53 protein-coding genes (2 of these 53 cut by a window edge) are annotated in these 56,822 nt (G+C 59.6%); 34 read left to right on the forward strand and 19 right to left on the reverse strand.

Going from position 1 to position 56,822, the window contains the following annotated elements:
• The 3 genes from FHX08_RS10535 to FHX08_RS10545 all read right to left on the reverse strand — a co-directional run.
• A protein-coding gene (locus FHX08_RS10535) for a murein L,D-transpeptidase (protein ID WP_132651105.1) crosses the window boundary here: on the reverse strand, positions 1 to 917 show its 5' portion. It extends 385 nt beyond the left edge of the window; 917 of the gene's 1,302 nt are visible here — the first part of the coding sequence; the start codon lies at positions 915 to 917; its stop codon lies beyond the left edge, outside the window.
• Positions 918 to 1,359: 442 nt separating this feature from the next.
• A complete protein-coding gene (gene ldtR / locus FHX08_RS10540; protein WP_132651104.1) occupies positions 1,360 to 1,872 on the reverse strand; it encodes a transcriptional regulator LdtR in 513 nt (170 codons plus the stop codon).
• Between the two features lie 128 nt (positions 1,873 to 2,000).
• Positions 2,001 to 2,438, reverse strand: a complete 438-nt coding sequence (locus FHX08_RS10545; RefSeq protein ID WP_132651103.1) for a DUF6163 family protein — start codon at positions 2,436 to 2,438, stop codon at positions 2,001 to 2,003.
• Positions 2,439 to 2,572: 134 nt separating this feature from the next.
• Between FHX08_RS10545 and hemB the strand changes: the two genes are divergently transcribed.
• The 6 genes from hemB to FHX08_RS10575 all read left to right on the forward strand — a co-directional run bounded on the left by hemB (position 2,573) and on the right by FHX08_RS10575 (position 6,623).
• Complete coding sequence (hemB, locus tag FHX08_RS10550) at positions 2,573 to 3,586, forward strand: porphobilinogen synthase (RefSeq protein ID WP_132651102.1); 1,014 nt, start codon at positions 2,573 to 2,575, stop codon at positions 3,584 to 3,586.
• Positions 3,587 to 3,659: 73 nt separating this feature from the next.
• Positions 3,660 to 4,118 (forward strand): RDD family protein, encoded by a 459-nt coding sequence (locus FHX08_RS10555; RefSeq protein WP_184327173.1) that lies wholly within the window; start codon positions 3,660 to 3,662, stop codon positions 4,116 to 4,118.
• A 181-nt stretch (positions 4,119 to 4,299) separates the two neighbouring features.
• Positions 4,300 to 5,076 (forward strand): arginyltransferase, encoded by a 777-nt coding sequence (locus FHX08_RS10560; protein WP_132651100.1) that lies wholly within the window; start codon positions 4,300 to 4,302, stop codon positions 5,074 to 5,076.
• A complete protein-coding gene (locus FHX08_RS10565) occupies positions 5,076 to 5,954 on the forward strand; it encodes a DMT family transporter (protein ID WP_132651099.1) in 879 nt (292 codons plus the stop codon). The genes FHX08_RS10560 and FHX08_RS10565 overlap by 1 nt, the downstream gene beginning before the upstream one ends.
• A gap of 58 nt (positions 5,955 to 6,012) precedes the next feature.
• Complete coding sequence (locus tag FHX08_RS10570) at positions 6,013 to 6,234, forward strand: AbrB/MazE/SpoVT family DNA-binding domain-containing protein (RefSeq protein WP_132651098.1); 222 nt, start codon at positions 6,013 to 6,015, stop codon at positions 6,232 to 6,234.
• Positions 6,234 to 6,623: a type II toxin-antitoxin system death-on-curing family toxin gene (locus tag FHX08_RS10575; RefSeq protein WP_132651097.1), complete on the forward strand. Its 390-nt coding sequence runs from the start codon at positions 6,234 to 6,236 to the stop codon at positions 6,621 to 6,623. The genes FHX08_RS10570 and FHX08_RS10575 overlap by 1 nt, the downstream gene beginning before the upstream one ends.
• Here FHX08_RS10575 and FHX08_RS10580 read toward each other — a convergent pair.
• A complete protein-coding gene (locus FHX08_RS10580) occupies positions 6,613 to 7,110 on the reverse strand; it encodes an SRPBCC domain-containing protein (RefSeq protein WP_132651096.1) in 498 nt (165 codons plus the stop codon). The genes FHX08_RS10575 and FHX08_RS10580 overlap by 11 nt on opposite strands.
• A gap of 163 nt (positions 7,111 to 7,273) precedes the next feature.
• Complete coding sequence (gene parC / locus FHX08_RS10585; RefSeq protein WP_132651095.1) at positions 7,274 to 9,529, reverse strand: DNA topoisomerase IV subunit A; 2,256 nt, start codon at positions 9,527 to 9,529, stop codon at positions 7,274 to 7,276.
• A gap of 230 nt (positions 9,530 to 9,759) precedes the next feature.
• Here parC and FHX08_RS10590 point away from each other — a divergent pair, with 230 nt between their 5' ends.
• Positions 9,760 to 10,947: a hypothetical protein gene (locus tag FHX08_RS10590; protein WP_132651094.1), complete on the forward strand. Its 1,188-nt coding sequence runs from the start codon at positions 9,760 to 9,762 to the stop codon at positions 10,945 to 10,947.
• A 74-nt stretch (positions 10,948 to 11,021) separates the two neighbouring features.
• Here the strand turns inward: FHX08_RS10590 and aspS are convergent, their stop codons facing one another.
• On the reverse strand, positions 11,022 to 12,812 hold the full coding sequence (gene aspS, locus FHX08_RS10595) for an aspartate--tRNA ligase (protein WP_132651093.1): 1,791 nt from the start codon (positions 12,810 to 12,812) through the stop codon (positions 11,022 to 11,024).
• Positions 12,813 to 13,061: 249 nt separating this feature from the next.
• Here aspS and FHX08_RS10600 point away from each other — a divergent pair, with 249 nt between their 5' ends.
• The 4 genes from FHX08_RS10600 (at position 13,062) to FHX08_RS10615 (ending at position 18,497) form a co-directional block, all read left to right on the forward strand.
• The gene (locus FHX08_RS10600; RefSeq protein WP_132651092.1) at positions 13,062 to 14,453 is read left to right on the forward strand and encodes a multicopper oxidase family protein; all 1,392 of its coding nucleotides are present in this window, start codon (positions 13,062 to 13,064) and stop codon (positions 14,451 to 14,453) included.
• Between the two features lie 192 nt (positions 14,454 to 14,645).
• The gene (gene rnd / locus FHX08_RS10605) at positions 14,646 to 15,797 is read left to right on the forward strand and encodes a ribonuclease D (protein WP_132651091.1); all 1,152 of its coding nucleotides are present in this window, start codon (positions 14,646 to 14,648) and stop codon (positions 15,795 to 15,797) included.
• Positions 15,798 to 15,970: 173 nt separating this feature from the next.
• Positions 15,971 to 17,032, forward strand: a complete 1,062-nt coding sequence (locus tag FHX08_RS10610) for an adenylate/guanylate cyclase domain-containing protein (RefSeq protein WP_132651090.1) — start codon at positions 15,971 to 15,973, stop codon at positions 17,030 to 17,032.
• 109 nt (positions 17,033 to 17,141) lie between these two features.
• Positions 17,142 to 18,497, forward strand: coding sequence for an esterase-like activity of phytase family protein (locus tag FHX08_RS10615; RefSeq protein ID WP_184327174.1), 1,356 nt, complete (start codon positions 17,142 to 17,144; stop codon positions 18,495 to 18,497).
• A 92-nt stretch (positions 18,498 to 18,589) separates the two neighbouring features.
• Here FHX08_RS10615 and ppx read toward each other — a convergent pair whose 3' ends face one another.
• The 4 genes from ppx to FHX08_RS10635 form a co-directional block, all read right to left on the reverse strand.
• Positions 18,590 to 20,110 carry an exopolyphosphatase gene (ppx, locus tag FHX08_RS10620; protein ID WP_132651088.1) on the reverse strand — a complete coding sequence of 507 codons (1,521 nt, stop codon included), beginning with the start codon at positions 20,108 to 20,110 and terminating at the stop codon, positions 18,590 to 18,592.
• A gap of 11 nt (positions 20,111 to 20,121) precedes the next feature.
• Positions 20,122 to 22,326 (reverse strand): RNA degradosome polyphosphate kinase, encoded by a 2,205-nt coding sequence (locus FHX08_RS10625; protein WP_132651087.1) that lies wholly within the window; start codon positions 22,324 to 22,326, stop codon positions 20,122 to 20,124.
• Positions 22,327 to 22,389: 63 nt separating this feature from the next.
• A complete protein-coding gene (hdaA, locus tag FHX08_RS10630; RefSeq protein WP_132651086.1) occupies positions 22,390 to 23,103 on the reverse strand; it encodes a DnaA regulatory inactivator HdaA in 714 nt (237 codons plus the stop codon).
• A complete protein-coding gene (locus FHX08_RS10635; protein WP_132651085.1) occupies positions 23,096 to 24,220 on the reverse strand; it encodes an AI-2E family transporter in 1,125 nt (374 codons plus the stop codon). Before FHX08_RS10635 ends, hdaA begins: the two co-directional genes overlap by 8 nt.
• A gap of 224 nt (positions 24,221 to 24,444) precedes the next feature.
• Here FHX08_RS10635 and purM point away from each other — a divergent pair, with 224 nt between their 5' ends.
• Together purM and purN are read left to right on the forward strand one after the other, a co-directional pair.
• Complete coding sequence (gene purM / locus FHX08_RS10640; RefSeq protein ID WP_132651084.1) at positions 24,445 to 25,518, forward strand: phosphoribosylformylglycinamidine cyclo-ligase; 1,074 nt, start codon at positions 24,445 to 24,447, stop codon at positions 25,516 to 25,518.
• A complete protein-coding gene (gene purN / locus FHX08_RS10645; RefSeq protein ID WP_132651083.1) occupies positions 25,515 to 26,180 on the forward strand; it encodes a phosphoribosylglycinamide formyltransferase in 666 nt (221 codons plus the stop codon). Before purM ends, purN begins: the two co-directional genes overlap by 4 nt.
• A gap of 18 nt (positions 26,181 to 26,198) precedes the next feature.
• Here the strand turns inward: purN and FHX08_RS10650 are convergent, their stop codons facing one another.
• From FHX08_RS10650 to FHX08_RS10660, 3 genes are all read right to left on the reverse strand, one after another.
• Positions 26,199 to 27,368, reverse strand: a complete 1,170-nt coding sequence (locus tag FHX08_RS10650; protein ID WP_132651082.1) for an alpha-D-ribose 1-methylphosphonate 5-triphosphate diphosphatase — start codon at positions 27,366 to 27,368, stop codon at positions 26,199 to 26,201.
• Between the two features lie 135 nt (positions 27,369 to 27,503).
• Entirely contained in the window at positions 27,504 to 28,097 is a 594-nt protein-coding gene (locus FHX08_RS10655; protein ID WP_132651081.1) for an NUDIX domain-containing protein, read from the reverse strand.
• Positions 28,094 to 30,229, reverse strand: a complete 2,136-nt coding sequence (locus tag FHX08_RS10660; protein ID WP_132651080.1) for a molybdopterin-dependent oxidoreductase — start codon at positions 30,227 to 30,229, stop codon at positions 28,094 to 28,096. The genes FHX08_RS10655 and FHX08_RS10660 overlap by 4 nt, the downstream gene beginning before the upstream one ends.
• 83 nt (positions 30,230 to 30,312) lie before the next feature.
• Between FHX08_RS10660 and FHX08_RS10665 the strand changes: the two genes are divergently transcribed.
• Positions 30,313 to 31,182, forward strand: coding sequence for a 23S rRNA (adenine(2030)-N(6))-methyltransferase RlmJ (locus tag FHX08_RS10665; protein ID WP_132651079.1), 870 nt, complete (start codon positions 30,313 to 30,315; stop codon positions 31,180 to 31,182).
• Positions 31,183 to 31,239: 57 nt separating this feature from the next.
• Positions 31,240 to 31,836 (forward strand): glutathione S-transferase, encoded by a 597-nt coding sequence (locus tag FHX08_RS10670; RefSeq protein WP_132651078.1) that lies wholly within the window; start codon positions 31,240 to 31,242, stop codon positions 31,834 to 31,836.
• A gap of 72 nt (positions 31,837 to 31,908) precedes the next feature.
• On the opposite strand, the gene FHX08_RS10675 is transcribed toward FHX08_RS10670, so the two are convergent.
• Entirely contained in the window at positions 31,909 to 32,541 is a 633-nt protein-coding gene (locus tag FHX08_RS10675; RefSeq protein WP_132651077.1) for an outer membrane protein, read from the reverse strand.
• Between the two features lie 361 nt (positions 32,542 to 32,902).
• On the opposite strand from FHX08_RS10675, the gene FHX08_RS10680 reads away from it, so the two are divergent.
• The 5 genes from FHX08_RS10680 (at position 32,903) to FHX08_RS10700 (ending at position 37,156) form a co-directional block, all read left to right on the forward strand.
• Positions 32,903 to 33,670: an SDR family oxidoreductase gene (locus FHX08_RS10680; protein WP_132651076.1), complete on the forward strand. Its 768-nt coding sequence runs from the start codon at positions 32,903 to 32,905 to the stop codon at positions 33,668 to 33,670.
• The gene (gene uvrC / locus FHX08_RS10685; protein ID WP_132651075.1) at positions 33,667 to 35,709 is read left to right on the forward strand and encodes an excinuclease ABC subunit UvrC; all 2,043 of its coding nucleotides are present in this window, start codon (positions 33,667 to 33,669) and stop codon (positions 35,707 to 35,709) included. Before FHX08_RS10680 ends, uvrC begins: the two co-directional genes overlap by 4 nt.
• Positions 35,710 to 35,819: 110 nt before the next feature.
• Positions 35,820 to 36,410: a CDP-diacylglycerol--glycerol-3-phosphate 3-phosphatidyltransferase gene (pgsA, locus tag FHX08_RS10690; protein ID WP_132651074.1), complete on the forward strand. Its 591-nt coding sequence runs from the start codon at positions 35,820 to 35,822 to the stop codon at positions 36,408 to 36,410.
• Positions 36,407 to 36,661, forward strand: a complete 255-nt coding sequence (gene moaD, locus FHX08_RS10695; protein WP_132651073.1) for a molybdopterin converting factor subunit 1 — start codon at positions 36,407 to 36,409, stop codon at positions 36,659 to 36,661. Before pgsA ends, moaD begins: the two co-directional genes overlap by 4 nt.
• Before the next feature lie 33 nt (positions 36,662 to 36,694).
• Positions 36,695 to 37,156, forward strand: coding sequence for a molybdenum cofactor biosynthesis protein MoaE (locus tag FHX08_RS10700; protein WP_132651072.1), 462 nt, complete (start codon positions 36,695 to 36,697; stop codon positions 37,154 to 37,156).
• Here FHX08_RS10700 and FHX08_RS10705 read toward each other — a convergent pair whose 3' ends face one another.
• Positions 37,157 to 38,053, reverse strand: a complete 897-nt coding sequence (locus FHX08_RS10705) for a branched-chain amino acid ABC transporter permease (protein ID WP_132651071.1) — start codon at positions 38,051 to 38,053, stop codon at positions 37,157 to 37,159.
• A gap of 67 nt (positions 38,054 to 38,120) precedes the next feature.
• Between FHX08_RS10705 and FHX08_RS10710 the strand changes: the two genes are divergently transcribed.
• On the forward strand, positions 38,121 to 38,669 hold the full coding sequence (locus tag FHX08_RS10710) for a CGNR zinc finger domain-containing protein (RefSeq protein WP_132651070.1): 549 nt from the start codon (positions 38,121 to 38,123) through the stop codon (positions 38,667 to 38,669).
• Entirely contained in the window at positions 38,666 to 39,172 is a 507-nt protein-coding gene (locus FHX08_RS10715) for a hypothetical protein (protein ID WP_132651069.1), read from the forward strand. Before FHX08_RS10710 ends, FHX08_RS10715 begins: the two co-directional genes overlap by 4 nt.
• Before the next feature lie 82 nt (positions 39,173 to 39,254).
• Here FHX08_RS10715 and ndk read toward each other — a convergent pair whose 3' ends face one another.
• Positions 39,255 to 39,677, reverse strand: coding sequence for a nucleoside-diphosphate kinase (gene ndk / locus FHX08_RS10720; RefSeq protein ID WP_112565949.1), 423 nt, complete (start codon positions 39,675 to 39,677; stop codon positions 39,255 to 39,257).
• 82 nt (positions 39,678 to 39,759) lie between these two features.
• Complete coding sequence (locus FHX08_RS10725) at positions 39,760 to 40,449, reverse strand: glutathione S-transferase family protein (RefSeq protein ID WP_132651068.1); 690 nt, start codon at positions 40,447 to 40,449, stop codon at positions 39,760 to 39,762.
• Between the two features lie 264 nt (positions 40,450 to 40,713).
• Here FHX08_RS10725 and FHX08_RS10730 point away from each other — a divergent pair, with 264 nt between their 5' ends.
• From FHX08_RS10730 to FHX08_RS10750, 5 genes are all read left to right on the forward strand, one after another.
• Positions 40,714 to 41,766 (forward strand): GGDEF domain-containing protein, encoded by a 1,053-nt coding sequence (locus FHX08_RS10730; protein ID WP_184327175.1) that lies wholly within the window; start codon positions 40,714 to 40,716, stop codon positions 41,764 to 41,766.
• A 94-nt stretch (positions 41,767 to 41,860) separates the two neighbouring features.
• A complete protein-coding gene (locus FHX08_RS10735; RefSeq protein ID WP_132651066.1) occupies positions 41,861 to 43,741 on the forward strand; it encodes an ABC-F family ATP-binding cassette domain-containing protein in 1,881 nt (626 codons plus the stop codon).
• 186 nt (positions 43,742 to 43,927) lie between these two features.
• A complete protein-coding gene (locus FHX08_RS10740; protein ID WP_132651065.1) occupies positions 43,928 to 44,758 on the forward strand; it encodes a polysaccharide deacetylase family protein in 831 nt (276 codons plus the stop codon).
• An 88-nt stretch (positions 44,759 to 44,846) separates the two neighbouring features.
• Complete coding sequence (locus tag FHX08_RS10745; protein ID WP_132651064.1) at positions 44,847 to 45,773, forward strand: Gfo/Idh/MocA family protein; 927 nt, start codon at positions 44,847 to 44,849, stop codon at positions 45,771 to 45,773.
• A 74-nt stretch (positions 45,774 to 45,847) separates the two neighbouring features.
• Positions 45,848 to 46,399, forward strand: a complete 552-nt coding sequence (locus FHX08_RS10750) for a GrpB family protein (protein WP_132651063.1) — start codon at positions 45,848 to 45,850, stop codon at positions 46,397 to 46,399.
• 8 nt (positions 46,400 to 46,407) lie between these two features.
• Here the strand turns inward: FHX08_RS10750 and FHX08_RS10755 are convergent, their stop codons facing one another.
• Both FHX08_RS10755 and FHX08_RS10760 read right to left on the reverse strand, forming a co-directional pair.
• A complete protein-coding gene (locus FHX08_RS10755; protein ID WP_132651062.1) occupies positions 46,408 to 46,857 on the reverse strand; it encodes a DNA polymerase III subunit chi in 450 nt (149 codons plus the stop codon).
• A complete protein-coding gene (locus FHX08_RS10760; protein WP_132651061.1) occupies positions 46,854 to 48,347 on the reverse strand; it encodes a leucyl aminopeptidase in 1,494 nt (497 codons plus the stop codon). Before FHX08_RS10760 ends, FHX08_RS10755 begins: the two co-directional genes overlap by 4 nt.
• Before the next feature lie 141 nt (positions 48,348 to 48,488).
• Here FHX08_RS10760 and FHX08_RS10765 point away from each other — a divergent pair, with 141 nt between their 5' ends.
• From FHX08_RS10765 to rsmA, 7 genes are all read left to right on the forward strand, one after another.
• On the forward strand, positions 48,489 to 49,262 hold the full coding sequence (locus tag FHX08_RS10765; RefSeq protein ID WP_184327176.1) for a phosphatase PAP2 family protein: 774 nt from the start codon (positions 48,489 to 48,491) through the stop codon (positions 49,260 to 49,262).
• Between the two features lie 99 nt (positions 49,263 to 49,361).
• Positions 49,362 to 50,543: an LptF/LptG family permease gene (locus FHX08_RS10770; protein WP_132651059.1), complete on the forward strand. Its 1,182-nt coding sequence runs from the start codon at positions 49,362 to 49,364 to the stop codon at positions 50,541 to 50,543.
• On the forward strand, positions 50,540 to 51,628 hold the full coding sequence (gene lptG / locus FHX08_RS10775; protein WP_132651058.1) for an LPS export ABC transporter permease LptG: 1,089 nt from the start codon (positions 50,540 to 50,542) through the stop codon (positions 51,626 to 51,628). The genes FHX08_RS10770 and lptG overlap by 4 nt, the downstream gene beginning before the upstream one ends.
• Positions 51,628 to 53,982: an LPS-assembly protein LptD gene (locus FHX08_RS10780; RefSeq protein ID WP_132651057.1), complete on the forward strand. Its 2,355-nt coding sequence runs from the start codon at positions 51,628 to 51,630 to the stop codon at positions 53,980 to 53,982. Before lptG ends, FHX08_RS10780 begins: the two co-directional genes overlap by 1 nt.
• A gap of 187 nt (positions 53,983 to 54,169) precedes the next feature.
• Positions 54,170 to 55,111 carry a peptidylprolyl isomerase gene (locus FHX08_RS10785; RefSeq protein WP_132651056.1) on the forward strand — a complete coding sequence of 314 codons (942 nt, stop codon included), beginning with the start codon at positions 54,170 to 54,172 and terminating at the stop codon, positions 55,109 to 55,111.
• 5 nt (positions 55,112 to 55,116) lie between these two features.
• The gene (pdxA, locus tag FHX08_RS10790; protein WP_132651055.1) at positions 55,117 to 56,145 is read left to right on the forward strand and encodes a 4-hydroxythreonine-4-phosphate dehydrogenase PdxA; all 1,029 of its coding nucleotides are present in this window, start codon (positions 55,117 to 55,119) and stop codon (positions 56,143 to 56,145) included.
• A protein-coding gene (rsmA, locus tag FHX08_RS10795; RefSeq protein ID WP_132651054.1) for a 16S rRNA (adenine(1518)-N(6)/adenine(1519)-N(6))-dimethyltransferase RsmA crosses the window boundary here: on the forward strand, positions 56,145 to 56,822 show its 5' portion. 150 nt of this gene lie beyond the right edge of the window; 678 of the gene's 828 nt are visible here — the first part of the coding sequence; its start codon is at positions 56,145 to 56,147; its stop codon lies off the right edge, out of view. The genes pdxA and rsmA overlap by 1 nt, the downstream gene beginning before the upstream one ends.

Raw genomic sequence — 56,822 nt, forward strand, 5'->3', positions numbered from 1 at the left:
TTGCCCGGATCCTGACGGAACATCAGATTCGGCGCCTCGCCATTCCAGTCGACGGTTTCCGGGGCGACCTCATTGCCCTTGCCGTCGATCAGCCGGATCGCATTCTTTTCGAGGTAAGTCGGATCCTTGCGCATCAGCGGCATGATGTCCTTTTCGACGATCGAGCGCGGCGCGGTCCAATACGGGTTGAGGATGACTTCATAGACCTTCGAGTTGACAAGATGCGTCGGACGGCTCAGGCGGCCAACAACCGCGGTATGGCGCGTCGCAACGCTGCCGTCTTCAACGGCTTCCACATAGGCGGCCGGAATGTTGACCATCAGGTGGCGGCGGCCGAGATCTTCGGGGAAGGTCTGCAGGCGGATCAAGTTGGTATTCAGCTGCTGCAGACGGACGTCAGCCGGAATGTTCATCGCCTTCAGCGTGAATTCGCCGAGCACGCCATCGGCCGGCAGGCCGTGACGGGCCTGGAAGCGCTTGACGGCGCCGTCGACATAGGAATCGAAGGCGCTCGAAAGGCCGGCCTCGCGCGGCAGGTCGCCGGTAATCGCCAGACGCTGGCGCAGCGCCTGAACCGCCGGATGGCTGACGCCGAGCTGCAGGCGGGCATCGCCCGGATTGACCTCCGGCCAGCCACCAGCCGAAGCGATCTGCTGATACTGCATGATCGCCTGCTGCGTGCTCGGCACCGACTGCGGGCTGAGGATCGGGGTATTGGAAAGGACGGCCGTCGCCGTGCGCGAGGCGGCTTTAGCATCGAACTGGTCGTCCCAGTTGCCGCGTCTCGGGGCATTCAGCAGGCCATCGAGCGCCGATTGCGCGAATGCTGGTGCGGCAAGCGCGCCGGCACCAACCGTTGCCGCCGACGCCAGGAAGGCGCGACGCGAAAGAGCTTCAATTCCGTTCTTCTTAGACATTCGTCCCAACCACTCAATGCCGCGGTGGAGGAAGCCGCGGCTATTTGCGATATCCCCGCGCTTTAACGCAGATCCCTATCCGTTCGTACTGCCGGCGCACCTGGAAATTCCGCCAGTCCCATCACAAGATCGCGAGGAGCAACCTAAGATGGCGCCAATGGTCCATCGAGGACGCCCGCTATCGAATATTCCGCTGTCACATCAATATGGCCAATTCGTGTTGCCGGGCCGGAGACAGACTGCCGGTTGCCGGAAACCGCATGCAACGAACCATATGACGGGTAAACGGTGCTGGTTAATAACGGCTAAAAAACGGCTTGAATACCGGGCTTTTCGCTTGTCTGCCATGCGTTGCAAAGATGCCACGCAGGCGCGAACGGCAAAACCGGACGCGCAGGGAACGCATCCGGTTTTCATCAACCCTGAAAGGAGGTTTCGGGTCTCAGAGGCGATACAAAATCTGGTCGTTCCAGAAGCGATCCAGACGCTGCAGCAGCTTGTTCATCTGGGTGAACTCATCCGTGCCGATGCCGCCGACCTTGTCGATCGAGGTGATATGGCGTTCGTAGAGGCGAGCCACCGTTTCGGCGATATCCTGGCCGGTTTCGGTCAGGCTGATCCGGACCGAGCGGCGGTCGATGCGCGAGCGCTGGTGGTTGATGAAGCCGAGGTCGACCAGCTTCTTGACGTTGTAGGAAACGTTCGAGCCGAGATAGTAGCCGCGGGAACGCAGTTCGCCGGCGGTCAGTTCGGAGTTGCCGATGTTGAAGAGGAGAAGCGCCTGGATGGCGTTGACGTCGCTGCGGCCCTGACGGTCGAACTCATCCTTGATGACGTCGAGAAGACGACGATGAAGACGTTCAACAAGATGAAGGGATTCCATGTAAAGATCACGGATGGCCTGATCCTGTGCGTGGAAAGTCGATGCCGCCTGCGGCTTAATTTTCGTGTTCATTTGACTGCCTCACTGTTTTGTTTGGCGGTGTCGTTTTCTTCCCGCCTTGAGTGAGACCCTATCGAATACATATAAAATTCGACTTAAACCGCAGGCTTAACAGAGGCTTACGAAAACCCCTTGATGTATCAGGGTAAATCAACGCTTACCTGACGACGCTGTCGGCGCCGCTCCAGCCACAGGGAAAGCCTGAAAATCCAGTAGATGACGGCCACGATCACGTGGAGCAGAATGATCAGGTGGTTGGGCCCGAAGATCTGCGGAAGCAGGCCATACATGAGGATCTGGCCTCCGGCGGCCAGCACCCATATGACCGGCCCCCAGGAAACCGTGAGCCAGAGGCCGAGGGACGCGACGGGGAAAAGAACGGCAAGGCAGGTGCTCGCGACCTTCCACGGCAGGCTCAGCAGATCGAAGCGGCCGGCGCCGACCAGCGAATAGCCGACGAGCATCGCCCAATATTGCAGGCCGAACCAGAAGCAGGAAACGGCAACCAGCCGCAGGAAGAAGATGAAGAGGATGTCCGTCAGCGTCCGTTTCGGCATCGTCGGAGAGTCGGGTTCCATGGCGAGACCTCACGTTCCAAGTCGCGAATTCAATTTTCCGGGTTTCATCCGCCGCGGCCAATCGTCCGGTTTGGATTTTCCGGAGCGCATGATAATGACCGCTCCGATAAATGGAATGGCCCAGGATAGATATCATGCAGGACAAGACGCATCTCGTGGATGAAATCACCGGTCACCGCCGCATGCGGCGCAACCGCAAGGCGGACTGGACGCGCCGGCTGGTCCAGGAAAACCGCCTGACGGTCGACGATCTCATCTGGCCGATCTTCATTGTTCCGGGAACCGGTATCGTCGATCCGATCGCTGCCATGCCCGGCGTGAACCGCATGAGCGTCGACAAGGCGGTCGAGGCGGCAAAGGAAGCCGCCGATCTCGGCATTCCGGCCATTGCCACTTTTCCCGATATCGAGATGGAACTTCGTGACGAAACGGGTTCCAACAGCCTCGTTGCCAATAACCTTATCAATCAGACAACGGCGGCCATCAAAAAGGCGGTGGCCAATATCGGCATTATTACTGATGTGGCGCTCGACCCCTTCACCAGCCATGGGCATGACGGCATCTTGCGCGACGGCGAAATCGTCAATGACGAGACGGTCGATCAGGTGGTCAAGGCGGCAATCCTGCAGGCCGATGCCGGGGCCGACATCATCGCCCCCTCCGAAATGATGGACGGGCGCATCGGCGCAATCCGCCGCGGACTCGATGCCGCAGGACACCAGAGCGTCGGCATCATGTCCTATGCCACGAAATTCTCTTCCGGTTTCTACGGTCCCTACCGCGAGGCAATCAATACCAAGGGTCTGCTGAAAGGCGATAAGAACAGCTATTACATCAATCCGGCAAACGGCACGGAAGCAATCCGCGACGCCGCCCTCGATGTCGAGGAAGGCGCCGACATGCTGATGGTCAAGCCGGGTCTTGCCTATATCGACATCTGCTGGCGGGTGAAGGAGGCTTTCGGCCTGCCGACTTTCGCCTATCAGGTGTCTGGCGAATATTCGCAGATCAAGGCTGCGGCGATGAATGGCTGGATCGACGGCGAGCGGATCATGATGGAGACTCTGCTGGCCTTCAAGCGTGCAGGTTGCGACGGCATCCTGACGTATTTTGCGCCGGAAGTGGCGAAAATCCTCGCAAAAAGGTGATTTTCGGGCGATTTGTTGTATTTCCCCTCTGCGATACCATATCAGCGGCATCGTCTTTCGAAGGGAGATATGGATGAGCTACAACCCAAACCCGCTTTATGCCGCACCGGAGGACTGGCGCGCCTATAGCGGCGTGCTCAGCCGTCGCGTCTTTGCCTTTGTCCTCGACTATATCATCGTTGCCCTGCTCTGCATTCCGGCGGCGATCGTCGTCTTCTTCCTGGGGATCGTCACGCTGGGGCTCGGCTTCATCCTTTATCCGGCCCTCTTCGTCATCGTCGCAGGCCTCTATTTCGGCATGACGGTCGGCGGCCCCACACAGGCCTCGCTCGGCATGCGCGCGATGGGCATCGCGATCATGCGTGTCGACGGCCGGCCGATGGATTTCCTGACGGCGATCGTCCATCTGGCGCTGTTCTGGATTCTGAACTCGGTCCTGACGCCGCTCATTCTGCTGGTCGGCCTGTTTACGGAGCGCTCGCGCCTGCTGCACGATTTTCTTGTCGGTACAGTGACGGTTCGCACCGTCTGATCCAGCTTATGCGGAGACGAAATAAAGTCTCCGTCGGCCCTTTGACGGCCACAAAAGAGCGCCATATCCAAGAAATGGAATATTCGATTGCGCGGCACCGAATGCTGCGCAGTTGACGTTTTCTATTCTTACGTCATGCTGTCTAGATTGATAGCGCCCCGAAAGGAAATCTCCGCGAGAGATGAATACGCAGACCACGCCATCCCCGCAGTTTTATCTGACGGCCCCGGCTACCTGTCCGTATCTGCCGCACGAGATGGAGCGCAAGGTCTTCACCCATCTCGTCGGCCCGCGAGCGGCGGAGATGAACGATATCCTGACCCAGGGCGGCTTCCGCCGTTCGCAGAACATCGCCTATCGTCCTGCCTGTGAAGCCTGTCGCGCCTGCGTGTCCGTGCGCATCCTGGCGCAGGAATTCGAACCCACCAAATCGATGAAGCGGGTGCTGGCGGCCAATTCCGATGTCATTTCCACGGAGTTTGCGGCCCAGCCGTCGAGCGAGCAATATTCCCTCTTCCGCCGCTATCTCGACTTTCGCCACCAACAGGGCGGCATGTCCGATATGACCGTGCTCGACTACGCAATCATGGTGGAAGACACGCACGTAAACACCAAGATCATCGAATACCGCCGGCGCGAGGAGGGCTCGGGGCTGGAAACACGGCCGAAGGGCGAGTTGCTCGCCGCCGCGCTGACCGACACGATGAGCGACGGTCTTTCCATGGTTTATTCCTATTTCAATCCCGATCTTGACCGGCGCTCGCTGGGCACCTTCATGATCCTCGATCATGTGCGCCGCACGAAGGCGCTCGGCCTTCCGCATGTCTACCTCGGTTATTGGGTTCGGGGATCGCGGAAGATGGATTACAAGACACGCTTCCAGCCGCAGGAACATCTGACGCCGCGCGGTTGGGAACGCTTCGATCCCTCTTCCCTCCAGGACGATCCGCAGGACTGATGCTTCCTGCCCACCTTTCCGATCACCGGAAGGGCCTGTTGCTGACGGCAGTCGGCGGACTGGCGCTTTCCATGGATATTCCGCTCGTTCGTCTTGCCGATGGCGATATCTGGTCGATCCTGACCGCACGAAGCCTGGCGACGGTTCTTGCCACATTCGTCATCCTGATTGCGATGCGCTTTTTCTCCGGCAAATGGCCGCCGCTCGTGCTAGGTCGCCCTGGACTGGTTGCCGGACTGCTCTACGGCCTCTCTTCCGTGACCTTCGTCTTGGCAGTCTTCAACACGGCCACCGCCAATGTTGTCTTCATCGTCGCCTTCAATCCGATGTTCGGAGCGCTGCTGTCGTGGCTGTTTCTCAAGGAGAAACCGCAGCCGGTAACTTTGATCGCCATGCTGTTCATGATCTTCGGCGTCGGGCTGATCGCGCGCGAGGGACTTTCGAGCGGCCACGTCTTTGGCGACACCATGGCGCTTTTGAGCGCACTGGTGCTTGCCGCCGCCATCACTGTCGGACGGGCCTCGCGCCGGGAGATGGGTTTCGTTCCGCTGCTTGCCGCAATCTTGCCAGCCGTACTCGGCCTAGCGCAGGTCCTGCCTTCAGGACTTTCAATCGCCCATCCCGGCTGGATCGTCTTCAATGGTGCCATCATGATGCCGGTGGCCTTTTGGTGTCTTGCGACCGGACCGCGTTACCTCTCCGCACCCGAAGTCGGCATGTTCTACCTGCTGGAGACGGTACTTGCGCCGATCTGGGTCTGGCTGATCTTCGCCGAAACACCCGCCGCCATGACCCTCCTCGGCGGCGCGATACTCGTTGCGGCGATTGCGGTGCACTCGGTCTTGATGCCCCGGAGCAAAGCCGTTCAAATCGCTTGATTGGCCACTGGTTGTAGCGTATCTTTCGGTTATAACCCTGTTACAACAAGAGGCGATGATGAACGTCACCATTCGTAAGATCGGCAATTCGGAAGGCGTGATTATTCCGAAGGAAGTGCTGGACCGTTTTGGGTTGAAGGCGGGAGATATTCTGGAGCTTCAGGCCGAGGACGGTCGCTTTTATATGCAGCCTGTTGATGAGGATATCTCCGAAGAGCTTAATGCCGCCCGTCTCTTCATGGAGAAGTATAAGGTCGCGCTCAAGAAGCTTGCCGAATAATGACATTGAAGTTTCTGAGCAGACGGCTGGTCGAGCAGATGCACGCGATGCAGATCGAACGGTTTGGCGGCCTCGCTGGCCTTCGGGATGAAGGTTCGCTGGAATCCGCTCTGGGGCGCCCCATCAACAAGGCAAACTACGGATGCGATGACATCATTGAGCTTGCCGCCGCATATCTTTTCGGTTTGGCGCGCAATCACGCGTTTCTTGACGGAAACAAACGGATCGCCGTTGTCAGTTGCGGTGTCTTTCTATTGCAGCACGGCTATTCGATAGAGACGACCGACGCTCACCTGTACACTTTTGTTATAGGTGTGGCAGCAGGCGAAATCGACGAGGACGGCGCAACCCGCTTCCTGCGCGATCACACACTTCCGCTCACGCCGTAGCGCCTGCAGACTGGCCTGCTTCGGGATTCGATCGTTTCGAACCAGCGGAAAGCTCCAGTTCCCGATCCAGCCCTTCGACGATATGCGTCCAGCCCTGACGGGTCTTTTCCTCATATTCCGCCCACTCAGCGCACATCTCGTGCGTGAGGGTCAGGCGGCTGCCGCTGCCGAGCGGTTCGATGTCGATTTCGACACGATCACAATTATGGTCGTGCTCCTCGACCGAAAAGCAAAAGACGATGTGTCTAGGGCGCTTCAATTCCAGGAAGACGCCGTGATGAAAGGCATCGCCAGTCGGGCGGCGGTCGACGATGATGAAGCGGCCGCCGACGCGCGGGTCGATATCGGCGCGGATGACATGGCCGTCGTCGGTCGCAAATAAAAAGCGACGGGCGATTTCGGGATTGAGCCAGGCATCATAAACCGTAGCGGGCGGCGCCCTGTAGCTGTGGGCGACATGCAGTTTGATGGTATTGGCGGCAGGCATCGACGTTCCTCCATCGTTCGCACGCTTTAAGCGGACGGTTCACGGCCATCCCGTCCGCCCACGGAACGACATTGCCCTTCTTTATAGGCTCTTATTTTGGGTGACAGGACGGAGATAGAGGAGTTGCCCCGCCTGCCAAGGGCGGAGCCTCAAAATTCCGGGATCAGCCGGCGAATTTACCGCTGCGCGGGAAGCCCTTCGGCACGGTACGGCCGGCGGTAGCGCGGTCGGCCAGCCATTCGGCAAGCTCGTCCTTGTTCTTCGTGAAGGTGCGGCCGGCGCTGTCTTCCCAGTTCAGGCCATCGGTGATCGCAAAGCAGCGAATGTCGGAAATGCCGCCATCCTTGTAGCGTTGCAGGCGCACGCCCTTGCCTCGCGTCATTTCCGGCACCTGGCTCAGCGGGAAGACCAGCATCTTACGATTTTCGCCGACGACCGCAACGTGATCACCGTTCGCGGGAACGAGAAGCTTCGTCTCATCAGGCATGGAGACGTTCATGATCTGCTTGCCCTTGCGGGTATTGGCGACCATTTCCGCTTCCGGCACCACGAAACCATTGCCGGCAGTCGAGACGAGCAGCATCTTGCGCGCCGGGTCGTGAACGAAGGCAGTCAACACGTCCTGATCGTTATCCATGTCGATCATGATGCGCAGAGGTTCGCCGTGGCCACGGCCACCGGGCAGCTTATCGCCGCCGAGGGTGAAGACCTTGCCGCCGGTCGTGACGATCAGGATCTTGTCGGTCGTTTGCGCCGGGAAGGCAACCTTCAGGCCATCGCCTTCCTTGAAGGCCAATGTCGACGTATCGGAAATGTGGCCCTTCAGTGCGCGGATCCAGCCCTTTTCGGAGACGACGACGGTGATCGGCTCCTTCTCGATCATCGCGTGCTGGATGGCCTCCTCGTCGGCCTCGGGCGCTTCTGCGAACTGCGTTCGGCGGCGGCCGATTTCGGTCGCCTTGGCGAATTTCTTCTTCACCTCACCGATTTCCCAGGAAACTGTCTGCCACTGCTTCTCGTCGGAAGCAAGCAGCGCCTCGATATCGGCCTTTTCCTTGGTGAGTTCGTCGTGCTCCTTGCGGATCTCGAATTCTTCGAGCTTGCGCAGGGCGCGCAGCCGCATGTTGAGAATCGCCTCGACCTGAACGTCGGTCAGGTCCCAGCGCGCCATCATGACGGGTTTCGGCTCATCTTCTTCGCGGATGATGCGGATCACTTCATCGATATTCAGGTAGGCTACGAGCAAACCACCGAGGATTTCGAGGCGCCTGTCGATGGCGGCGAGGCGGAAGCGCGAGCGGCGCTGCAGAACCTCGCGGCGGTGGTCCAGCCACTCCTTCAGCACCTCGTTCAGCGCCATGACGCGCGGGATCACACCCATCGACAGCACGTTCATGTTCAGCGGGAAGCGGCTTTCAAGTTCCGTCAGCTTGAACATCGATTCCATAAGGATGGTCGGATCGACAGTGCGGCTCTTCGGCACCAGGACGATGCGAATATCCTCGGCCGACTCATCTCTGATGTCTTCCAGCAGCGGCAGCTTGCGGGCAATCAAAAGCTCGGCGATCTTTTCGATCAGGCGCGACTTCTGCACCTGGAACGGAATCTCGGTGACGATGATCTGGTAGCCGCCGCGGCCGAGATCTTCCGTCTCCCATTTCGCACGCACGCGAAAGCCGCCGCGGCCAGTGCGGTAGCTCTCGATGATGCTTTCCTTGTTGTCGATGATGATGCCGCCGGTCGGGAAATCCGGGCCGGGGATGAATTCAACGAGCTTCTCGACCGTAGCATCGGGATGCTTGATCAGATGCAGTGCCGCGTCGCAGACCTCATGCACGTTGTGCGAGGGAATTGACGTCGCCATGCCGACCGCAATACCCGAGGAACCGTTGGCCAGAAGGTTTGGGAAGGCACCGGGAAGAACGATCGGTTCGGAATTGGATTCGTCGTAGGTGTCGCGGAAATCGACGGCGTCCTGATCGATGCCTTCGAGCAGCAGTTCGGAGACCGCGGTCATCTTCGATTCGGTGTATCGCATGGCGGCGGGACTGTCGCCATCGATATTGCCGAAATTGCCCTGCCCGTTCACCAACGTGTAGCGCTGCGAGAAATCCTGCGCGAGACGCGCCAGCGCGTCATAGATCGACTGGTCGCCATGCGGGTGATAGTTACCCATCACTTCGCCGACGATCTTGGCGCATTTCCTGAAGGCCGCATTCGGCCGCAGGCCCATGTCGTTCATCGCATAGACGATGCGGCGATGGACCGGCTTCAGGCCATCGCGCACGTCAGGCAATGCACGGTGCATGATGGTCGACAGCGCATAGCGAAGGTAGCGCTCTTCGAGCGCCGCCTTCAGATCGACCGGATGAATATTGTCGCCGTCTCCGCCGGAAGGCGGTAAAATCTCTTGTCCCATGGAATCCTGACTAGCTCAGAAACCCCTGTGGGGCAAGGAATCCGGGCATTCCGGCTGTGGATGACGTCTTGGTGTTGACATGAAAACCATAAAAGGTGGCGCCCGAATTTGGAACTTCGTTTGCCGATCCTCTCAACAAATATTTAGGGGTCTGCAAATATAAAGCCGGACCATTCCACAGTAGCTTCATTGCAATATTCAACGGCACTTGCCACCAGGGGGGCTTTCTCATGACCTTTTACCGCACGACGCGGCTGATGCTGTCGAGCGCAGCTATTCTCTCGTTCGCCGGTTCGGCTTTCGCGCTCGACGGCCAGGATCTCCTGAAAAAGATCAATGCCGCCTATAGCCAGCAGGGCGGAACGGTTGCCGCCGATTCCGTCGATGTCGACGGTACGACGGTCACACTCAAGAACGCCAGCTTCAAGCCAAATGCCGGCGAGGCGATCTCCATCGGCGAAATCACCCTCTCCGGCGTGGAAGAGCAGGATGACGGCAGCTACTATATCGAAGAGGCTGCTTTCCCTGATATCAACACGTCCAAGGATGGCGTAACTCTGAGCGCCCAGGAATTGACGCTTGGCGGCATCTCCGTTCCGGCCCAGCCCGGCGACACGATTGATTCCATGTTCTTCGCCGAGAGCGCCCATACAGGCGCGGTCAAGATCGTCAAGGATGGTACTGAGGTCTTCTCAGTGTTGGAAAGCGACGCAAACGCCACGCTGCGCGAAGACGAGTCCGGCTTCGATTTCGACGGCACTTTTAAGAGCATCAAGGCCGATCTCAGCCAGGCTGGGGACACTCCGGACAGCAAGGAAGCGATCGAGAAGCTCGCACTACAGCATGTCCAGGGCGACATCACCATGAAGGGTGCCTGGGATCCTCAGCCGGGTACTGTCGATCTTTCCGAGATTTCCCTCGACATCACCAATGTCGGCAAGCTGAATTTCGGCTTCAAAATCTCCGGCTACACGATGGCCTTCATCAAATCGATGCAGGACGCAATGAAGCAGTCGGAAGCCAATCCGAACAAGGAAGAAGCACAGCAGGCACTTGGCCTCGCCATGCTCGGCCTTGCCCAGCAGCTCAACTTCGAAGGCGCACAGATCCGCTTCGAGGACGCCTCGATCACCAAGCGTACGCTGGATTATGCCGGCTCCAAGCAGAACGTTTCCGGCCAGCAGATGGCGGAATCACTGAAGGCCATGACGCCGATCATGCTCGCGCAGCTCAACATTCCGGAACTGCAGAACGCAATCGCCGCTGCTGTCAGCACCTTCCTCGACAATCCGAAGAGCCTGACCGTCAAGGCCACGCCTGAGAAGCCGGTCGTCTTCCCGATGATCGTCGGCGCGGCCATGGGGGCACCGAACACTATACCGCAGATGCTCGGCGTGAAGGTTTCGGCGAACGATTGAGTTCGTTTCCGATCCAACAAAAAAGGCCCGGCGATGGTATCGCCGGGCCTTTTTTTGCTGAGTAACCCTACACCTCAGTCTTTCTTCTGCGGCGGAATCGGACGGATCGCCAGTTCGCGCAGCTGGGCGGGCGTTGCCGGGGTCGGCGCGCCCATCAGGAGGTCCTGGGCCTGCTGGTTCATCGGGAAGAGCGAGATTTCGCGCAGGTTCTTCGCGCCGACGAGCAGCATGACGATGCGGTCGATACCGAAGGCGGCACCACCATGCGGCGGCGCGCCATACTGGAAGGCGCGGTAGAGGCCGCCGAAACGATCCTCGACATCCTGCTGGCTGAGGCCGACCTTTTCGAAGGCGGCGACCATGGTTTCCGGCGACTGGTTACGGATCGAGCCCGAGGCGATTTCGAAGCCGTTGCAGACGGCGTCGTACTGGAAGGCTTTGATGGTCAGAGGATCCTGGTTCCGCAGGGCATCGAGGCCCCCCTGCGGCATCGAGAACGGGTTGTGTGCGAAGTCGACCTTCTTCTCTTCTTCGTTCCATTCGAAGAACGGGAAGTCGACGATCCAGCACAGCTCGAAACGGTCGCGGTCGATAAGGTTCAGTTCGTCGCCCGCGCGGTTACGCGCTTCACCTGCGAACTTGTAGAACTTCTCGGGCTCGCCGGCGACAAAGAAGCAGGCGTCGCCGTCATCGAGACCGAGCTGCGTGCGGATCGCATCCGTGCGCTCTTCGCCGATGTTCTTGGCGAGCGGACCTGCGCCTTCGAGCTTTTCGCCTTCCTTGCGCCAGAAGATATAGCCGAGGCCCGGCTGGCCCTGGCTCTGCGCCCAGGCGTTCATACGATCGCAGAAGGCGCGCGAACCGCCGGTCTTGGCCGGGATCGCCCAGACCTGAACCTTCGGGTTGGAGGCGATCATATTGGCGAAGACCTTGAAGCCGGAGCCGGCGAAATGATCGGTCACCGCTTCCATGACGATCGGGTTGCGCAGATCAGGCTTGTCGGAGCCGTATTTGCGGATCGCTTCGTCGTAAGGAATACGCGGCCATTCCTTGGTGACCGGCTTGCCTTCGGCGAACTCCTCGAAAATTTTTGTCATCAGCGGACCCATCGTGTTCCAGACGTCTTCCTGGGTCACGAAGCTCATTTCGAGGTCGAGCTGATAGAATTCGCCCGGCAAGCGGTCGGCACGCGGGTCTTCATCGCGGAAACACGGCGCGATCTGGAAGTAACGGTCGAAACCGGCAACCATCAAGAGCTGCTTGTACTGCTGCGGGGCCTGCGGCAGGGCGTAGAAGGTACCGGGATGGATGCGGCTCGGCACGAGGAAGTCGCGTGCGCCTTCCGGCGAGGAAGCCGTCAGGATCGGCGTCGTATATTCGGTGAAGCCGACGCCGTTCATTTCGCGGCGCATGGCCGAGATGATCTGCGTGCGCTTGACGATGTTCTTGTGCAGCGTCTCGCGGCGCAGGTCGAGGAAGCGGTACTTGAGGCGAACGTCTTCCGGATAGTCCGGCTCGCCGAAGACCGGCAGCGGCAGTTCCTTGGCAGCAGAAAGAACTTCAATCTCCTGCGCGTAGAGCTCGATCTCGCCGGTAGGCATGTTCTTGTTGACGGTATCTTCCGTACGGGCCTTGACGAGGCCGTCGACGCGGATGACCCATTCGCCGCGAACGGTTTCCGCCTGCTTGAAGGCAGGCGAATCCGGATCGGCAACGATCTGCGTCGTACCATAATGATCGCGAAGGTCGATGAACAGCACGCCGCCATGATCTCGGACACGATGGACCCAGCCGGAAATACGGACAGTCGAGCCGACGTCCGATTTACGAAGAGCGGCGCATGTGTGGCTGCGGTAGCGGTGCATAATCTCAAATCCTGGTATTTGGCTTAAGACGGCGGCATGGCCAAAGGCCTTCTCGCCGACAAGAAAATCGGGCGGACAAGCGCACGGACGCTCTGATTTGTCAAGGCTTGGCGCGGCCAACGGGCCGTTTGCGTCAGCGTTTCCTGGAGAGTTGCAGGACTCGCGCTGCGGCAGTTTGGTCGAAGGCGCCATATTGATGATGGGGATGGTCAACTTTAAAAGGAGGCATCATCAAAGACGGAGTTTCCGATGCCCCTGATAACACGCCGCAACCTCATCAAGGCTTCCGCCGTTGCCGGCGCCTATGGTGCAGGCATGGCGATCGCGGGGCGGTTCGGGCTGGCGGAAGCGGCGCCCGAGCCACGTATATTGGCGGCGCGAAAGACCGAAGCGCAGATCATCGAAGGTCCACCGACCCGGGACATCATGACCTGGGGCGACGGAGGCCTGCCGCCCATTCTCAGAATGCCGCGAGGAAAGCCCTATGCGGCGAGGCTGAGCAACAATCTCGACGAGCCGACGACGATCCACTGGCACGGCCTGCGCATCGACAACAAGATGGACGGCGTGCCTTTCATCACCCAGCCCTATGTCTATACGGGCGACAATTTCGACTATGTCTTCACACCGCCGGATGCCGGCACCTTCTGGTATCATCCGCACTGCAACACGCTGACCCAGATGGGTCATGGCATGACGGGCGTGCTCGTGGTGGAAGATCCATCCGATCCGGTTTTCGACGCGGAAGTCGTGCTCAACCTGCGCGACTGGCGGCTCGGCAGTGACGGACAATTCATCGCGCCCTTCCGCCCGCGCGATGCAGCCAAGGCCGGCACATATGGCACGATACGCACTGCAAACTGGCAGCAGGAGCCGAAATACGATGCGCCGGCCGGTGGGCTCATCCGCCTGCGCATCGTCGTCACTGACGTGACCCGCATCTTCTCGCTGAAGATGGAGGGCGCCGATGCGACCGTCATCGCCATCGACGGCAATCCGGTGCCGAAGCGCTTCCCGCTGGACCTCCTGCAGATCGGACCGGGGCAGCGGCTCGATCTTGCCGTTCGCATGCCTGACGGCGAAGGTGCGGTTGCAACGCTGGAAGACATTCGCGGCACGACACCCAAAGTGATCGCGAGTCTGCGCGCCACCGGGCAATCATTGAAGCGCGACATCGGCGATCTCGGCGCGCTTGCAGAAAATCCGGTGCCGAAGGCCGATCTCTCGTCTGCGGAAGCAATCCCACTTGTGCTATCCGCGACCGCAGAGAACGCCGCCGTCGAAAGCATCTGCGGCACGCTCGGCTACAGCTTCTGGGCCATCAACAAGGTGCCGTGGCCGGGCGACACATCGGATCCGACCGCGCCGCTCGCAGAGCTCAAGCTCGGCAAGAGCTACGTCTTCAATCTGGAAAACGTCACGCCGCACGCCCACCCGATCCATCTGCACGGCATGAGCTTCACCGTCATCTCCTCCTCGACGCGGGAAGTCGTGCCGCTCGTTTCCGATACCTATCTCGTACAACCGGATGAGAAGGTGCAGCTCGCTTTCGTCGCCGACAATCCCGGCGACTGGGTGCTGCATTGCCATATCATCGAGCATCAGAAGACGGGCATGACGAGTTACGTTCGCGTGGTTTGATCTGATGTCGGCGATAGTCGCCATCGGCGGATGGGTTGCCATGCTTGCCAATGAACGCGGCAACCGCAGAAAACATCGCCTGCATCCCGGCGAATAAAGCTTCACCAAGGCTAAGGCTGCTCACTGTATTGACATATCTCTTCGAAAGAGGAAGGAAGGTTCAACCGACCTTTTCCTTGCGAATGAACTGATATGATCGAAACCACCGCCGATCTGGCGGCCGCCTGCAAAGAGCTGGCCAAGTCCGATTTCATTACCATCGATACCGAATTCCTGCGGGAAACGACCTTCTGGCCGGAATTGTGCCTGATCCAGATGGCAAGCCCGACAGTCGAGGTACTGGTCGATCCGCTGGCGAAGGATCTCGATCTTTCGCCCTTCTTCGAACTAATGGCCAATCCCAACGTGCTGAAAGTGTTTCATGCGGCACGGCAGGATATCGAAATTATCTTCAATCGCGGCAATCTGATCCCTCACCCGATCTTCGACACGCAGGTCGCCGCCATGGTCTGCGGCTTCGGCGACAGCGTTTCCTACGATCAGCTCATCAGCCGTACGAAGAACGTTCATATCGACAAATCCTCGCGCTTCACGGACTGGAGCCGCCGGCCGCTGTCGGACAAGCAGCTCGAATATGCGCTGGCTGATGTCACGCATCTGCGCGACGCCTATCTTTATCTGAAGGCGGAATTGGAGCGCGAAGGCCGTGCCTCCTGGCTGCGCGAGGAAATGGACGTCCTGGAATCGCGCGAGACCTACGATATCCATCCTGACGACGCCTGGCAGCGGCTGAAGCTGCGCCTGCGCAAGCCGCAGGAGCTGGCCATCCTGAAATATGTGGCCGCCTGGCGCGAGCGCGAGGCGCGGTCGCGAAACGTGCCGCGGTCGCGCGTACTGAAGGACGATGCGATCTACGAAATCGCCCAGCAGCAGCCGAAAGACGCCGAGGCGCTCGGTCGCCTGCGAACCATTCCGAAGGGCTGGGAGCGCTCGGGCGCCGGCACGGCGGTGCTCGAAGCGGTCAATACGGCGCTTGCCCTGCCCCGCTCCGAAATGCCGCAGGTACCGCGTCAGGCGCAACCGCCGGAAGGTGCGGCGGCCGCCGTCGAGCTTCTCAAAGTGCTGCTGAAACTGATCTCCGAAAAGCATGGTGTCGCGCCCAAGGTGATTGCCAACAGCGACGACCTGGACAAGATTGCGGCCGAGGGTGAGAAAGCCGATGTCGGGGCGATGCATGGCTGGCGCCGCGATCTTTTCGGCGAGCCAGCGCTGCAGCTCATTCGGGGCGAGATCGCTCTGCGTTTTGCCGGCCGCAAGGTCGAGACGGTCGCCCTGCCTGTCTAAAGCGCATCGCGATCTTTCAGATCCTCTTGCCAGGCTTTGAGCCTCTGTTTCGCCATATCATTATCGCAAGACCGCGGCAGACTTTGCGCGACATGTTCTAAATTCGAAATCGCTTGACCACTGCCCAGCGCCGGAAACAATAGCCGGATGAAGTGCTTCGGCGAAAGGGCGGAATGAGAGAGATATCCCCGACGCAGAACTGGATCCTGATTACGCTCGTCCTGGCGCTCAGCGGCGTGGTCTACGATCTCTATTTCTTTACAGGCCAGACGCCCGTCATCGGAGCGATCTTTGCGCTTTTCATCGGCATGCCCATCATCGCCTTCGAGCGTATGGTGTTTCTGCGCGGCCTCTACCGGCGCATTCAGAAGTTGCCAACACTTCTCTTCATCGCCTCAGAACTCGTCATCTACGAAATCCTGATGAGTATCGGCTTTGCAGCGGCGGGTTTGCTCCTTGCGCTGATTGGCGTGCTGAAGCCGCCGGAGATGATCCATGTGCTGATCATGCCGTTTGACGTCTTCCTCTATGCACTTGTGGTCTGCGCCACGATTATCTTCCTGCTCAGGGTGCGCGAGTTGCTGGGGCGCGAGGTCTTCATCAGCATGATCGTCAGCCGCTACCGAAATCCGGTCAAGGAAGAGCGGGTCTTTCTCTTCATCGATCTTGCCGAGTCCACCGCCTTTGCGGAAAAGCACGGGGATCTCAGAGCGCAGCAGCTTCTGAGCTCGCTGTTTGCCGCCTTCGCCGAGCCGGTGCGGCGCCACAAGGGCATGATCAACGACTATGTCGGCGATGCGGCGATCATCACTTGGCCGCTGGAGCGCGGCATCCGGAATGCGTCCTGCGTTCGCTGCCTTTTCGATATCCTGGCGGATATCGAAGCCAACGCCGCAAGCTGGAAGAAGAGCTATGGCCATGTACCAAAACTCAGGGCCGCTCTTCATGGCGGCAGCGTCATTACGGCTGAAGTCGGCGTCGACCATCACAAGATCAGTTTCTTCGGCGATACGGTGAACACCACGGCGCGGCTGGAATCGCTTTGCCGGACCCTGAACAGGCCGGTGCTGATCTCTGCCGACCTTGCAGAGCGCATGACGCTGCCCGAGGAGATCGTCAGCGAAAACCTTGGCAATCACGCTGTCCGAGGACGCGGCCAGGGGTTGGATGTCGTCGCCCTTTCCTCGCGCGCAGTGACCGTTCTCAACCAGGCTGTAACGCTGCGGCGCGGTTGAATTGCGGCTTTGTGCACACGTCACCAAAGCTTCACCCAATCGTCAATTTAGCGACATGAATGCCCTGCTAAGCGGATGGCGCTTTTGCACTCCGTTCTATGGGGACATCATGAAGAACGTTCTTTTTGCTTCCGTATCCATTTTCATGCTCGCCGCAGGCTCTGCCTCTGCCGACCAGCAGCTCTTCCCGGCAAAGCTGACCAGCCAGGCGATCCTGCCTGCCAACACGATCGTTCCGGCTCCGGCCGACGCGCCGGCTTTTCTCAAGACCTCCGGAAAGTTCACCACGCCGGACCGCAAGCGCACCGACAAGCTCGGTACGGTTGACGGCAAGGACGGCGCCCGTGTGACCGACGTCAAACTGCCGCTCGACGGCCAGCCAATCCAGGGTTTTTCCGGCATCAAGACCATGCCTGACGGCACGTTCTGGACACTCTCCGACAACGGTTTCGGCGGCAAGACCAACTCCATCGACTCCATGCTCTTCCTGCATCAGCTGAAGTTCGACTGGAATGCCAACAAGGTTGACGTCGTCAAGAACGTCTTCCTCTCCGACCCGAACAAGATCGCTCCCTTCCCGATCGTTGCGGAAGCATCCGATACCCGTTACCTCACCGGTTCCGATTTCGACATCGAATCCGTGCAGCCGGTTGCCGATGGCTTTTGGCTGGGCGATGAATTCGGTCCGTACCTGCTGAAGATCGACACCGAAGGCCACCTGACGGACGTCATTCCGACCACACTCGACGGCAAGCCGGTCATGTCTCCCGATAACGCGCTGCTGCAACTGCCGGCCAACCCGGCTGCCAAGATGCCGGCCTTCAACCTGAAGCGCTCCGGCGGCTTCGAAGGCCTTGCCATGTCGAAGGACGGCTCCAAGCTCTACGGCCTGCTCGAAGGCGCCATCTACGTTGACGGCCAGATGGAAACGGTTGACGGTCACACCGCCATCCGTGTCATCGAATTCGACGTCGCTTCCAAGAAGTGGACCGGCCGCAGCTGGTTCTATCCGTTCGAAGACAAGGGTGCTTCAATTGGCGACTTCAACATGCTCGACGATTCCACCGCTCTCGTCATCGAGCGCGACAATGGCGCGGGCACGAAGGATAAGGCTTGCGCCGATCCCAAGCAGCCGAAGCCGGACTGCTTCGAAGCTCCAGCGGAACTGAAGCGCGTCTACAAGATCGAATTCAACGATGCCAACGTCGGCAAGGCCGTTCGCAAGATCGGCTACATCGATCTCCTGAACATCCAGGATCCGGACAACAAGAAGAAGGCCGGCGATATCCCTGGTGTCTACAACATGCCGTTCGTGACGATCGAAAACGTCGATCGCGTCGACGCCACGCACATCATCATCGGCAACGACAACAACCTGCCGTTCTCGGCCGGCCGCACTGTCGACAAGGCTGACAACAACGAGTTCAGCATTCTCGAAGTCGGCGAGTTCCTGAACGCGAAGTAATTCGCAGTCCGGTGTGAAATGAGAGGGCGGTGCAAAAGCGCCGCCCTTTTTGTGCCGGTACTGTGTATCGGTCCGCCTTTGCTGAAACAGGCCTATTCGAAGCGGAACGCCAGCCGCTTATTCGTCAGTCTCGCCAATTGCTGGAGGCGGCCCTCCAGCCGCTCGCCGGCGAAATCGTGATATTCGTGCGGGACGACGAATTCCAGATCGAGATCCGGGGACGAAGCCTTGCGGAAGGTGAGGTTGCGCACGATGCCCGGCATCGAAGCCGAGAAGAGATAGACGACGCGCAGCATGCCGCCGAGCAGCTTAGCGCGTTCGACGAATTGCGGGCCGGCGATGGAAGCGAGCGGCGCCGTAGAGCCGTCGTCATGCAACCCTTCGAAGCGGTAGTAATTCGTCAGCGCGATGAAGGCGCGGCCGGGATGGCTGATGCCGACAAAGGAAGAATGGGCGATGATGTTCAGCGCCTGAGCGCCACGATAATCAGGATGGGCGCGCCAGCTGATATCGGCAAGCAGGCAGGCGGCCTGACGATAACGACTTTCCTCGTCGGTTTCCTGAACTCCGAAGAAGGGCATCATGCGACCGGTCCATTCGGCGAGTTCGCGAGCATGTTCCGGCGAGCGGGCGCGCAGGATGGCAAGCTCGCCGGCAGCAGCCAGCAGCGGATCGGTGCGGCGTTCGGATTCGGAAAGCAACGAATAGAGATAACCTTCGCGAACACCTTGTGCGGAGAAGGAGATCACCGAAGGCTTCATGGCGTTCAGCACTTCCTTCATGGCGATGGCGCCGAAGGGCAACAGCGAACGACGATGCTTGGACACCGCCTGAAGGGCCGGCTCCTTGGAATCTCTGGCCGTGACGACCTGATCGAGGAACTGCGTCATTCCTTCGAGGGAAACCTCGTAACCCTGCATCATGTGCAGCGGATAATGGGTGATCTCCATGTGCAGCTTGGCAATGTTTCGCCAGGTACCGCCGACCGCATAGAAGACGCGCCCTTCCCCCTTTGAGAGAAGCTTAGCGGTCTTGACCTGTTTGCGAGCAAAGGCGCGCGCCTTGGAGAGGGAGCCGCCAGCATATTCGGAGAGGCGCAGGCCGCCGAGCGGCAGGGTGATGCCACCGCTCGTATCCTTGCCCTTGATATCGATCAGTTCCAGAGATCCACCGCCGAGGTCGCCGGCAATGCCATCGGGGTTGTAGAAACCGCTGATAACGCCGAGCGACGCAAAGCGCGCCTCTTCCTCACCGGACAATATGCGAACGTGGCGCTGCAGGATCGTCTCGGCCTGATGGATGAAATCGGGGCCGTTGCTCGCCTCACGCGCCGCAGCCGTCGCCAGCACATACATGGTGGCAGCGCGTGCCTGGTCGGAGAGAGCCTTGAACCGATGAAGGGCCTGAAGCGCCCGTGCGACGCTTTCCTCATCCATCTTGCCGGTGAGAGCTATGCCCTTGCCGAGGCCACAGAGGACCTTTTCGTTAAAGAGAATGGTCGGAGAACGAGATAAGCCTTCGTAGACGACCAGACGGATGGAGTTCGATCCGATATCGACAACGGAGACCGGGGCGATACCCGGAAGTCGCCCCTGGGCTTCTGATTCAACCATACAGGTCCAGTTTATTTGTTGTTCCGGCCTTCAAGCAGACCAGCGATCAGCTTTGGCGCACTCGATTTCAGAGCTTCACCGCGGCCGGACAGGCTGGGATTGGTCATGAAATATTGCTGCGCGTTAAAAGGTTCTTCGCCCTTGCGCACTTCCATGCGCCGTGACGTACCGTCGGGCAATATCTCGTAGCTTTGTTGATTGTCAATCACGTTCCCGAGCATAATCTGTGACAAAACCTGCTCGTGGACAGTCGGATTCGTCAGCGGAACAAGGGTTTCGACGCGGCGATCGAGGTTTCTCGGCATCATGTCGGCCGAGCCGATATAGACCAGAGCCTTGTCGGACGGCAGGCCGTAACCGTTACCAAAGCAGAAGATGCGGCTGTGTTCGAGGAAACGGCCGACGATTGATTTCACGCGGATATTGTCGGAGAGACCCGGAACCTGCGGACGCAGGCAGCAGATGCCGCGAACGACGAGATCGATCTCGACGCCGGCGCGGCTCGCGGTATAGAGCGCGTCGATGATGTCGGGATCGACAAGCGCGTTCATCTTCATCCAGATCGACGCCGGACGACCGTTGCGGGCATGCTCGATTTCTTCGTTGATGTGTCGAAGGATCCGCGAGCGCAGCGTATAAGGCGAAACGGCAAGCTTCATGCCTTCTTCCGGCTCACCGTAACCGGTGATGAAATTGAAGATGTTCGCCATGTCGTGAGCGATCACAGGATTGCACGTGAAGAAGGACAGGTCGGTATAAATCTTCGCGGTGATCGGATGATAGTTGCCTGTGCCGAGATGGCAGTAGCTGCGCAGCTTGCCCTCTTCGCGGCGCACGACCAGCGACATCTTGGCGTGGGTCTTCAGTTCGATGAAGCCGAAGACGACCTGCACGCCGGCGCGCTCCAGATCGCGTGCCCAGCGGATATTGGCCTCTTCGTCGAAGCGAGCCTTCAGCTCGACCAGTGCCGTTACCGACTTGCCGGCCTCGGCGGCGTCGATCAGGGCGCGCACGATCGGGCTATCATTAGAGGTGCGGTAGAGGGTCTGCTTTATCGCCAGAACGTCAGGATCGCGCGCAGCCTGGAGAAGGAATTGGACCACCACGTCGAAAGACTCGTAGGGATGATGGACCACCATGTCCTTTTCGCGGATGGCGGCGAAGCAATCACCGGCGTGTTCACGGACACGTTCTGGAAATCGCGCATTGTAGGGCGGAAAGCGCAGGTCGTCGCGTGGCGCCTTGGTGATTTCGGAGAGCGTATTGAGCGCCAGCAGGCCGGGCAGAACGGCAACACGGTTATCCGGAATGCTCAGCGCCTGGACCACGAACTGGCGCAGCGAGGCGGGCATTTCGGAATCAGTCTCGATGCGGATGACCTTGCCGCGACGGCGGCGCTTCAGCGCGGTTTCGAAGAAGCGGACGAGATCTTCGGCCTCTTCCTCAACTTCGATATCGCTGTCTCTGATGACGCGGAAGGTACCCGACCCTTGGACCTCATAGCCGGGATAGAGCCGGTGGATGAAGATATTGGCAACATCTTCCAGTGTGATGTAGCGGATCGTGTTGCGGTCGTCCGGCAGGCGGATGAAGCGGTCGAGCGCCGGCGGCAGGCGCAGCAGTGCCGTCATCGGCTCGCGGCCATTGCGGCTCACGAGTTGCAAGCCGATCGAGAAGCCGAGATTCGGAATGAACGGGAACGGATGGGCAGGGTCGATGGACAGCGGCGTCAGAACCGGGAAGATCGACTGCTCGAACTCGTTCGCCAGCCACTGGCGATCGGCATCGCTCAGCGCACCCGGACGCACGATCAGGATATCTTCTTTGGCGAGGTATTGCTGCAGCACGGCAAGCGAGGCCTGCTGCTCCATCTGCAGGTGATCGATCTCGCTCAGGATCGAATCCAGCTGTTCGGCCGGCGTGCGGCCGTCGGGGCTCTTGACCAAGATGCTCTGGCGCACCTGCCCTTCGAGGCCGGCGACGCGCACCATGAAGAATTCGTCGAGGTTGGCGGCCGAGATCGACAGAAAACGCACCCGCTCCAGGAGCGGATGCTCGGTGTTCAGCGTCTCCTCGAGGACGCGGCGATTGAACTGCAGCCAGGAGAATTCGCGGTTGATGAAGCGCTCAGGGCTGGACAGCAGCTGTTCCAGCGGCGGCAGGTCTGCACTGTTGTCCGGGGTGGATTCCTGATGTTCCTGATATGCACTATCCATGATCCACACCCTGCTTTTATCCGCCTCGGCGAATATATCAGTTTCACGACGGAACTGTGACAGTCAATCGCTCGAGCCGGAATTGCCCAACTCATTCAATACTTCGGCGGCAAGCGAACGAGTGATCCCCGTGCCTCTGGAAAGCGCAAGCCTATCAAGCCTTTCGACAATCGTTTGGGCGGCGTTGAGCGAGCGCTCCATGCGGTTGACGATATAAAGGACGAGTTTGTCATCTATATAAAGCTGGCGGTCGGCAAAGAGCTTGACGATGACCTGTGACAGCAATTCTTCGTCCGGCTCACCGATCTCGACAACCGTTGCAGCCTTCAGGCGCGAGCGCAGATCAGGCAGCATGACCGGCCAGGACATCGGCCAGAGACGGCTCGTCATCAGCAGGCTGGTGCCGTTTTCCCGCACGCTGTTGATGACGTGGAAGAGCTTTACGTCGTCGAAGCCCACACGATCGACATCCTCGAAAAGCACGGGACCACTCGCGGCCACGACTGCGGCATCGGAGCCATCTGTGGGATGGATGATTTCCGCCCCGCTCAAATCCTTCCAGATGCCGGCGAGATGCGACTTGCCGGAGCCGACGGGACCGGCAAGAATGACGACCGGCGACGGCCAATTCGGCCAGGCATCGACGATCGAAACCGCGGCAGCGAGGCGCTCCGAGATCAGGAGATCGTCGCGGCCGGTTGCGGCGTCATGCGAAAAGGCCAGGGGAAGCTGTTCTCCGGCCTTGCGCTTCGGATCAGCGTTCTTCACGTCATTCATCGGAAACAGATTTCGTCTTCCCGGCACGGCCGCCCGGCGACCTGCCATAGTAGAGATCGCTTTGAAGGTAGCGCGAAAGCGCGAAGCGGACAAGGACGCCGACGGCCGCGGCGGCGGGTACGGCAACCAGCAGACCGACGAAACCGAACAGCGCACCGAAGGCAAAGAGCGCAAACATCAGCCATACGGGGTGCAGCCCGACGCTGGAGCCGACGAGCTTCGGCTGCAGGATGTTGCCTTCCAGGAACTGGCCGGAAAAGAAGACCGCGAGAACGGCGACGATCCAGATATAGTCGGGCCAGAATTGGACGATCGCCACGCCGACGGCAAGGACGAGTCCAACCAACGAGCCGACATAGGGGATGAAGCTGATCATGCCAGAGAAGAGGCCGATGAGCAGGCCGAAGTTCAGGCCGACGATCGAGAGACCCGCCGCGTAATAAATGCCGAGGATAAGGCAGAGCGAACCCTGCCCGCGGATGAAGCCGGCAATCGCCTGATCCATTTCTGTGGCGATCTGACGAACGTCTTTCACGTAATTGCGCGGCACCCACTCATCGACCTTGGCAACCATGCGGTCCCAATCAAGCAGGATATAGAAGGCGACGACTGGTGTGACGATGAGCAGCGAGATGACGTCGACGATCGCCTTGCCGGAGTTCCAGATCTGCGAGAAGAGCCCGGTCAGGAAGCCCATCCCTTCCGACAGAATGGTCGAGAAATTGTTCTTGATGGTCCCGAGTTGGCTCTTGATCCAGCCGGGCAGCACAGAATCCTGGTAATGGGCGATGAATTCCTGAAGCTGGCTGATATAACCCGGCACGCGCTGGGCAAAATCGTTGAACTGGTTGATGAGAACCGGGATCAAGATCACCAGCGCCAGCGCAAAGACGATGACGAAGGCAACCAGAATCACGATGGTCGCCATCAGCCGGCTCAAGCCGAGGCGCTCCAGTCTGTCCGCTATGGGATCGAGAAAATAGGCGATTGACATGCCGGCGATGAACGGCAGCAGGATCGAGCTGAAAATATAGAGGAAGGCGATGAAGATGAGCAGAACCGCCACCCAGAAGATGACCTGGCGCTTCAGTATCGTTCCGCTGACCTGTTGTGGCATCGCTTCCCCGCTGACCGCACGCCCTGCCCGTGCGCATCCAGCACATAGGATGGAGGCGCAAAGATGGTCAACCCTGTTGCACCAAATCCGGAAAGCGTACGGGGATTAGCTGGAAAATGGGGGCTTTTCCCTTGCAACGCTTGCATAAAGCGCACTCTCATGCAATTGCGACCGGCATGTGACGCGGTCTTTTATCCGCAGCTTCAAATCCTCCGGAGATCATCATGAGCCAGTCTGGAAAAAACGGCCTGACCTATAGCGATGCAGGCGTCGACATCGATGCCGGCAACCTGATGGTGGAGAAGATCAAGCCAGCCGTGCGTTCGACGCGCCGCCCGGGCGCGGACGGCGAGATCGGCGGCTTTGGCGGCCTCTTCGACCTCAAGGCTGCGGGCTTCACCGATCCGGTTCTCGTTGCGGCCAATGACGGCGTCGGCACCAAGCTGAAGATCGCCATCGACGCTGATTATCACGACACAGTCGGCATCGACCTCGTTGCCATGTGCGTTAACGATCTGGTCGTGCAGGGCGCTGAGCCGCTCTTCTTCCTCGACTATTTCGCGACCGGTAAGCTCGATCCGGATCAGGGTGCTGCCATTGTCGGCGGTATCGCTGCCGGCTGCCGCGAGGCAGGCTGCGCTCTGATCGGCGGAGAAACGGCTGAAATGCCGGGCATGTATTCTTCCGGCGATTATGACCTCGCCGGCTTCGCAGTGGGTGCTGCCGAGCGCGGCAAGCTGCTGCCGTCTGGCGATATTGCCGAGGGTGACGTCATCCTTGGCCTTTCCTCCTCTGGCGTTCACTCCAACGGTTTTTCGCTGGTGCGCAAGATCGTTGCGCTTTCCGGCCTCGGCTGGGATGCGCCGGCCCCTTTTGCCGAAGGCAAGAAGCTTGGTGAGGCGCTGCTGATGCCGACCCGCATCTATGTGAAGCCGCTCCTGAAGGCGATCCGCGAGACCGGTGCGCTGAAGGCGCTCGCCCACATCACCGGCGGCGGTTTCCCGGAAAATATTCCACGCGTGCTGCCGAAGCATCTTGCCGCCGAGATCGATCTTGCCGCCGTCAATGTGTCGCCGGTCTTCTCGTGGCTTGCCAAGACAGGCGGCGTCGAGGCGAAGGAGATGCTGCGCACCTTCAACTGCGGCATCGGAATGATCGTTGTGGTCGCGCAAGAAAATGCCGCCGCCGTCTCCAAGGTGCTCGAAGCAGAAGGCGAGACAGTCGTCACGCTCGGCCGCATGGTCGCCCGCGCCGAAGGCGAAGCCGGCACGATCTACAAGGGCACGCTCGCCCTATGAATTCGCCGCGCAAACGCACCGTCGTCTTCATTTCCGGCAGCGGCTCCAACATGATGGCGTTGGTGCAGGCGGCAAAATCGGCCGATTATCCGGCCGAGATCGTCGGCGTGATCTCTGACAAGGCGGATGCGGGCGGGCTTGCCAAGGCGGCTGCCGAGGGTATCCCGACCTTCGCCTTCGTGCGCAAGGATTATGCGAACAAGGACGAGCACGAGGCGGCAATCCTTGCCGCGCTCGATGAGCTTTCGCCGGATATTATCTGCCTCGCCGGCTATATGCGCCTCCTGTCAGGCGCCTTCATCCAGCGCCACGAAGGCCGGATCATCAATATCCACCCTTCCCTGCTGCCGCTCTTTCCGGGGCTGCATACGCATCAGCGGGCGATCGACGCCGGCATGCGGATTGCCGGCTGCACCGTGCATTTCGTCACCGAAGGCATGGATGAAGGCCCAGTCATCGGCCAGGCCGCCGTGCCTATACTTGCGGGCGACACCGCCGAGGTGCTGGCAGGACGCATACTGACCGTCGAACATCAGCTTTATCCGCAGGCGCTCAAGCTCTTTGCCGAAGGCAAGGTGAAGATGGAAGGCCGGAAGGCCGTCGGAACGACAGCTTCCGCCACCGCCCCCAAATCGCAGCTTATTTCGCTGATCGGCGGCTAAAGCAGAAATGTTCTGACTTCAGGCCGCAAGAGCCTGAAGTGGATGCAGCGTACCATCGCTATAGACGAACTGGCCGCCGCGGAAAGTGGCGCGGATGCGATGGACATCGCCCGGCTCGATGACAACGAGATCGGCACGCTGGCCGATTTCGATCTCGCCGCGGTCCATCAGGCCAGCTGAACGGGCGGCATTCGACGTGGCCATGGCGACGGCAGCGGGAAGACCGCCTTCGACCATTTCCGCCAGCTTGAAGATGCCGGGTACGAATGCAGCCGGATGGTAATCGGCAGCAATCACCGTCAGCAGGCCGGCCTTAGCGGCATCGAGCGCGCTCAGATTGCCGGACATGGATTTGCCCCGCAGCGCATTCGGCGCGCCCATCAGGGTCCAAAGGCCGCGGCGGCGAGCTTCTTCGGCAGCCGGCAGCGTGACCGGGAACTCGCTGATGGTGACGCCGAGATCGAACATTTCGGCGACCTTCTCGACACTGTCATCATCGTGCGAGGCGAGCGACAGGCCATGCTTCTTGGCGAGCGCCACGATATCCTTCAGCTTGGCCTCGATCTCGGGATTGTCGCGCATGGCAATACGCTGGGCGACGATCTCTGCAGCCATTTCCTCCGATACGGCGCGGCGTTCGGAAATGCTCAGGATATAGCTCTTGATGTCGTTATACTGGCCCTGCCCCGGCGTGTGGTCCGTCAGCGAGACCATATTGATATGGCCGGCTTCCAGCAGGCGCTCCAGCGCCGGGGCTGCGCCGGTATTGGTGATTTCGTAGCGGGCATGGACGCGATGATCGATCAGCAGATTGTCGCGCAGCGTGTTGATGCCCTCGATGACCGCTGAGGTCGTCTCCAGCGAACGGACATGGCCGTAGACACTTTCCGTCGCGAAGGAGACGGCGGCAAAAGCTGTCGTGACGCCAGCAGCGGCAAGCTTCTTGTCGAGTTCGTGGATGCCGAAGTCGATCGGCATATGGGCGTTCGGGCGCGGGGCGATTTCCCGTTCGATCATATCTCCATGCAGATCGACGAAACCCGGCATCAGCAGACGCCCTCCGCCATCGATAACGGCGTTGGCAACCGGCTCCGGCCTGATTTCGGCGATCAAGCCGTCTTCAATCCGCACAGAACCTTCATTCACCACCTCGTTGGGCAAAACGAGGGTGAAATTACCGAGCCACATGGGCTTTCTCCTGACCGCATCTGATGATTGTTAAGGGGCAGCGCTTAGTCTCGCTTCGTGACAATTGCATGAAGAATTCCAAGAAATTCAGCCGAGGCGAATCTATCTCGGCCATGACGTTGCAAGGTCGGACTTTTAGGTGCCAAGCAGGCTTTTGTTCGCTACCGCCCATTGCACCAGCATGATCGTCTTGAGATCGATGATTTCTCCCTTTTCGATCATCGCGAGAGCCTGCGGCAGCTGGATTTCCAGCACCTCTATATCCTCGTGCTCGTGCTCCAGACCGCCGCCATCGGATGTGCGGTCGGCGGTATCGATTGCCGCTGCAAAGAAATGCACGATCTCGGTGATGGAGCCCGGCGCGGTGTAGGATCTGAAGAGGAAGCGGACATCGCGAATCATGTAGCCGGTCTCCTCCATCGCCTCGCGACGGATGGCGGCTTCGGGTTCGTCGCCGTCGAGCAGGCCAGCCGGAACTTCGATCATCCAGGCGGGGTCGCCGTTCAGATAGACCGGCAGGCGGAACTGCTTCACCAGCACGACGACGTCGCGCTTCGGATCATAGAGCAGGATGCAGGCGGCCGGCGTGCGGTGGTAGACCTCGCGCGACAGGCGGTGCGTCTCGCCCTCCCGGTCGGTAAAGTCGAGCTCATAGCCGACCAGCTTCGTCCATCCGTCGGACAGGGTTTCCTTGCCGACAATCTTCACGTTTGCTTTCGATTGCGTCATAGGGCTTCCTTGGCGGCATCCTTGCGAAGCCAGACCTTGTTGTCATGAACGGCGGCGCCGCCATAGGGCGCCACGGGATCGGCGCCAGTGAGAATGTTGATGCCTTCGCCATCGACATGCGCCTTGTTGGGCCAAAGACCTTCGGCAATCAGCACGCCGGGCTTTACCTCGGTCGTGATACGGGCATGGATGCGCAGCTCGCCGCGCATATTGCCGATGCGGACGAGATCCCCGTTGCCGATGCCATTGGTCTCCGCATCGACGGGATTGATCATCACTTCCGGGCGGCCTTCCTTCTGGCGCGAGGTCTTGGTTTCCGAGAAGCTCGAATTCAGGAAGTTGCGCGCCGGCGAGGTCGCCAGGCGGAAAGGATGCTCGGAATCAGCGACTTCAATGACGTCGACCTGATCCGGGAACGGCGGCAGCTCGGCATAGGGGCCGAGCGCGCCGACCGACGCCGGCGGTTTGTTCGGGGCAGCGCCGTCCACCCAATCCGGCCGGAAATGAAACTTGCCGTCGGGATGAGCAAAGCCGTTGAGATAATGCGCTTCCTCGAAGGCCGGCTGTCGGTCGAACCACTTGTGTTCGAGGAAATAATCGTAATCCGGCAGGTTGCTCGCCGCCAATACGCGGTCGATCATTTCGCAGGCCGTGAAACCGAAGCCGGGGCGATCGGCGACGCCAAGGCGTTTTGCCAGTTCCTCGATGACGAAGAGGTTGGTGCGCACGGTCGGCGGCGGCTCGACGAGCTTGGGTCCAAGCAGAATGTGGTTCTGCCCGCCGGCTCGATAGATGTCGTCATGCTCGACGAACATGGTGGCAGGGATAACGATATCGGCCATTTCGGCCGTCTCGGTCATGAACTGCTCGTGGACAGCGACGAAGAGATCGTCACGAGCAAAGCCGCGTTTCACCAGCCGCTGTTCGGGCGCGATGTTCACCGGATTGGTGTTCTGGATGAGCATGGCCGTGATCGGGCCGCGGTGGCGAAGGGCCACGGCATCGCCCGTCAGCGCCCGGCCGATCTGCGACTGGTCGATCATACGGATGGCCGCATCCTTCATCGACTTGCCGGTCAGCTCCGCATTGTTCATGCGGAAGATATCGCTGTTGGAGTGGAAGGCGCCGCCGCCTTCATATTGCCAGGAGCCGAGCACGGTGGCGACCGAGGCGGCCGCATGCATGGCGACAGCGCCGTTGCGCTGGCGGGTGAAGCCGTAGCCGAGGCGGAAGAAGGTTTTTTTCGTCGTGCCGACGAGCTTGCCGAAAGCTTCGATCTCTTCGACCGAAAGGCCTGTGATCGCGGCCGCCCATTCCGGCGTCTTTGCCTTCAGATGCGCTTCGAGACCCGAGGGATCGTCGGCATATTTCGCCATGTAAGCATGATCTGCATAACCGTCGCGGAAGGCGATATGCATGGCGGCGCAGGCGAGTGCTGCATCGGTGCCGGGCTTGACGATCAAGGCCATGTCGGCCTGCTTCATCGTCGGATTGCCGTAGATGTCGATGACGACGATTTTGGCGCCGCGCTCCTTGCGCGATTTGATCGCGTGGGTCATGACGTTGACCTGCGTGGCCACCGCGTTCGTGCCCCAGATGACGACGCAATCGGTACGCGCCATCTCGCGCGGGTCCGGACCGCGCAGCATACCGGTCGCCATAGTGAAACCGGTCCAGGCTGGATTGGTGCAGATCGAGGAAAAGAAGCCGGAATAGCGCTTGGCGTGGCGCAGGCGCTCGATCGAATCACGCTGTACCCAGCCCATGGTGCCGGCGTAAAAATAGGGCCAGATGGCTTCGCTGCCGTCCCTGGCCTCGGCCTTCACGAAGGCTTCGGCGATCTCGTCCAGCGCATCATCCCAGGAAATCTGCTGCCATTGCCCTGCCCCCTTGGCGCCGGTGCGGCGCAAGGGATGCATGAGACGGTCAGGATGATAGAGGCGCTCGGCATAACGAGCGACCTTGGCGCAGATGACGCCCGACGTATAGGAATGGCCGTTGGCGCCGCGGACACGGCCGATACGGCCGTCTTCCGTAATATCCACCTCCAGCGCACAGGTGGAGGGACAGTCGTGCGGACAGGCCGTATGACCGATCCTGGATTTGGCGTGGATGGGGGTCGCAATGTTCATGCGATTTCTATATGCCAAGGCTCAGGCGGCCAAAAGGCACAAAAACTCCCTGTCATCCGAATTCATAACAGGCATCAGCGAAAATGAACTATCGCCACATCTATCATGCAGGCAATTTTGCCGATGTCCTGAAGCATGCGGTGCTGGCGCGGCTCATCCGCTACATGCAGAAGAAGGACGCCGCATTCCGCGTGCTCGACACGCATGCCGGCATCGGCCTTTACGATCTTTCCTCCGAGGAAGCGCAGAAGACCGGCGAATGGCAGGGCGGAATCGGCAAACTGCTCGAAGCCGATCTCGGGCCGCAGGTTTCCGAACTGCTGGAGCCCTATCTCTCCGTGATCCGGGAACTGAACCCGCAGGGTGGCCTGCGCTTCTATCCCGGCTCGCCGAAGCTTGCCCGTATGCTGTTTCGCCCGCAGGACCGGCTTTCGGCGATGGAGCTGCATCCAGAGGATTTTGCCCGGCTGCATCGGCTCTTCGAGGGCGATCATCATGCGCGCATCACCGAGCTCGATGGCTGGCTGGCGCTCGGCGCGCATCTGCCACCGAAGGAAAAGCGCGGTATCGTGCTCGTCGATCCGCCGTTCGAGGAGGACGGCGAATACGAGCGGCTGGTGGATGGCCTTGCCAAGGCCTACCGGCGTTTTCCCGGCGGCACTTATTGCCTCTGGTATCCGCTGAAGAAGGGCGCGCCGATCAAGGAATTCCATGATGCCCTGCAGGCGGCGGAGATACCGAAGATGCTCTGCGCCGAGCTTGCCGTGCGTAGTGACCGCGAGACGACGGGACTGACAGGCTCCGGCCTCATCATCGTAAACCCGCCCTTCACACTGAAAGACGAGTTGCATCAGCTGCTGCCGGCTCTGAAAGACCATCTGGCGCAGGATCGTTTCGCCTCGCAACGTGCCTTCTGGTTGCGCGGCGAGACGAAGGCCACCAAGAGCGATTGACCGAATCTCGGACGACGGGGAATAGTCCAGCGTCATCCGTAATTCAAAAGGTGCCCCATGAAGCTTCTCTGCTCCCCGACCTCGCCTTTCTCCAGCAAGGTGCGTATGGCCGCCCGCCATCTCGCCCTCGAGATTACGGAAATCCGGGTCGATACGAATGCGGGCCCGGCGATCCTTGTGGACAACAATCCGCTCGGCAAAATCCCGACGCTACTGACGGATAACGGCACTTCCGTTTTCGACAGTGTCGCGATCATGCATTATTTCGACCGGCTGACGAAGGGCGCGCTTTATCCCTCCAAGAAGGGCAAGCGCACAGATGCCGAAGTGCTGGAGGCGCTTTGCGACGGTGTCTGCGACTGTCTGCTGGCGATTGTCTACGAGCGCCGCTTTCGCGACGAAGAGAAGGTGCATCAACCCTGGATCGACCGGCAGTGGAAGAAGGTAGAGACCGCATTGAATTACCTGGCAGCCAATGCGCCGAAGCTCCGCAAAAAGCTGCATGGCGGGCACTTCGCTCTGGCCGCAACAATCGGCTACCTCGACCTGCGCTTCAAGGGTCAGTGGGAAGAAGAACACGCCGAGCTCATCAGCTGGCTCAAGGAATTCGACAAGGCGTTCGACGGCTACGATCAGCTGAAACCCCAGGCCTGAAAAATCCCGCGATCAACAAAGACAAAAAAGCCGGGCACGAGGCCCGGCTTTTTGTGCTGGATGCAATCCGTATCAGAACTTGACGCCGATACCCACCTTGACGCTGTTTTCGTCGAAGCCGCGCGAAACGCTGCCGGAGTCGAGGTTGTAGTCCTTGCTCTGGTAGTCCGTGTAGCGGTATTCGAGGCGCGTCGTGATGTTGTTGGTCACAAAGGCTTCGACACCGGCGCCAACCGTGTAACCGTAGGCGGTCTTGCTGTCGGAAGACGTGCCGTCGGAAACCTTGGTGTCGGCGAGCGCCAGACCTGCGGTACCGTAGAGCAGGAAGGGGTTCAGGTCGTAACCGACGCGGCCGCGGACAGAGCCGTTCCAGCCGGTCTTGTTCTTGATGCCGCCTTCAGTGACGTCAGCATCGCCATAACCGAGATCGGCTTCAGCGCCGTAAACGATCTGGCCCTGCTGAAAATTGTAGCCGGTGAAGAGCTGGCCACCCCAATCATAGGTGTCGCGGTCGTGACCGAAGCTACCCATGTTATAGGTGGCGGCGCCGCCGAGATAGAAGCCCTGCCAGTTGTTGACCGGAGCCGGGGTTTCCTCAGCGACCGGCGCCTGCGGGACCTGGTCCACGGCATCAGCTGCCTGCGCGACCGAGAAGCCACCAACGGCGAGAGCGGAAGCCATGAGGCCAGCAAAGAGTATACGCATACTTATCTCCTTTCAGTCCCGCGCGCTCGTCAACTCAAACTCGGCGAAGCATTCACGGGGGATTACTAAATGTCCCTTCCGGATCGAGAGTGAAATTGGAATGCAAATGCGGATTTGAAAGAGCCAAATTGTGATATCATTGTGGCTGAGCGGAGGCAGAAATTCGATGTTGCTTGGTTGCAACATACCGTTTATTAAGGATAACGTTCCGTTAAACTGAAATTACACTTTTTAATAAAACGTTTCGCCAAATAATACATAGAATATCGACATCGCGTACGCACCGCTTTCAGCTATTTATATAATCAGGTCCCGCCCTTATATAGGCAGAAGCAGACTCGAAGGACCAGAAGGCAGGATCTTGACCCAGAAAAGACTTCGCGCGGCACTTGTAACCGGTTCCGCCAAAAGAATAGGCCGGGCAATCGCCGAAGACCTTGTTGCCAATGGATTTTCGGTCGCAATCCATGCCAATGGCGCGATGGCTGAGGCCGGAGACTTTGTGGCGGAATTGCGGCAAGCGGGCCATCGTGCGGCTGCGATCAAGGCTGATCTTGCCAAAATCGACGAGGCGAGCGGGCTTGTCGAAAAGGCATGCGAGGCGCTTGGACCCATCGATCTACTCGTCAACAACGCGTCGATTTTTCTCGAGGATTCGCTCCCCAAATTCGATGCGCAAGTGTGGGACCAGCATTTCGCCATCCATGTTCGGGCGCCATCGATCCTTGCCGCCAAATTCGCAGAACAGCTGCCGGAGACGTCCGAGGGGCTAATCGTCAATATTGTCGACCAGCGTGTTTGGGCACTGCGGCCGAGTTTCTATTCCTATACACTGTCGAAATCGGCATTGTGGACGGCGACGCAGACCATGGCGCAGGCCCTGGCGCCGCGTATTCGCGTCAACGCGATCGGGCCTGGCCCCTCAGTGCCGAGTGAACGGCAACTACAGGAAGACTTCCAAGCACAGGTCGCAGCCCTTATCTTGAAGCGTGGGCCTGAGCTCAAGGAATTTGGCCGAACGATTCGTTTTCTGTTCGAGACTCCTTCGATCACGGGTCAGATGATTGCACTCGACGGCGGCCAGCATCTCGCGTGGCAGACGCCTGATGTGCTGGAGATCAAGGAATGAATGCCAGGAAGCTGCCTGATGGCGGCGTTCTTTACGACGAGACCGATGAAAATGACGACGATATCATCGAGGTGGAAGGCGATGCGGCCGCCTCGCCGATATCGGCTGCGATCGACTGGAATGAAGGCGGTGTCAATGAAACGGGCCTTGTCGGCGCCGATCTGATCGCTGAATTCGTCAAGCGCCTGCCGAACAGTCCCGGCGTCTACCGAATGTTCAACGAGGCGGGCGACGTGCTTTATGTCGGCAAAGCCCGCAGCCTGAAGAAGCGCGTCAGCAATTATGCTGTCGGCCGCGTGCATTCCAACCGCATCGCCCAGATGGTGCGCCAGACTGCCAATATGGAATTCGTCACGACGCGGACGGAGACCGAGGCGCTGCTGCTGGAAGCGAATCTGATCAAGCGCCTGCGGCCGCGCTTTAACGTGCTGCTGCGCGACGACAAGTCGTTTCCCTATATTCTGATAACAGGCGATCACCGCGCGCCTGCTATCTTCAAACATCGCGGCGCCCGCGCCCGCAAGGGCGACTACTTCGGACCTTTCGCGTCAGCCGGCGCCGTCGGCCGCACGATCAATTCGCTGCAGCGCGCCTTTCTGATCCGAACCTGCACCGACAGCGTCTTCGAGACGCGCACCCGGCCCTGCCTGCTCTACCAGATCAAGCGCTGTTCGGGTCCCTGCACCCATGAGGTCAGCGACGAGGGCTATGCGGAACTCGTGCGGGAAGCCAAGGATTTCCTGTCCGGCAAGAGCCAGAAGGTGAAGGAACATATGGCGGAAGCGATGAATGCTGCCGCCGAGGACCTCGATTTCGAGCGCGCCGCCATCTATCGCGACCGTCTTGCCGCGCTCTCTCATGTGCAGAGCCATCAGGGCATCAATCCGGCCGGTGTCGAAGAGGCTGACGTTTTCGCCATCTATCACGAAGGCGGGATTTCCTGTATCCAGGTCTTCTTCTTCCGCACCGGGCAGAACTGGGGCAACCGCGCCTATTTCCCGAAGGCCGATCCACAGCTATCAGCCGCCGAGGTGCTGAGCGCGTTCCTCGCTCAGTTCTATGACGATAAACCGGTGCCGCGGCAGATCATGCTGTCGGAGACGGTCGAGGAACTGGAGCTGCTGGCTGCTGCCTTAAGCGAAAAGGCCGGGCACAAGGTCTCGATCCTCATTCCGCAGCGTGGCGAAAAGCGCGACCTCGTCGAGCATGTCATCGCCAATGCCCGCGAGGCGCATGGCCGCAAGCTTGCCGAGACGGCATCGCAATCACGGCTACTGGAAGGTTTCAAGGAGACTTTCGGCCTGCCCTACGTGCCGCAGCGTGTCGAGATCTACGACAACTCGCATATCATGGGCACAAATGCGGTCGGTGGCATGGTCGTCGCTGGGCCCGAAGGCTTCGTGAAGAGCCAGTACCGTAAGTTCAACATCAAATCGACCGAGATCACGCCGGGCGACGACTTCGGCATGATGCGCGAGGTGATGACGCGGCGCTTTTCCCGCCTGCTGAAGGAAGAAGGCATCCCGGATCGCAGCACGCAGATTTCTGCCGCTGACGCGGCCGACATGCCCTTCCCCGCCTGGCCCGATGTGATCCTCATCGACGGCGGTCAGGGACAGATGACTGCCGTGCGCGCCATTCTGGAAGAGCTCGGCATTACCGACAGCGTGATCGCCATAGGCGTCGCCAAAGGCGTGGACCGTGAGGCCGGCCGCGAGCGTTTCTTCGCGCCGGGCAAGGGAAGCTTTACGCTGCCGCCGCGCGATCCGGTTCTCTATTTCATCCAGCGCATGCGCGACGAGGCGCACCGTTTCGCCATCGGCTCCCACCGGGCACGGCGCAAGAAGGAGATGGTCAAGAACCCGCTCGACGAGATCGGCGGCATCGGTCCATCCCGTAAGCGGGCGCTGCTACAACATTTCGGCACGGCGAAGGCTGTGTCTCGCGCTGCCCTTTCCGACCTCATGGCGGTAGAAGGCATTTCCGAGACTGTCGCAAAGCAGGTCTATAATCACTTTCACGACGACGCCGCGAAATAGTCGGTGACGGTCGCAAATTCCGCGCAAAGGCGGCGAAAAAACAGAAAGAATGTTGACGGTCGAAGGGCAAAGCCGTCATCTACCGCCGCATTATCAAAGAGAACCGCTTCATGGCATCGCGCGCGTATAACATCCCCAATCTCCTGACTTACGGTCGCATCCTGGCAGTGCCGCTGATCGTCGTCTGCTTCTTCATCGAAGGACGCCTGAACAGCAGCGATACGGCGCGTTGGGTGGCGCTCTGGATCTTCATCATCGCCTCGATCACCGATTTTCTGGACGGCTATCTCGCGCGCATCTGGAACCAGACATCGAATATCGGCCGTATGCTGGATCCGATCGCCGATAAGCTCCTGGTTTCCGCCATCCTGCTGCTGGTCGCAGCCGACGGCACGATCGCCGGCTGGTCGCTCTGGGCGGCAATCATCATCCTCTGCCGCGAAATTCTGGTGTCGGGCCTGCGTGAATATCTGGCGGGACTGAAGGTCAGCGTGCCGGTGACACGCATTGCCAAGTGGAAGACGACGCTGCAGCTCGTGGCCATCGCCTTCCTGCTCGCCGGTCCGGCCGGCGACGCGATTTTCCCCTTTACAACCTGGACCGGGATTGCGCTTCTCTGGATCGCCGCAATCCTGACGATCTATACTGGCTATGATTATTTCCGCGCCGGTCTGAAACACGTGGTGGATAACGAAGAATGACACGGCTTGTCTATTTCGCCTGGGTGCGCGAACGCATCGGAAAGGGCGAGGAGGAGATCGAACTCCCCTCCTCCGTTGTCAACGTTGCCGATCTTCTGAATCATTTGAAGGGCCTGGGCGAAGAATATGAGATGGCTCTTCAATATCCCGATGTGATCCGGGTCGCGATCGATCAGGAGCATGTGGAACATGACGAGCCTATCGCCGGGGCGAAAGAGATCGGTATTTTTCCGCCGATGACGGGTGGTTGAGAACGGCAGTACCGCCGGGCTGAGGAGCCTGCTGTGACCATTACCCCTACCATCCGCGTCCAGCGCGAGGATTTCGACCTGCAGGCGGAAGTCGACCGGCTTTCCAAAGGCAAGCCCGGCGTCGGCGCCGTCGTTACATTCTCCGGGCTCTGCCGCGATGAAGGCGGCACGCTCTCGGCGCTGGAACTCGAACATTATCCAGGCATGGCCGAAGCGGAGATGAAGCGCATTGGCGAGCTCGCCATCGCTCGTTTCGCGCTTAGCGGCCTGACCGCTATCCATCGCTTTGGGAAGATCGCCGTCGGTGAGAATATCGTGCTGGTCGTCGCCGCTGCGCCGCACCGGCAGGCGGCCTTCGACGGCGCGAACTTCGTTATGGATTTCCTCAAAACATCCGCCCCCTTCTGGAAGAAGGAGCATCACAAGAGTGGGCATGCCGGCGATTGGATCGCCGCAAAGGATGCCGACGACAGTGCGCGCGATCGCTGGAAATAATCACAGCGTGACGCGTTCGCGGCGGCTCATCACCAGCAGAAGGACCAGCAGCGAGAAGATGGCGAGATCGCGCCAAATGAAGGAGCCGTAGGCGCCCCAGAGTGTTTCGACGAGCGCCAGGCCGGCAGCGCCGCCTGCAGAGCGCAACGGATCGGAATAACCGCCGACGGCTGCGATCATCAGCACCTTGAGGCCGAACATCAGCCCGGCGCCGAAATCCATCGATCCGTAGTAGAAGGTCGCGAGAATGCCGCAGCAAGTGGCGACGAGCGCGGCTGCCGCATAGGAGACCAGAAAGACACGGCTGGCACTGGTGCCGCAGAGTTCTGCGGCAAGCGGATCGTCGATAACGGCGCGCCACAGACGCCCCCAGGCGGTGCATTTCAAGACTATGGCGCCGATCGCGATGATTGCGCACATCAGGATCGTGTCGAGAAGCTGGATATAGGTAAGCGTCACGCGAAAGACGCCGTCGCTCCAGAACGTGACGGTGTCGTTCAAAAGTGGCGGCAGCCAGATGGCGCGGGTATTGGCGGCCAGACGCGCCGTTTCCATCAGCACGATCATCATGCCGAGTGCCGCGACCATGACCGTGTTCGGCGATTTGCTGGCGAGCGGCTGCATGATCGAGCGGCCGATCCAGACCCCTGCTCCCACCGAATAGATTAGCGAGGCGCAGATGCCGATCGATATTGCCGCCGGCAGCACCAGCCACAGCCGGTTATAGGCCATGTCCGTGAAGAGCAGCAGGATTTGGCCGGCAAAGGCGATTATTGCCCCATAGGTGATGTCGGCCCTCTTCGTCACGCCGAAGGCAAGTGAATAGCCGAAGGCAAGCGTGGCGTAGAGCGCCGCGAGCGGCACCGCATTCGCCAGTTGCTGCAGAAGATAGGCCATTCCCGAAACTCCGGATCGGTTTAAAATAATAACTGGCAAAACACGTTTTACCAGTTATATTTTTCTTATGAGCTTTTCCTGGACCCCCCACCGTTTTTCCGGCGGCGCGCTGGCGCTCGATGTCGCCAACAGCGTCATCCTGCGTCATGATACGGCGCGCCGTATCGACCGCTTCGAGGCCGAAGGGCAGTTGGAGCGCTTTCCTGCGGCGGCGCAAGAATTCTGCGCCGAACGGGCGCTTTTCGGCGACATAGCGCCTGTTGGAGCGCAGAATAGAGCGAACTTCATCGAACTGCGCGAAGCCACGGACCGCTACTTCCGGCAGCGCGTGCTCGCGGGGAGCGACGATCGGCTGCTGGCCGAACTGCTGGAGACGCTGGCGCGGACGTTGCGCGGGGCAGCGAAAAAGGGGCTCGATGCGGCAACCGCCCATTCGGTTCTGCGGCTGATCGCCATGCCGGATCCGGAACGGATGAAGATCTGCGGCAATTGCGGCTGGCTGTTCATCGACCGCAGCAAGAACAAGAGCCGGGCCTGGTGCGACATGGCCGTCTGCGGCAACCGCGCCAAGGCTATCAGGCATTACCGGAGAAAAAAGAAGGAGGAGACGCCATGAAGCGGAGCTCAATCATCACGGCTTTTGCGGCAGCGGGACTTTTGCTTTCCGCCTGCCAGCGTCAGGCCGAAAGCATGTTGGAAGTGACGGGCCATCTCTTCGTCTTCAACTATCGAAACGCCAGTGCCACCTACTTGCTGACGATGAAAAAGACAGCGCCCATTCCCGACGGATCCACCATCGTCGTCGAGTTCGAAAACCCGCAGGGTGGTGCGCCGCTGGTGCTGAACCAGAAAGTCTTTCCCATCGACGACAAGATTTCGGTCCAAAGCGAAAACCTGCACTGCGTGGTCAAGGACCGGCCCTATGCCGTCACAGTCAAGCTTGTCGACAAGGATGGCAAGCTGCTGCAGGAATTGAAGACACAGTTCAAATCCGATCTCGATCAGACGGTACTCCCGAGCAAGCCGCTGGTGGTCGGCGCGGGATACGAGAAGAACCCGGAGGTTTTCAAACCGGATGGGACGACGGATTTTTCTAATACTGACAAGTGTCCAGCTTGAATCCGCAAAACAAAAAAGCCGGGACGAACCCGGCTTTCATGAGTCGATTCAATGCATTCGCGTGGAATGCTCTTGGGCTGAATTAGCCGACGATTTCGGTGTCGGAGAACCAATACTTGATTTCCTGGGCAGCCGTTTCCGGAGCGTCAGAGCCGTGAACCGAGTTTTCGCCGATCGAGAGAGCATGAACCTTGCGGATCGTGCCTTCCGCAGCATTTGCCGGGTTGGTTGCGCCCATGATCTCGCGGTTCTTCAGGATGGCGCCTTCGCCTTCCAGGACCTGAACGACGGTCGGGCCGGAGGTCATGCCTTCGACGAGTTCGCCGAAGAACGGACGGTCCTTGTGAACGGCGTAGAAGCCTTCTGCTTCGCGCTTGCTCATCCAGACGCGCTTGGAGGCGACGACGCGCAGGCCGGCATCTTCGAGCATCTTGGTGATAGCGCCAGTCAGGTTGCGCTTCGTTGCGTCCGGCTTGATCATTGAGAAGGTGCGTTCAATCGCCATTGTCAGGTCCTCATACTCATAAGGGAAAAGTGGGCGGTCTTTACCCGCCTCACCGCCTGAAAACAAGGGGTCTCCGGCAATTTCACGCCGCTGTCACAGTCCGGCCCCGGCTTTCATGGAGATCGAGGCAGCGTTCGAACCAGGCGATCACGGGGTCATCCGGGGCCAGCATGGCGAGGCCGGCAGCGACGCGCAGCCATTGCAGCGCGCCGAAGAGGATGTAGTCGGCAAAGAGCGGGCTCTGCCCGCCGATGAAAGGCTGAAACTTCAGCACATGGCGCAGCGGCTCGAGCTTGGCGGCGAAGGCTTCCCTCTCCGCGTCGCGTCCGGCGGCGAATTCCTCCAGCGACTTGCCCAGGCGCTCCTCACGGCTGGTCCTGAAATAGGCCTTATCGCCCTCATCGAGGATCGAATGGATATCGAGAAGGGCGATCCGCATGATTGCCGGATGAATGATCATCTGAGAATATCCCTCGATCATCCGCGACAGGGCCTTGCCGCCCTCACCCTTGAAGAGCGACGGACGGTCGGGATAGGCCTCTTCCAGATAAAGGGCGATGTCGAAACTGTCCGATACCAGCCGGCCATTGTCATCCAAGACCGGCACGGTCTTGGAAAAACCACCGCCGATTGCGGCGATACGGCTGTAGGTCGTCGGCACCTCCTCGAAATCGAGGCCCTTGTGGGCAAGCGCCATCACTGCCTTCCAGCAATGCGGCGAGAAGAAGTGACGCTCGTCGGCGCCGCACAGTGAATAGAGAGCTCTGGTCATATCAGTCCTTTCGAGATCGCAGCGGGTTCATTCCATGCCAGAAAACCGGCGCGATCAAATCAGGAATTTTCATGGCGCCATCACGGCCGCTGCTGAAACGGATAGGGCCATTCCTGATCGGGGACTAGCAAGGGCGCATTAACCTGTTTTGCTGCTTCCCGCCCTACTAACCTTGAAAATTCAATGTCTCTTAAAAGCTTGCCTGCATAGCGGAAGCAGAAGAGGCGATGGCCCAAGGGAACCAATGGCAATGAGGGGATTATCATGTCGACTGCCGTTGCAAATGCATTGAATGGGCGTGGGGCGATCCGGCCAGCGCCGGCAGCCGACGTGCGGAAAGTTGTTCAGCACATGATGCGGCTGAACGTGGCGGGCCTGCCGCGCAACTATGAACTGTTCCATGAGGCACTGATCGGCCTGAGTGCCGGGCTGGCGCAGGATATCGCTGCCCTCGGCCCGCATCCGCGTCAGGAGGCTCTGGACGAGATCGGCCTGCGCTACCGGCTCATTGGCCACTACGGGCTCGCCGATGACCGCTCGCGCAACGAAGCGAGCCGCATGCTCAAGGAGACAGCAGAACGACTCGCCGAAGGTCGCCTGCATCACCAGGCATTCGCACGCGCCTGCGAGGCCATCCTCAAATCCGTCTCAGGCCAACAGGACCAGCAGAGCCTTGCCGACTTCATTGCCGAGGTCGAATATCTCTCCGCTTCCCTTTCAGCCGTTCTCGCAGCGGAGCGGACGATCGGCACGAGGCTGGAAGAGGATATCGAGCGGCTGACGGCGCTGGAGCGCGGCATTTCGGCGGTGCAGGCTGCGGCCATCACCGACAAGATCACCGGCCTGCCGAACCGCCTCGGCCTCAACCGTGCGCTCAGCGACCTCTATGGTCAGGAAGAAGGCGCGGCCGGCAGCGCGCTGATCGTGGTCGATATCGACGATTTCAAGGCGCTGAATATCCGTTACGGCATGCAGACCGGCAACAAGCTTCTGAAGAAGCTCGCCAGCCTCTTCCGCAAGATGGTGAAGAAGAGCGATTTCATCGCACGGACAGAAGCCGATGAGTTCGCCTTCCTCTTCGCCAACGTCCGCATGCAGGATGCACTAGCGATCGCCGAGCGGCTGCGTAGTTCGGTCGAGGACAATCTTGTGTTCGCGGCGTCGGACACTTCAGATGCGAGCGGTTTGACGATCTCGGTCGGCGTGGCGTTGAGCGGCGATGCCGCAACGCCCGGCCAGCTTCAGGCCAACGCCCGCGTGGCGCTGCTTGCCGCCCAGACAAATCCGCGCCAGCCGGTGCAGGCCTTCGGGCGCTGACGCGCTTGTCAGAAGTCGCTTGATGGCAACCAGCGGCCGAGGGGACGGCGGACCCATCTTGCCTTAGCGGCGGCTTTCGGCCAAAACCGCGCGCATGATCACGATTTCAGATATTTCTGCCCGCATCGCCGGCCGCCTGCTCCTCGACCATGCCAGCGTCTCTCTGCCTGCAGGCACGAAGGCCGGGCTCGTAGGGCGCAACGGCGCCGGCAAGTCCACACTGTTCCGCGTCATAACAGGCGATCTGGGAGCTGAAAGCGGGACGATATCGATTCCCAAGAACGCGCGCATGGGCCAGGTGAAACAGGAAGCGCCAGGAACCGAGGATTCACTGATCACGATCGTGCTTTCGGCCGACAAGGAGCGCGCGGCGCTGCTTGCCGAGGCGGAGACGGCAACCGATCCGCACCGGATCGCCGAAATCCAGATGCGCCTTGTCGACATCGACGCTCATTCGGCAGAAGCGCGTGCCGCCAGCATTCTCTCGGGCCTCGGCTTCGATCAGGAAGCGCAGGCGCGGCCTGCCTCCTCGTTTTCGGGCGGCTGGCGCATGCGCGTGGCGCTCGCCTCCGTCCTCTTTACCGAGCCGGACCTGCTGCTGCTCGATGAACCGACCAACTATCTCGACCTTGAAGGCACGATGTGGCTGGAGGATTACATCCGCCGCTATCCGCATACGGTCATCATCATCAGCCACGACCGCGACCTCCTCAACAACGCGGTCAATTCCATCGTGCATCTCGATCAGAAGAAGCTCACCTTCTACCGCGGCAATTACGACCAGTTCGAGCGGCAAAAGGCAGAAGCCGACGAGCTGCAGATGAAGGCCAAGGCCAAAAACGAGGCAGCGCGCAAACATCTGCAGAGCTTCATCGACCGTTTCAAGGCCAAAGCGTCCAAGGCAAAACAGGCCCAATCCCGCGTCAAGGCGCTGGAACGCATGGGCACGGTCGCGGCCGTGATCGAGGACCATGTTCAGCCGATCACTTTCCCGGAGCCCGAGAAGCAGCCGGCCTCGCCGATCGTCGCGATCAGCGGTGGCGCTGTCGGATATGAGCCCGGCAGGCCGATCCTGAAAGGACTCAATCTGCGCATCGACAATGACGATCGCATCGCGCTGCTCGGTTCCAACGGGAACGGTAAGTCGACCTTCGCCAAATTCATCTCGGGGCGACTGGCGCCCGAGAGCGGCGAGGTGCGTCTCGCACCGGGCCTGAAGATCGGTTTCTTCGCGCAGCATCAGCTCGACGATCTCGTGCCGAACGAAACACCGGTCGAGCATGTGCGCCGGCTGATGCCGACTGAGCCCGAAGCCAGGGTGCGCGCCCGCGTGGCGCAGATGGGCCTAGCAACCGAGAAGATGGCGACAGCTGCGAAAGACCTCTCCGGTGGCGAGAAGGCGCGTCTGCTGATGGGACTTGCCGCCTTTCATGCACCGAACCTGCTGATCCTCGACGAGCCGACCAACCACCTCGATATCGACAGCCGCCGGGCGCTTATCGAGGCGCTGAACGACTATAATGGTGCGGTCATCCTGATCTCACACGACCGGCATCTGATCGAAGCGACCGTCGACCGTCTCTGGCTTGTCAACAACGGCACGGTGACAAGTTTTGAAGGCGACATGGATGAGTATCGCGACCTGATCGTCGCCTCCGGCAAGAAGAAGGAAGAGCCGAAGCAGGCCGAAGACCAAACCTCGAAAGCCGATCAGCGCAAGCTCAATGCCGACAAGCGTGCCTCGCTCGCCCCGCTCAAGAAAAAGATCAACGAAATCGAATCCTTGACGGGCAAGCTGGAGAAATTGATTCAGGCACTTGATATGGAGCTTGCCGACCCTTCGCTCTATGAAAAAGCGCCCGCCAAGGCAGCCGAAAAGGCCAAACAGCGCGGGGAGGCTGCCGCCAAGCTCGCCGCCGCCGAAGAGCAATGGCTGGAACTGTCCTCGGAATATGAGGAAGCGATGGCGAGCTGAAGGATGTTAGCCAGACTTCCGAAGGCCGGACGTCCCACAGACCGGGCTTTTCATGTCTAGGATCCACCCTTCTTGGTGCGCGGCGAAGTGCCGCGGAACGGCACGGCTCAACCCGTTCTCAACCGATCATTAACCATAATCAGAAAGGTTGTCTCAACTTTCCTCGCTGATTTGTTGAGCCCTTTCATGTATCGTCTCATTGCCTTATCCAGCATTGCGCTGACCGTTGCCCTTGCCGGTTGCGCCACCACCAAGCAGCAAGAGCCGGACAAGACGATTAAAACGTCTTCCGTCATTGCGCCTGAGGGCAAAAGCCCCGCCAAAAAGGACGAGGAAGAGGCAGGCGTCCCCCAATATGACAGCTGGCATCACCTGGCCGGCCGCACACTTGAAGTTTCCTCGCTCTCCGAGCTGAAGCTGCACGACAAGGAAGTAATTCTAAGCTTCGACGACGGCCCGATCCCCGGACGTACCGACAAGGTTCTGGCGATTCTCGACAAGTTCGGCGTCAAGGGTGCCTTCATGATGGTCGGCCAAATGGCCGAACTGCATCCGGAGCTCGCCCGCAAGGTAGCCGAGGATGGCAACGCGATCGGCAGCCATACCTACCGGCACGCCGATCTCGCGACACTCGGCTTCGATGCCGCGATGAAGGAAGTCGTCAAGGGCCAGCTGGCCGTGACCAAAGCAACAGGCGAGGATGTGAATTTTTTCCGCTTCCCCTATCTCGCCGAAAGCCACAAGCTTCGATCTGCCATCGCGATGCGCGACATGGTCGTCATGGATGTGGACATCGATAGCAAAGATTATTTCAACACGACACCGGTCGCCGTCGCCAAACGGACGATGGACCTGCTGCACAAGCGCGGCCGCGGCATCATCCTGATGCACGACATTCACAAGCGCACTGCAACGATGTTGCCGACGCTGCTTTCGAAACTCGAAGCAGAAGGCTACAAGATAGTGACGCTGAAGTTCAAAAAGAGCTCCGCACCGATGGAAATGGCTTCGCTCTGACCAGGGTGGCTTGCCCGCGGATCGCTTTCTGATAAAACGGCGCGCCAATAAGTCATACTTTTAGCAAACACCGAACGCGAGCTTCACCATGTCAGCCATCAACCTCGCCATCGTCGGCGTCGGCAAGATCGTCCGCGACCAGCACCTCCCCTCCATCGCCGCCAATGCCGACTTCAAGCTGGTGGCGACGGCAAGCCGCCACGGCACGGTCGATGGCATTGCCGCCTATACGTCGATCGACGACATGCTGGACGCAGAACCGTCGATTGATGCCGTTTCTCTCTGCATGCCGCCGCAGTATCGTTATGAAGCTGCTTACAAGGCGTTGGTCGCCGGCAAGCACGTTTTCCTCGAAAAACCGCCGGGCGCGACGCTGAGCGAAGTGGCCGATCTGGAATACCTCGCGGCCAAACAGGGCGCGACGCTGTTTGCAAGTTGGCACTCGCGCTACGCAGCGGCCGTCGAAGCCGCAAAATCCTTCCTCGCCTCGACCGAGATCAAGAGCGTGCATGTAATCTGGAAGGAAGACGTGCGCCACTGGCATCCGAACCAGGAATGGATCTGGCAGGCGGGCGGCCTCGGCGTTTTCGATCCCGGCATCAACGCGCTCTCGATCGTCACGCACATCCTGCCCAAGGCGATTTTCTTGAGCGCCGGTACGCTGGAATTCCCTGAAAACCGTGACTCGCCGATCGCCGCCGACCTGCATTTCCGCAATGTCGATTATGTTCCGGTTCATGCCGAATTCGACTGGCGCCAGACAGGCAAGCAGAGCTGGGACATCATCGCGGAAACGGCCGCCGGCCAGATGGTTCTGTCTGAAGGCGGTTCGAAGCTCTCGGTCGATGGCGAGCTGCGGTTCTCCGCGCCCGAAGCCGAATATCCGGCGCTCTACCGCCGTTTTGCCGAACTCATCAAAGATGGCAAGTCGGATGTCGATCTGGCGCCGCTGCGTCATGTGGCCGACGCCTTCATGCTCGGCAAACGGAAGTTCGTGGAAGCGTTTTACGACTGATCGATCTCGCGGCAGATGCTATCTCTCCTGCACAATGATAGAATAGCGGCACCGACATCTGAGGGGCGGCTTCCATGCAGCAGGAGCAGGACGAATCGTTTGGATTGGGCGTTCGGCATCTGACGGTCAGGCTTGCCGACGCCAATGCGAAATGGCGGGAAGCCTATCTACTGGAAGAGGTCAGAATTCGCGAGGCACTTGGCCCTCTGGCCATCGACATCCAGCATTTCGGCAGCACCGCCATTCCGGGCATCAAGGCAAAGCCGATCATCGACATCCTGATCGGCGTACCTCGCTTCGAGGACGGCCTTGCCTGCATCGAGCCGATGGAAAAGATCGGCTATGACTATGCAGGAGCGGATATCGTGCCCGACGACCACCTCTTCGGCCGCGGCATTACAGGCGAAACGCGCACGCATCTCGCCCATGTTGTCGAATATCAGGGCTTCAACTGGAGGCGGAATATTTTCTTCCGTGACAGGCTCAGAGGCGATCCGGCTCTCGCGCGGGCCTATGAGGATTTGAAGATCGGCCTTGCGCAGCAATTTGCCGAAAGCCGCGCGGCATATACCGGCGCGAAGAAGGATTTCATCGACCGGGTGCTGGCCGAAGCCAGCCTTGCCTGACGATCGACTCAAGCCTTCTTTTCCCAGCGCCCTTCCGGCGTCTGCTGCCAATAGGTGAGGTTATGGCCCTCGCCTTTAAGCTTTTTCCACTGCGTGCGAGCACCTTCGAGCTGTTCCTGATCGTAGCCATCGAACATGAAGACGATCCGCTCATAATCTGCAGCGGGCGGCGGCTCGGCCCCGTCGACGATGAAGCGGACGGTGGCAGCATTCGCATTATCACTCGAGGTGGTCAGGAGAATGGGCTGATCCCCAGCGAAATCGGCCTCGTCCGTGCCATGCGGCAGGAAGCTGTCCTCCCGATAGGTCCACAGGTGCGTGTCCAGCGCGTCGCGTCGCACAGCTTCCTTCATCTGGACGGCGACGCGCCAGCCGCGCTCGACACTCTTGTCGAGCAACGGCGGAAGCGCGTCTTCCAGCTTCGATTCCGTCAGATGGTAGAAGAGGATTTCCGTCATCGTGTTTCGTAATTCGTACGCACCAGCTCATCGAGCAGGCGCACGCCGAAACCGGAAGCCCACGACTGGTTAATCTCGTCCTGCACGGACCCCATCGCCGTACCGGCAATGTCGAGATGCGCCCAGGGCGTATCCTGTACGAAGCGCTTCAGGAAATGCGCCGCGGTGATCGATCCGGCAAGACGGCCCCCGGTATTCTTCACGTCAGCGAATTTGCTGTCGATCATCTTGTCATATTCCTTGCCGAGCGGCATGCGCCACAGCTTCTCGTTCGTCACGAGACCGGCCGCGGTCAGCTGTGCCGACAGCGGATCGTCGTTCGAAAAGAGGCCGGCATAGACGTTGCCGAGTGCAACCATGATAGCGCCGGTTAACGTCGCAAGGTTGATCATGAACTGCGGCTTGAAGCGGTCATTGCAATACCAGAGCGCATCGCAGAGCACGAGGCGACCTTCGGCATCCGTGTTGATCACTTCAATCGTCTGGCCGGACATGGAGGTGACAATGTCGCCCGGGCGCTGAGCGTTGCCGTCGGGCATGTTTTCCACAAGACCGATAATGCCGACGGCATTGACCTCCGCCTTGCGCGCGGCGAGCGTGTACATGAGGCCGGTGACGGCTGCCGCACCGCCCATGTCACCCTTCATGTCCTCCATGTTGGCGGCCGGCTTGATCGAGATGCCGCCGGTATCGAAGACCACACCCTTGCCAATGAAGGCAATCGGCCGGTCCTTGTTCTTGCCGCCCTTCCACTGCATGACCGCAAGGCGCGGCGGACGAACGGAACCCTGGGCAACGCCGAGCAGCGCGCCCATGCCGAGGCGGCGCATCTCCCGCTCCGTCAGGACTTCCACCTCGACGCCGAGCTTTTCCAGTTCCTTGGCTTTGGCTGCAAATTCAATCGGACCAAGAACGTTCGGCGGCTCGTTGACGAGATCGCGGGCGAGATTGACACCACCGGCGATCGCCTCGGCATCCGCAAAGGCTTTCTTGGCGGCAGCCGCCTCAGCCGTGACGACCGTCACTTTGACCGATTTCGGCTGCTTGTCCTCATCATCATTCTTCTTCGTCTTGTAGGTATCGAAACTATAGGCGCGCAGCAGCATGCCGAGGGCGAAATCAGCCGCAGCCTTGGCGCTGACCTCTACACCCGGCGCGTCGATGAAGACCGTTGCCTTCTCGGTATTCTTGATCCGCGAGGCGGCGCTGCCACCGGCCTTCAGCCAGTCATGAACGGCAAGGTCTGCCGTCTTGCCTAAGCCGATGACGATGATGCGCTCGACAGGCGCGCCTTCCGGCGCCACGAGATCCAAGGCTGCCATCGATTTTGCCGAGAAACGTGCAATCTTCGATGCCTTGGCGATCACCCCCGTCGGATCGGCAATATCAGCCCCGGCCGCGGCATCGGCGTCTGATGTCTTCAGAAGGACCGCGAGGCCGCCAGTCAGCTTTGCCGATTTTGAGAATGAAATTTCGAATTTTGCAGACATGTCTTCTCCGATGGGATTCATCAAATCCGTTCCGGAGGGATAATTTCGCGTTTGGCGGGTCTGTCAATGGCCGACGACAGTTGTTATGTTCCGCGCGGCCGCCCGGCCAAATGGTTTTCGTCAGTTTCGTAGATGTTTGCGTTGACAGTTTTTTCGAAAAATCGATGGCGGGGTCCGGCAATTCGCCTGCCGCAAACGGCATTCGGCGTATTCGTGCTGCTCTTCTGGGTCTGGTGGCTGCTGCTTGCCCTCTTTCGGGCCTTTCCCGAGATAGATATTTACTTTTCCCAGCTTTTTTTCGTGCGGGAGGCATGCGGCGCATCGGCGCCTGCGACGCAGATCTGCGGCGCCTTCCCCTATCGGAGCGAGGCGATTCTCGGTCTCTTGCGTACGCTCTTCTTTTACGTTCCCTATGTCGTTACCGCCGTCATGCTGTGGAAACTCGCCGAGTGTTATCAACAGCATGGCGCGACATTCAACGCTTCGCGCGCGCGTGACCTGAAGGTCGCGCTCGGCACGCTGCTCATCGGCCCCGTTCTTCTCGTCAATGTGGTCCTCAAGGACCATTGGGGCCGGCCGCGCCCGGTCCAGACGGATATTTTCGGCGGCATGCTGCACTTTGCCGAGGCTGGCTCAATGGCCGGCAAATGCGTCTCGAACTGTTCCTTCATCTCCGGCGAAGCGGCAAGCGCAGGCTGGCTGTTCTGCCTGCTCATCTTCGTTCCGAAATCCGTGCGCTATGCGCTGGTAGCACCCGTTGCCGCCGTTTCGATCTTGACGCCGGCCATGCGGCTTTCCTTCGGCGCGCATTATCTCTCCGACGTCGTTCTCGGATGGTTGTCTTCGGTAGTGATATTCGCAGCGCTGATGGCCATCGCTGAGTCGCCACAGCGCCAAAAAAATTCTGAAAATTGAATGAATTTTTGACACTAGCTTGTCGCAAAAGCGCGACAAACAGCGTAGAGGGAATCTCCTGTCGGCCATACCGGCCTGCAGGTGCTTTCAAGGGCGAGCATGAAACTACTTGAGACATACATATTGCGGCGTGTCGGCCAGATGTTTCTTGTGGCCCTGCTCCCGGTGCTCGCGATCATCTGGACCACCCAGGTTCTGCAGCGCATCAATCTGGTGACCGATAGCGGCCAGTCGATAGGCTCTTTCGCAATGCTTGCGACGCTGATCCTGCCGTCGATCATTCCTATCGTGCTGCCCTTCGCCCTCGTCATCGGCATCACCCAGACGCTGACGACGATGAATAACGATTCCGAGCTGACAGTGATCGACGCAGCCGGGGCTCGCCGCACCATCCTGGCGCGACCGATCCTGCTCCTGGCGATCCTCGTCAGCGTCTTCTCGTTATTCGTCGACAATGTCGTCGAGCCACGCGCGAAGACGGTCGTGCGCGAGATGATCGCCGCCACCTATGCCGACCTTCTTTCATCCGTGATCGAGGAAAAGACCTTCCGCAAGATCGACGAAGGCCTTTATGTGCAGATCTCGCAGCGGCTCGCCGGCCGCACGCTGAAGGGCCTCTTCGTCGCCGACGAGCGCGATCCGAATTACGAGCTCATCTATTATGCGCGGGAGGGTGCTGTGGATGATGTCGGCACGTCGCTGATCATGCATGACGGCGAAGTCCATCGCAAAACGACCGATGGCAACGTCTCCGTCATCAAGTTCGATTCCTATTCCTTCGACCTTTCGGACATGACGGAAAATAACGGACAGGCCACGCTTCGCGCCAGCGACCGTGATCTCGCCTTCCTGCTCAATCCCGATCCGAAAGATCCCGACTATATCGCCAAGCCCGGCAGCTATACTGCCGAACTGCATCGCCGCCTGACCGACTGGATGCTTCCCTTTGTTTTTGCGCTTTTCTCCCTTGCCATAGCCGGAGATGCGCGATCGCATCGCGAGGCGCGATTGCATCCGATGATTGGAGCACTGGGCCTCGCATTCGTGCTGCGCTGGGCGGCGTTTTACGTTGCCAACCAGATCGACAAGAACACGGCCTATATTCCGATCCTCTACGCGATCCCGATCGTGACCAGCCTGGTTTCGATTGTTTTCCTGAACATGCATAAGCGGCTCGCCATGCCGCTGGCCGTGAGAAACCGGACTTCGACAATGTGGAAGCGCGCGCAGAAGCGGGTTCTTGCCGCGACCGGCCGGACCGGCGGAGGCGCTGCGCAATGATTTTCGGAACATTGTCGCGGTATTTCTTCCGCCGCTATGTCACGACCACGATGTGGTTCCTGATCGGCATGAGCGCCATCACCTTTCTGCTCGACTTCAGCGAGACGGCAAGCCGCATCTCCAATTTTCCCGGCTACACGCTGGGTGGTGCCGTACTGCTTACCGCAGTTCGACTGCCGCTGATCCTGCAGCAAACGATTCCCTTCGTGGCGCTGTTCGTCGGCATCACCGTACTGATAGGCCTCAATCGGAAATACGAACTCGTCGTCACCCGTGCGGCCGGTATCTCGGTCTGGCAGTTCATGCTGCCCTTTATCGCCGGATCGCTGATTCTCGGCGTACTGACGGTGGTGGCGCTCAATCCGCTCGCCGCCTGGGGCCAAAGGCAGGCAACACAATTCGAAACGGCGTGGCGTGGTCAGGACAATGCCATGATCAAGGCGCTGCAGGTTCCGTGGCTGCGTCAGATCAGCGGTCGGGACGATGTCATCATCGGCGCCAAAACCGTGCTGGAGAACGGCACACTGCTCGTCGACGCGGTCCTTATCCACTTTGACAGCAGCGGTGAGGTCATTCTGCGGCAGGACGCCTCATCTGCTAAATTGGAAGATGGTTACTGGCAGCTTAACAACGTCATCGAACGCAAGCCTGGGGAAATCCCGGTGCGTAAGGTTTCGGAACAGCTTCGTACCAACCTGAAGCAGGACTTCATCAAGGAGCGGCTGACCGCGCCGGAAACAATTGGTTTCTTTGATCTTTCCAACCGCATTGCTGCTGCCAAATCCTTTGGAATTTCCACCAAGGCGCTTGAGACTCAGTTCAACTCGCTGCTATCGCAACCGCTGCTGTTGGTGGCCATGACTCTCATTGCTGCAACAGTGTCTCTGAAATTTAGCCGGTTCAACCAATCACGCTCTGTGATTCTGGGTGGAATCCTTTCAGGCTTCATGCTTTATGTCGTCACCGTGCTTGTAAAAGCATTCGGAAGCAGCGGTGTCGTGCCGCCGTTTGTGGCGACTTGGATACCGGTGATCGTGGCGCTCGCTTTAGGCGCAACGATTTTGCTTCATCAGGAGGATGGCTAGTGGCGGTAGGCGACCGCGAGAATTTTAGTAAGCAGTTGGTTGCCCTGCTCTTAGGCGCAGCTCTGTGTATCTATTTTGAAAGTGCTCCTGCGGCCTACACCCAGGAAAACACTGCAGGCATGCCTGCGATCGGCAGCAATATCTCGCCGGACGCAAAACTGATGCTGTCGGCAAACGAACTCGTTTATAACAAGGACCAGCAGATCGTCTCCGCGATCGGCGGCGTGCAGATCAATTACGGCGGCTACAAGATGGTCGCCCAGAAAGTCGACTATAACCAGCAAACCGGCCGGATGATGGCGACCGGCAACATCGAAATGGTGACCCCTGACGGCAACCGTATCTATGCCGACAGCCTCGATGTGACCGACAACTTCGCGGACGGCTTCTTGAATGCGCTGCGTGTCGAGACCAGCGACAATACCCGCCTCGTTGCCGAAACCGGCCAACGTGTCGGCGGCACCCAGATGATTCTCAACAAGGGCGTCTACACGGCCTGCCTGCCCTGCTCCGAGAAGCCTGACAGCGCGCCCTTGTGGCAGGTCAAGGCCGAAAAAGTCATTCAAAACGGCGAGAAGCACACGATCCGGCTCGAGCACGCGCGCTTCCAGATGTTCGGCCATTCGCTCGCCTACGTTCCGTGGATCGAAGTCCCCGACAATACCGTGAAGCGCAAGTCGGGCTTCCTGTTCCCGACGATGAGCGTGTCGCAAAATCTCGGCTACGGTCTTCACGTTCCCTATTATTACGTCATTTCTCCGAGCTCGGATTTCACCGTCACAGGTACCGGCTATACCTCGCAAGGCTTCATGCTCGAGGGGGAATACCGCCGCCGTTTCGAAAACGGCACGATGACGATGCACCTCGCCGGCATCGATCAGATGAACCCTAGCAATTTCAGCGAGGGTACAAGCGATGCCGAAGCCAAACAGCGCGGCATGATCGCGTCGGCGGGGCATTTCAGGATCAATCCCCGCTGGAGCTTCGGCTGGGATGTCATGGTGCAGAGCGACAACAACTTCTCGCGCACCTACAAGATCGATGGCTACGACAACTCGCCGCACGCCAACACCGTCTATCTGACGGGTCTCGGCAAGCGTAATTACTTCGATCTGCGCTCTTTCTATTTCGACGTTCAGGATGCCGATCGCAACAATACCGCGGAAAAACAGCAGGCGATCGTCTATCCGACGCTTGACTATCACTATGTCGCGCCACAGCCGCTTGCTGGCGGTGAGCTTTCCGCCGATGTCAATCTGACCAATATTTCGCGCACTCACGACGACTTCTACAATGTCGCAGGTTTCGACCGCTTCCGAGGCCTGGAAGGGCAGACGACCCGTTTAAGCACGGAAATACAGTGGAAGCGCACCTACGTAACACCTACCGGGCTGGTTATTACGCCGTTGCTCGCGGCACGCGGCGATGCTTTCGCGCTCAATATGGACAGTCCCGTCGATGCCAATGGCGTCCCGTATGCCGGCAATTATCTCGACGATAATGCGGCAACGCGCGGAATGGTGACGGCTGGGCTGGAAATGCGTTACCCGATCCTGTTCACGACAAGCAACAGCACGCATGTCCTGGAGCCGATCGCGCAGATCTACGCACGACCGGATGAACCTCTCGCCGGCCGACTACCGAATGAAGATGCGCAGAGCTTCGTCTTCGATGCGACCAACCTTTTCGATCGCGACAGATTCTCGGGCTACGATCGTATCGAGGGCGGCACGCGCGCAAATGTCGGCTTCCAGTATACCGGCACCTTCGACAGCGGCTATAAGCTGCACGGCATCTTTGGACAGTCCTATCAGCTCGCCGGTCAGAATTCATTTGCGACCGACGACCTCGTGAATGTCGGCGCCGATTCCGGTCTTGAGACCGACCGTTCCGACTATGTCGGACTGGGTGGCATCGAGATGCCTTTCGGCCTCTCCGTGGCAGCATCCTACCGGCTGGATGAAAAGGATTTCTCCTTTAATCGCGGCGACCTGACAACGGCCTATCAGAACGACACCTTCTCGGGCCAGGTGACCTATACGCACGTGAGCGCGCAGCCGGCCTACGGCTTTGCCGAAGACCAAGATGAGGTTCAGGTAAGCAGCCGGGTCAAGTTCCAGGATTACTGGTCGATCTTCGGAGGCATCGCCTGGGATTTGAACAACGACGTCGTTACAAGACAGACGCTCGGCATTTCCTATGAGGACGAGTGCACCATCTTCACCATCGCCTACGTGGATAGGCGCGATACGACGGATCAGACGGCAAGCGACTGGACGATTGCTGCACGCCTGACCTTCCGCACGCTCGGCGATATCCGACTGGGCACGGGTGACTCTGCAAACAGCCTTTGACGACAGATTGCTCGGCCGGAATCTCCGGCCGAGCCATTCTTTCGCCGTAACCCTGTGCAGGACATTGCGACCAGTTATTATGTGAGGCATAGGGTGTCGCAGAGTAAGAGATGCGATTTCCGCTCGTCTCGGTCTATGGTAAGAACGCCGCGCGCCGGGTCGTGCGGCGCTATCGGGAGGTCAATAGATGATTGACGCGAAGAAATCCGTAACCGCACTTGTTGCAGGCGCAACCCTGATGCTTGTTGCCTTCAGCACCCCCGTCGTCGCCGCCAGCGAAGTCAAGGCAGTGGTAAACGGTACCGCCATTACCAGCGGCGATGTTGCCAAGCGACAGGCCTTCATGCGCCTGCAGCGCTTGAAGCCCGATGCCAAGGCTGCCGAAGAACAGCTCGTCGACGAGACGCTGAAGCGGCAGGAAATCTCCCGCGTGCGCATGTCGGTTTCGCAGGACGACGTCAACGCTTCCTTCGCCCGTTTCGCCGCCAGCAACAAGCTTTCCGTCGAGCAGATGTCACAGATCCTCGACCGCGCCGGTGTCGGCGTCGATCATTTCAAGAACTTCATTGCCGTGCAGATGAGCTGGCCGCGTCTCGTCAATGCGCGCTACGGCTCCAGTGCGCGCATCTCGAATTATGATCTGGTCAACCGTATGATGCAGAACAATAAGCAGAAGCCGGTGACGACGGAATACATATTGCAGCAGATCATCTTCGTGGTCCCCGCAGCCAAGCGTGACGCGATCACGGCCAAGCGCAAGGGCGAGGCCGAGGCGTCGCGCTCCAAATATCCCGGATGCGATCAGGCAAAGACTTTCGCCGCCACCATGCGGGATGTTTCCGTGCGCGATCTTGGCCGCATGCTCGCCCCGGAAATTCCAGCAGAATGGAAGGACCTCGTTGCCCAGGCCAAGGGCAATACGACGGCAACACGCGTAACCGATAAGGGCGTAGAATATTTGGCAATCTGCAGCCAGCGCCAGGTTTCGGATGACCAGGCGGCAGAAATGGTGTTCCGTCAGGAGGATCTCGCCAAGGCCAAGTCGGACAAGACTGCAGCGCCGGAAAACGAAAACAGCACCAAATATCTGGATGAACTGCGCAAGCACGCGCAGATCATCTATCGCTGACTTCCATGGCGACATCGTTTTCGCGACCGCTTGCACTGACGCAGGGCGATCCGGCCGGCGTAGGACCCGATATCACCCTGGCGGCATGGCTCCGCAGACGCGAGCTTGGGCTGCCGCCATTTTTCCTGATTGGCGATCCTGATGTGCTAGCCGTGCGGGCGCGACAGCTGAGGCTCGATATTCCCCTGAGCAGTATCGGCAACGCAGCGGAAAGTCTCAGCGCATTTGCAGACGCGCTGCCGGTGATGCCCATACCGGCTGGCATTGATGTTGCGGCGGGAGAGCCGCATGTTGCGACCGCCAAGGGCACGATTGCCTCGATCGAGACAGCTGTGGCGCTGGTGATGCAGGGCGAAGCCCTTGCGGTCGTCACCAATCCAATCGCCAAGTCGGTGCTCTACGAGGCAGGGTTCAAGTTTCCCGGCCACACGGAGTTCCTCGCGGATCTCGCCATGCATGCGACTGGCCAGTCGGTGATGCCCGTCATGATGCTTGCCGGACCGAAACTGCGCGCCATTCCGGTCACCATCCATATTCCGCTCAAGGATGTGCCGCAGGTCCTGACGCTCGGCCTGATCGTCGAGACCTGCCGAATCGCGGACAGGGATCTGAAGCAGCGGTTTGGCATCGCCGCTCCGCGGCTTGCGATCGCAGGGCTCAATCCACATGCCGGCGAAGGCGGTGCGATCGGCAAGGAGGATGAAACCATCATCCATCCTGCGGTGCAGATCCTTCGCGATGAGGGCATCGATGCGATCGGTCCCCTGCCAGCCGACACGATGTTCCATGACGAGGCGCGCGCGCGTTATGACGTTGCCGTCTGCATGTATCACGATCAGGCGCTGATCCCCGCCAAGGCACTCGGCTTCGATGATTCCGTGAACGTAACGCTCGGCCTTCCCTTCGTACGCACCTCCCCCGACCATGGCACCGCGCTCGGCATTGCCGGCAAGGGGCTGGCACGTGAGGCAAGCCTTGTTGCTGCGCTCAAGCTCGGCGCGCAGCTTGGCCGTACCGCTGAAAGCCATCGTTAATGGCTGCACTCGATGGTCTGCCGCCGCTTCGCGAGGTCATCCAGCGCCACGGGCTCGATGCGCGCAAGGCACTCGGACAGAACTTCCTGCTCGATCTCAATCTGACGCAGAAGGTTGCCCGCACAGCTGGCGCACTTCAAGATGTGACAGTCCTTGAAGTCGGTCCCGGCCCCGGCGGATTGACGCGAGCCATCCTGGCGCTCGGTGCGAAGAAGGTCATCGCGGTCGAACGCGATGCGCGCTGCCTGCCGGCGCTGGCCGAGATTGCCGACCACTATGCTGGCCGGCTTGAGGTGATCGAAGGCGATGCGCTGAAGATCGATTTCGAGGAACTGGCGTCGGAAGGCCCCGTCAAAATCATTGCCAACCTGCCCTATAATGTGGGCACCCAGCTTCTCGTGAATTGGTTGCTGCCGAAAACGTGGCCGCCCTTCTGGCAATCACTGACGCTGATGTTCCAGAAGGAAGTCGGCGAACGCATCGTTGCTTCCGAGGACGATGATCACTATGGCCGCCTCGGCGTGCTCGCGGGCTGGCGCACCCATGCCCGTATGGCCTTCGATATCCCGCCGCAGGCTTTCACGCCGCCGCCGAAGGTCACCTCGACAGTGGTTCACCTGACACCGAATGAAAATCCCATTCCCTGTTCAGTCGCCAATCTGGAGAAGGTCACGCAG

Source organism: Rhizobium sp. BK529 (assembly GCF_014194105.1).
GTDB lineage: Bacteria > Pseudomonadota > Alphaproteobacteria > Rhizobiales > Rhizobiaceae > Rhizobium.

What these genes read in the sequence shown, in the direction of transcription:
- purN (WP_132651083.1), top strand. Translation starts at nt 25,515, where the DNA reads ATGAATTCGCCGCGCAAACGCACCGTCGTCTTCATTTCCGGCAGCGGC.
- FHX08_RS10660 (WP_132651080.1), bottom strand. Translation starts at nt 30,229, where the DNA reads ATGAACATTGCGACCCCCATCCACGCCAAATCCAGGATCGGTCATACG.
- FHX08_RS10545 (WP_132651103.1), bottom strand. Translation starts at nt 2,438, where the DNA reads ATGGAACCCGACTCTCCGACGATGCCGAAACGGACGCTGACGGACATC.
- FHX08_RS10710 (WP_132651070.1), top strand. Translation starts at nt 38,121, where the DNA reads ATGAGCTTTTCCTGGACCCCCCACCGTTTTTCCGGCGGCGCGCTGGCG.
- FHX08_RS10580 (WP_132651096.1), bottom strand. Translation starts at nt 7,110, where the DNA reads ATGCCTGCCGCCAATACCATCAAACTGCATGTCGCCCACAGCTACAGG.
- FHX08_RS10755 (WP_132651062.1), bottom strand. Translation starts at nt 46,857, where the DNA reads ATGACGGAAATCCTCTTCTACCATCTGACGGAATCGAAGCTGGAAGAC.
- FHX08_RS10745 (WP_132651064.1), top strand. Translation starts at nt 44,847, where the DNA reads ATGTCAGCCATCAACCTCGCCATCGTCGGCGTCGGCAAGATCGTCCGC.
- FHX08_RS10610 (WP_132651090.1), top strand. Translation starts at nt 15,971, where the DNA reads ATGAGAGAGATATCCCCGACGCAGAACTGGATCCTGATTACGCTCGTC.
- FHX08_RS10715 (WP_132651069.1), top strand. Translation starts at nt 38,666, where the DNA reads ATGAAGCGGAGCTCAATCATCACGGCTTTTGCGGCAGCGGGACTTTTG.
- FHX08_RS10760 (WP_132651061.1), bottom strand. Translation starts at nt 48,347, where the DNA reads ATGTCTGCAAAATTCGAAATTTCATTCTCAAAATCGGCAAAGCTGACT.
- FHX08_RS10655 (WP_132651081.1), bottom strand. Translation starts at nt 28,097, where the DNA reads ATGACGCAATCGAAAGCAAACGTGAAGATTGTCGGCAAGGAAACCCTG.
- uvrC (WP_132651075.1), top strand. Translation starts at nt 33,667, where the DNA reads ATGAATGCCAGGAAGCTGCCTGATGGCGGCGTTCTTTACGACGAGACC.
- parC (WP_132651095.1), bottom strand. Translation starts at nt 9,529, where the DNA reads ATGGGACAAGAGATTTTACCGCCTTCCGGCGGAGACGGCGACAATATT.
- ppx (WP_132651088.1), bottom strand. Translation starts at nt 20,110, where the DNA reads ATGGTTGAATCAGAAGCCCAGGGGCGACTTCCGGGTATCGCCCCGGTC.
- FHX08_RS10590 (WP_132651094.1), top strand. Translation starts at nt 9,760, where the DNA reads ATGACCTTTTACCGCACGACGCGGCTGATGCTGTCGAGCGCAGCTATT.
- ldtR (WP_132651104.1), bottom strand. Translation starts at nt 1,872, where the DNA reads ATGAACACGAAAATTAAGCCGCAGGCGGCATCGACTTTCCACGCACAG.
- hdaA (WP_132651086.1), bottom strand. Translation starts at nt 23,103, where the DNA reads ATGAATGACGTGAAGAACGCTGATCCGAAGCGCAAGGCCGGAGAACAG.
- FHX08_RS10740 (WP_132651065.1), top strand. Translation starts at nt 43,928, where the DNA reads ATGTATCGTCTCATTGCCTTATCCAGCATTGCGCTGACCGTTGCCCTT.
- ndk (WP_112565949.1), bottom strand. Translation starts at nt 39,677, where the DNA reads ATGGCGATTGAACGCACCTTCTCAATGATCAAGCCGGACGCAACGAAG.
- pgsA (WP_132651074.1), top strand. Translation starts at nt 35,820, where the DNA reads ATGGCATCGCGCGCGTATAACATCCCCAATCTCCTGACTTACGGTCGC.
- FHX08_RS10565 (WP_132651099.1), top strand. Translation starts at nt 5,076, where the DNA reads ATGCTTCCTGCCCACCTTTCCGATCACCGGAAGGGCCTGTTGCTGACG.
- FHX08_RS10650 (WP_132651082.1), bottom strand. Translation starts at nt 27,368, where the DNA reads ATGTGGCTCGGTAATTTCACCCTCGTTTTGCCCAACGAGGTGGTGAAT.
- FHX08_RS10670 (WP_132651078.1), top strand. Translation starts at nt 31,240, where the DNA reads ATGAAGCTTCTCTGCTCCCCGACCTCGCCTTTCTCCAGCAAGGTGCGT.
- FHX08_RS10560 (WP_132651100.1), top strand. Translation starts at nt 4,300, where the DNA reads ATGAATACGCAGACCACGCCATCCCCGCAGTTTTATCTGACGGCCCCG.
- FHX08_RS10665 (WP_132651079.1), top strand. Translation starts at nt 30,313, where the DNA reads ATGAACTATCGCCACATCTATCATGCAGGCAATTTTGCCGATGTCCTG.
- FHX08_RS10675 (WP_132651077.1), bottom strand. Translation starts at nt 32,541, where the DNA reads ATGCGTATACTCTTTGCTGGCCTCATGGCTTCCGCTCTCGCCGTTGGT.
- FHX08_RS10705 (WP_132651071.1), bottom strand. Translation starts at nt 38,053, where the DNA reads ATGGCCTATCTTCTGCAGCAACTGGCGAATGCGGTGCCGCTCGCGGCG.
- FHX08_RS10600 (WP_132651092.1), top strand. Translation starts at nt 13,062, where the DNA reads ATGCCCCTGATAACACGCCGCAACCTCATCAAGGCTTCCGCCGTTGCC.
- rnd (WP_132651091.1), top strand. Translation starts at nt 14,646, where the DNA reads ATGATCGAAACCACCGCCGATCTGGCGGCCGCCTGCAAAGAGCTGGCC.
- FHX08_RS10725 (WP_132651068.1), bottom strand. Translation starts at nt 40,449, where the DNA reads ATGACCAGAGCTCTCTATTCACTGTGCGGCGCCGACGAGCGTCACTTC.
- moaD (WP_132651073.1), top strand. Translation starts at nt 36,407, where the DNA reads ATGACACGGCTTGTCTATTTCGCCTGGGTGCGCGAACGCATCGGAAAG.
- lptG (WP_132651058.1), top strand. Translation starts at nt 50,540, where the DNA reads ATGATTTTCGGAACATTGTCGCGGTATTTCTTCCGCCGCTATGTCACG.
- pdxA (WP_132651055.1), top strand. Translation starts at nt 55,117, where the DNA reads ATGGCGACATCGTTTTCGCGACCGCTTGCACTGACGCAGGGCGATCCG.
- FHX08_RS10575 (WP_132651097.1), top strand. Translation starts at nt 6,234, where the DNA reads ATGACATTGAAGTTTCTGAGCAGACGGCTGGTCGAGCAGATGCACGCG.
- FHX08_RS10785 (WP_132651056.1), top strand. Translation starts at nt 54,170, where the DNA reads ATGATTGACGCGAAGAAATCCGTAACCGCACTTGTTGCAGGCGCAACC.
- FHX08_RS10615 (WP_184327174.1), top strand. Translation starts at nt 17,142, where the DNA reads ATGAAGAACGTTCTTTTTGCTTCCGTATCCATTTTCATGCTCGCCGCA.
- FHX08_RS10555 (WP_184327173.1), top strand. Translation starts at nt 3,660, where the DNA reads ATGAGCTACAACCCAAACCCGCTTTATGCCGCACCGGAGGACTGGCGC.
- FHX08_RS10730 (WP_184327175.1), top strand. Translation starts at nt 40,714, where the DNA reads ATGTCGACTGCCGTTGCAAATGCATTGAATGGGCGTGGGGCGATCCGG.
- FHX08_RS10770 (WP_132651059.1), top strand. Translation starts at nt 49,362, where the DNA reads ATGAAACTACTTGAGACATACATATTGCGGCGTGTCGGCCAGATGTTT.
- FHX08_RS10635 (WP_132651085.1), bottom strand. Translation starts at nt 24,220, where the DNA reads ATGCCACAACAGGTCAGCGGAACGATACTGAAGCGCCAGGTCATCTTC.
- FHX08_RS10625 (WP_132651087.1), bottom strand. Translation starts at nt 22,326, where the DNA reads ATGGATAGTGCATATCAGGAACATCAGGAATCCACCCCGGACAACAGT.
- hemB (WP_132651102.1), top strand. Translation starts at nt 2,573, where the DNA reads ATGCAGGACAAGACGCATCTCGTGGATGAAATCACCGGTCACCGCCGC.
- FHX08_RS10570 (WP_132651098.1), top strand. Translation starts at nt 6,013, where the DNA reads ATGAACGTCACCATTCGTAAGATCGGCAATTCGGAAGGCGTGATTATT.
- purM (WP_132651084.1), top strand. Translation starts at nt 24,445, where the DNA reads ATGAGCCAGTCTGGAAAAAACGGCCTGACCTATAGCGATGCAGGCGTC.
- aspS (WP_132651093.1), bottom strand. Translation starts at nt 12,812, where the DNA reads ATGCACCGCTACCGCAGCCACACATGCGCCGCTCTTCGTAAATCGGAC.
- FHX08_RS10735 (WP_132651066.1), top strand. Translation starts at nt 41,861, where the DNA reads ATGATCACGATTTCAGATATTTCTGCCCGCATCGCCGGCCGCCTGCTC.
- FHX08_RS10750 (WP_132651063.1), top strand. Translation starts at nt 45,848, where the DNA reads ATGCAGCAGGAGCAGGACGAATCGTTTGGATTGGGCGTTCGGCATCTG.